We start from the raw sequence: 56,837 nt of genomic DNA, 5'->3' as shown, positions 1-56,837 counted from the left end.
GCCCCGCTGGCGGCGAAGTTCCTGGACAGCTCCTCCAAGGTCGAGAGCCTGGGCGCGACGCTGACCGATGTGCGGGTTGTCACCATCATCATGATCGTGATGATGTCGGCCTCGCAGTTCTTCACCCAGCGCCAGCTGATGACGAAGAACGTCGACATGACGGTCAAGACGCCGTTCATGCAGCAGCAGAAGATGCTGATGTACGTCTTCCCGCTCATCTTCGCCGTGATGGGTATCAACTTCCCCGTCGGTGTCCTCATCTACTGGCTGACCACCAACGTGTGGACGATGGGCCAGCAGATGTTCGTGATCTACCGGAACCCCACCCCGGGCAGCCTGGCCTTCAAGCAGCGCCAGGAGCGGCTGCGCGCCAAGGGCAAGCTCGTGGAGGCGCCCGAGGAGGTCGCCGCCAAGGAGGCTGTCGAGGTCGCGCGGGCGAACCGCACCCAGCCCAAGCGGCAGACCAAGGCCAAGCGGCACACCGGTACCACGGGCGGCGGCGCTCCCCGCGCGGGCGGTTCCGGCGGCCAGAGCCAGGACGCGGGCGGCAGCGGCTCGACCGATGGCGGCGGCTCCACGGAAGGCTCCGGGTCCACCGCCCCTTCCGGGTCCTCCCCGGCATCCGGCGGCAGCAAGCCCAAGTCCGGCAGCGGCGGTGCGCCGCGGGCGGGGGCCCCGCGCGCCGGTGCGCCCCGTGCCGGAGCCCCGAAGGCGGGCGGTCAGAAGGGCGGCTCCGGGGGCAAGCAGTCCGGGGCCAAGGGCAAGTCGACCAACGTGTCGTCGAAGAAGAAGTAAGAGGAGAGTCCAGGCGTGAGCGACGTCAACACCGGCACGGCGACCGACAGCGGCTCGTCCGCGACTCTGACCCGGCTCGAGCAGGAGGGTGAGATCGCGGCGGACTACCTGGAGGGGCTGCTGGACATCGCCGACCTCGACGGTGACATCGACATGGATGTCGAGGGCGAGCGTGCCTCGGTGTCGATCATCGGCGACGGCTCCGCACGCGAGCTGACCAAGCTCGTCGGGCGGGACGGCGAGGTGCTGGAGGCGCTCCAGGAGCTCACCCGGCTCGCGGTGCACCGCGAGACCGGCGAGCGCAGCCGGCTGATGCTGGACATCGCCGGCTTCCGGGCCCGCAAGCGCGCCGAGCTGGCGCAGCTGGGCGCGGAAGCGGCCGCCGAGGCGAAGGAGACCGGCGCCCCGGTGAAGCTCGACCCGATGACGCCCTTCGAACGCAAGGTCGTCCATGACGCGGTGGCCGCTGCGGGACTGCGCAGCGAGTCCGAGGGCGAGGAGCCCCAGCGCCGGGTGGTCGTCCTGCCGGTCTGACGACCGGCTGCCGCCCATGATCATTCGGCCCCGTCTGCTCGCAGGCGGGGCCGAAGCTTGTCAGTCTGGACGAGCCCGAACGTGACGATCGACACGACAACCGACCACGAGAACCGACGAAAGGACAGTCCCGTGACGGAGGCAGCAGCGGAGCTTCCCGCGCCGCCGGAGCAGGCCGGGGCGGTGTTCGGCGACCGGTTCGCCGATGCGGTGCGCTATGCCGAGCTGCTGGCGGACGCAGGGGTGCACCGCGGCCTCATCGGTCCGCGTGAGGTGCCGCGGCTCTGGGAGCGGCACCTGCTGAACTGCGCGGTGCTCTCCGAGGTGATCGAGCAGGGCGTGTCGGTGTGCGACGTGGGCTCCGGTGCCGGGCTTCCCGGTATTCCGCTGGCGCTGGCCCGCCCCGACCTGGACATCACCCTGCTGGAGCCGCTGCTGCGCCGTACGACCTTCCTGGAGGAGGCGGTACGGCTGCTGGGGCTGGACAACGTCACGGTGGTGCGCGGCCGGGCGGAGGAGATGGTCGGCAAGCTGCCGCCGGTGGACGTGGTGACCGCGCGTGCCGTGGCGCCGCTGGAGCGGCTCGCCGGCTGGGGACTGCCGCTGCTCAGGCCGCACGGGGAGATGGCGGTGCTCAAGGGCGACACCGCCGAGGAGGAGCTGAAGGCGGCGCGGGCGGCGCTGGGCAAGCTCGGCGCGGTGGGCACCTCGGTGGTCCAGGTCGGTGAGGGCGTGGTGGACCCGCTGTCCACCGTGGTGCGCGTCCTGGTGGGCGAGAGCCCCGGCGGGGTACGGGCGGCGACGCGGCGGGCGAAGGCCGCGCGGGCCAGTCGGGCGCCGCGTACCGGAGGCAACGCGGGACGCCGCCGGCGCTGAAACCGGGCGGGACGTGACGCGGCGGACGCTGTCGGGCCGAGCATGTCCGCGGAAACGGCCAAAGCGGCATAATTCGGAGTGTCTACCGCAATACCAGCGCGGTGCGGCGCATCGTGTTTCACGTGAAACGTCGCTCACTGCTTCCAGGAGTCCTCAGCCGCGGTCGGGCCGCTGCTGAGGCGCGCGCCAACAAACCGACCAAGACCAATTCGGCTGTGGATAACCGGGATTTGTCCACAGGCGGCCGGGGCTCGCTGGTTCAGCACCCCTCAGGCATGGCAGGCTCTTCTTATCGCGAGCCTGACGTCGAGGAGAGTGAGTCATTGCGGTCCGACGCCAACATCGCGGGGCCGATGGCCGACCCGGTCCCCGGCCCCCGCACTGCTGAATCAGCCGGGGGATCACTTTCCACGCCCCCCGGGTTCGGGAGCGATGTTTCACGTGAAACATTGCCTCCTATGGATGACACCCCGATCGGCCGCGCGGCCCAGATGGCCGTCGAGGCGATGAACCGCACGGGCGAGGGGCTGCCGCGACCGCCGCAGACCCGCGTCATGGTGGTCGCCAACCAGAAGGGCGGGGTCGGCAAGACCACGACCACGGTGAACCTGGCGGCCTCCCTGGCACTGCACGGCGCCCGTGTGCTGGTCATCGACCTCGACCCGCAGGGCAACGCGTCCACCGCTCTCGGCATCGACCACCACGCCGAAGTGCCGTCGATCTACGACGTGCTGGTCGAGAGCAAGCCGCTGTCCGACGTGGTGGTGCCGGTGGCCGATGTGGAGGGGCTCTTCTGTGCACCTGCCACGATCGACCTGGCCGGCGCGGAGATCGAGCTTGTCTCGCTGGTCGCCCGGGAGAGCCGGCTCCAGCGTGCCATCGAGGCCTACGAGCAACCGCTGGACTACGTCCTGATCGACTGCCCGCCCTCGCTGGGACTCCTCACCGTCAACGCCCTGGTGGCGGGCGCCGAGGTGGTCATCCCGATCCAGTGCGAGTATTACGCGCTGGAGGGCCTCGGGCAGTTGCTGAAGAACGTGGATCTCGTCCGGGCCCACCTGAATCCGAAGCTGCATGTCTCCACGATCCTGCTGACGATGTACGACGGCAGGACCCGGCTCGCTTCCCAGGTCGCCGAGGAGGTGCGCACCCACTTCGGCAAGGAGGTGCTGCGTACCAGCATTCCGCGATCGGTACGCATCTCCGAGGCGCCCAGCTACGGCCAGACCGTCCTCACCTACGATCCGGGCTCCAGCGGCGCCCTGTCCTATCTGGAGGCGGCGCGGGAAATGGCGCTGCGCGGTCTGCCGGGCGGCCTGACCGTGGAGTACCAGCCGCAGGACGACCAGCACCAAGAGCAGCACCCGCACAGCATGTCGGAGGGCATCCAGTGAGTGATCGACGCAGAGGACTTGGGCGCGGTCTCGGCGCGCTCATCCCGGCCGCGCCGCAGCCGACCAGCCAGGCGGCGGGAGCCGCCCCGGTGATGGTGCCGGACCGCGGGGTCGCAGCCGCCAAGGTGGCCGGACTGGTGGACCGCCGCTCGGCCGACGCACCGCCCGTGGTGGACATCCCTGTTTCACGTGAAACAGAGCCGGATCTCTCCGCCGCCCGGGTGCCGGTGAGCGGTGCCTACTTCGCCGAGCTGGAACTCGACGCGATCACTCCCAACCCGCGGCAGCCGCGGGAGGTGTTCGACGAGGACGCGCTCAACGAGCTGATCACCTCCATCAAGGAGGTCGGGCTCCTCCAGCCCGTGGTCGTCCGGCAGATCGGTCCGGACCGCTTCGAGCTCATCATGGGCGAACGCCGCTGGCGGGCCTGCCGCGAGGCGGGGCTGGAGCGGATCCCGGCGATCGTCCGGGCCACCGACGACGAGAAGCTGCTGCTCGACGCCCTGCTGGAGAATCTGCACCGGGCCCAGCTGAACCCGCTGGAAGAGGCGGCCGCCTACGACCAGCTGCTGCGGGATTTCTCCTGCACGCATGAGCAGTTGGCCGACCGGATCGGCCGATCGCGCTCGCAGGTCTCCAACACGCTGCGGCTCCTGAAGCTGTCGGCTCCGGTGCAGCGCCGGGTGGCCGCGGGAGTGATCTCCTTCGGACACGCCCGCGCGCTGCTCGCACTGGAGGACTCCGAGGAGCAGGACCGGCTGGCGCTCCGGATCGTGGCCGAGGAGCTGTCGGTCCGCACGGTCGAAGAGATCGTGAAGCTGATGAACAGCGAGCCGCGGACGGCGAAGAAGACGGCGGCGCCGCGGGCGGGACGCCGGGTGTCCCCGGCACTCACCCATCTCGCGACCCGGCTGTCCGACCGCTTCGACACCCGGGTGAAGGTCGACCTGGGCCAGAAGCGCGGAAAGATCGTGGTGGAGTTCGCGTCGATGGAGGATCTGGAACGGATCCTTGGCGCGATGGCGCCGGGCGAGGGCAAAGTCCTGGAGAACCGGCTGGAGGACGACGCCGAGGACGACGACGAGTGACACCGTGGCACCCCGGGCCGTACGGCCGGGGTGCCACCGCCGTTCAGTAGCGACAGAAATGGGGTCTGTGGCACATGGGGCGTCGGCTGGTACCGCTCACGCTGGACAATCTTTCCGATCTCCCCAGACCTTGCAGACGCTGTGTCTTCTGGGAGCTCGACCCCGTGAGCGGCGAGGCTGCCGTCCAGGCGGGCAAGCCCGAGCTGGAGAAGGAAGCCTGGATCTCCGCCGCGCTTCTGGAGTGGGGGTCCTGCGGCCGGGTCGTCTACGTCGACGAGATGCCCGCGGGCTTCGTTCTCTACGCCCCCGCCGCGTATGTGCCGCGGTCCACCGCTTTCCCGACGAGCCCGGTGTCGCCGGACGCCGTCCAGTTGATGACCGCCCGGGTGCTGCCCGGCTACCAGGGCCAGGGCATCGGGCGGGTGCTCGTACAGACCGTGGCGAAGGATCTGGTGCGGCGGGGCTTCAAGGCGATCGAGGCCTTCGGCGACGCGACATGGACCTCGCCCTCGTGCGTTCTCCCCGCGGACCATCTGCTCGCCGTCGGTTTCAAGACGGTCCGGCACCACCCCCGCTTTCCCCGGCTGCGGTTGGAACTGCGCTCGACGATCTCCTGGAAGGAGGACGTCGAGATGGCCATTGACCGGCTGCTGGGCGCCGTGCAGAAGGAGCCGGTCCTCCGGCCGCTCTGACGGGCCGGGAGCGCGCAGGCGGGCCGCCAGACGCCGCAGCACAGCGAAAGGGCCGGCTCCCCCGGAGGGAGCCGGCCCTTCGTGTTCCACGTGGAACAGTCGCGGACTCAGCCGATGAAGTCGGACAGGTCGCGCAGCAGCGCCGCCTTGGGCTTGGCACCGACGATCGTCTTCACGACCTCGCCGCCCTTGTAGACGTTGAGCGTCGGGATCGACATCACGCCGTACTTGGCGGCGGTGACCGGGTTCTCGTCGATGTTCAGCTTGACGATGGTGATCTCGTCCGGGTGCTCCGCGGCGATGGACTCCAGCGACGGAGCGATCTGGCGGCACGGGCCGCACCACTCGGCCCAGAAGTCGACCAGAACAGGCTTGTCGCTGTTCAGGACCTCGTCGGCGAAGGTGTCGTCCGTCACGTGGATGGGCTTGCCGGCCACGGCGTTCTCCTCAGGTTCGATGGGATGCGGGTGAAGGATTCAGGCGGGCTGTTCGGCGTCGCTGAGGGCCGCCAGGTAGCGCTCGGCGTCGAGGGCGGCGGAACATCCGGTGCCGGCCGCGGTGATCGCCTGGCGGTAGGAGTGGTCCACGACGTCCCCGGCGGCGAAGACTCCCGGGATGTTCGTGTGCGTGGTGGGCGACTGGACCTTGAGGTAGCCCTCGGCGTCCAGGTCGAGCACGCCCTTGAAGAGTTCCGTCCGCGGGTCGTGGCCGATCGCGATGAAGAGCCCGGTGACCGGCAGCTCGGAGGTCTCGCCGGTCCTGGTGTTGCGCAGCGTCAGGCCGGAGAGCTTGCCGTCGCCGTGGATCTCGGCGACCTCGCTGTCCCAGACGAAGGAGATCTTCGGGTCGGCGAAGGCCCGCTCCTGCATCGCCTTGGACGCCCGCAGGCTGTCCCGCCGGTGCACGATCTTGACGGACTTGGCGAACCGGGAGAGGAAGGTCGCCTCCTCCATCGCGGTGTCGCCGCCGCCGATGACCGCGATGTCGTGCTCGCGGAAGAAGAAGCCGTCACAGGTGGCACACCAGGAGACGCCACGGCCGGAGAGCTGGTCCTCGTTCGGCAGATTGAGCTTGCGGTGCTGCGACCCGGTCGTGACGATCACGGCCTTCGCCCGGTGGACGGTGCCCGCCGAGTCGGTGACGGTCTTGATGTCACCCGACAGGTCGACAGCCACCACGTCGTCCGGGACCAGCTCGGCGCCGAAGCGCTCCGCCTGGGCGCGCATGTTGTCCATCAGGTCGGGGCCGATGATGCCGTCGCGGAAACCGGGGAAGTTCTCCACCTCGGTGGTGTTCATCAGCGCACCGCCGGCGGTGACCGAGCCCTCGAAGACCAGCGGGCTGAGGGAGGCGCGTGCCGTGTACAGCGCCGCGGTGTAGCCCGCGGGCCCCGAGCCGATGATGATCACGTTACGGACGTCGCTCACGGGTGTCTTCCTCGTCTCTGCGGACTGCGGTGGGGGTCCGGTACTGGCTGGACTCTCGTCGTGCCTAACGGATCCTACGGGGCGGGCATTCCCGTGGCGGTGCAGCGCTCCAGGCGCACCGCCGCAAGCCCCCAGGAGGGTCTCAGCCCCGTGGGTAGCTGTTCTGGAAGAGCACCTGGGCGGGAGTGGCGGCATTGCACGACGAGGTCAGCACATAGGCGTCCACCAGGACGCTGTTGTTCGGGTCGGGGAGGACGATCACGAAGGAGTCGACGCCCTGATACGGCTTCCGCTCGGCGGCCAGCGGCTTCTCGGTGCGCTGAGTGCCCTTGAGCACACAGGAGGGGACGGACGTCACGGTGCCGTTGGGGGCGGCGACGACGATGTCCCCCCTCTCGCCCAGCATCGGGGAGTTCGCCGGGCCGCCCGAGGACGGGCTTCCGGTGCCGCCGAGGAGACGCGCGACGTCGCTCGCCACCGGATCCGGAGGCGCCTCGTCGTGGTTCGAGCCCTTGGCCGCGGCGCTGCTGTCGTTGTTCATGCCGCCGCCGGAGCCGCTGTGCGACGCGAGCTGATACGTGAGTCCGCCCAGTACGAGGACGGCGGCCGCCCCGGCAGCGGTCAGCAGCATCCGGCGTCCGCGCGTCCTTGCCCGCCCCGGACCCGTGGATGCGGCCGGGCGACCGGCCGGAGCTGATGTTCCACGTGGAACATCGCCGTGAAATCCGCCGACTCCGGGCCGCGCTGTTTCACGTGGAACATCCGGCTGCTCGGTCGCGGGCAGCGGTTCGGCGGCGAGTGCCGCGTCGATGCGTGCGGCCACGTCCGAAGGCATCGCCTCGGGCTCGGGCAAGTCTGCGAGGAGCCCGCTGATCTCCTGGAGCGACACCAGTACGTCCGCGCAGTCGGCGCAGGAATCGAGGTGCGCGCGGACCTGGGCGGCCCGCTCGGCCGACAGGATGCCCTCGGCGAGGTCGGCGATCTCGATGACGTCGGGATGTGGGTTCTGGTCCGTGCGCGATGTCATCGGGGGTCACCTCCGCCCTGTTCCGTTCCTGCCGGTGGGACGGATGGCTCCGCCGACCGGTTCCTCTGTCTTCCGGGCCCGGCGCCCGTACGGTCCGCTCCGCCCGACCGAAGGTGGGTCAGCAGCGGCAGCAGCCGGGCGCGGCCCCGCGCGCATCTGCTCTTCACCGTGCCCTCGGGAACGGCCAGCACCGCGGCGGCCTCGGCCACCGGGTAGCCCTGCATGTCGACCAGCACCAGTGCGGCGCGCTGCTCGGGAGGCAGTGTGCCCAGAGCCCGCAGCAGTTCGCGGTGCAGCTCCTCGCGCTCGGCCGGAGCCTCGGCGGACTCGTGCGGTTCGAGGTGGGCCTCGAGATTGTCGTCGTCGGCCATCGTGGCGGTCCGCCGGGACGCTGCTCGCCGGACCCGGTCCAGGCAGGCGTTCACGGTGATCCGGTGCAGCCACGTCGTGACGGCCGACTGGCCGCGGAAGGTGTGGGCGGACCGGAAGGCCGACACAAGCGCGTCCTGCACGGCGTCCGCCGCCTCCTCGCGGTCGCCCAGCGTGCGCAGGGCGACCGCCCACAGCCGATCCCGGTGCCGGCGGACCAGTTCGCCGAAGGCGTCCGGCTCGCCGGCCACATGGCGCGCGAGCAGATCGGCGTCGTCGGCTTCGCCGAGCGGTATTCGCTCCTCCAATGCCGGACTCCCCCCGTCCGCGGTCGGTCAGCCGATGACGCTGATCTCCGAGATCTTGCCACGGAAATCGCCGTTCGCGGTGGGCGGGAGCTTGGTCAGCCAGACCAGCAGATAGCGGGTGGTCACCGAGGAGGCGGGCTTGAGCGTCACCTGGGAGTCGCCGGAGCCGGAGGCGACCTTGCTGAAGCCGCTCAGCTCGGTGGGCTGGGAGCCGGTACCCGAGGGGGCGGCGAGCAGTTGCAGGTCGGTGGTGCCGCCGCCCAGGTCGACGGTGACCGACGTGACCCGGTGGTCGCCGCCCAGATCCAGCACGAGGCCGACGCCGTCCTTGAGACCGCCGAGGTCCGTCCGGGTGTAGGCCATGGTCTGCCAGTAGGTGGACGGGTCCTTGTCGTAGGCGTTGCCGACCAGCTTGGGCGACTCGACGCCGTCACTGCCCTGGGGGTCGAACGACGTCGCCCCCACGATCGTCACCGGGGCGGGCGGCGGCGGCGCGGAGTGCGGCTGAGCCGTCGGCGTGGGCGTCGGGGTGGGAGTGGAGTTCTCCCGCGACTTCAGGGCGTCCGCGAGCTGCCAGCTGCCGAGCCCGATGGCGACGATCAGCAGCGCCGACACGGCCCACTTGAGCGCGCTTCCGGTGCGGCCCGGGAGCGCGGGCGGCGGGGCCGACGCCGCCGCCGGAGCCGGGTAGACGGACGCGTTCGCAGGCGGCTGCGGGGGCTGCTGGAAAGCGGGCTGCCGGTAGACCGGCTTGGGGTGCTCCGGCGGCCGGATCCGCGGGATACCGGCAACGGCCTTCGCCAGCTCCTCCGGAGTGGTGCAGGGCGGCTCCTCGCGGGAGGCCGTCGCACCGTCGTTGACGAGGGCACGCATCGCCACGTCCGACAGAGCGCGGTGGACCCCCGCACGCAGCTGGTCGGGCGCGACCAGGCCGACGCCCTTGGGGAGTCCCGACAGGCCGTGCGCGTCGTCCTCGTAGGGCCAGCGCTGGGTGAGGGAGGCGTAGATCAGGGCACCGATCGCCTCGGTGTCCTGCCGCTGCGGGCGGTCCGCGCTCAGCCCGCGCAGAGCGGCGGCGACGGCGAGTCCGCGGATGCGGTACTGCCCGGAGCTGGTGCGCAGCACGGCCCCCGGGTCCAGCCGCAGATGGGCCAGCCCCTCGCGGTGGGCGGCGGCCATGCCCTGGGAGACCTGCCCGGCCATCTGGTAGGTCTCGTGCGGCTCCAGCGGGCCCGAGGCGAGCAGATCCGCCAGCGAGACGGCGTCGGGCAGCCACTCGTGGATCACGTAGACCAGCTCGTCCTCCTCGACCGCGTCGAGGACCTGGACGAAGCGCGGGTCGCCGAGCAGCGCCGCGGAACGGGCCGCGGCCAGCACCTGGCGGGCCCGCGGATGGTCGGCGGGCAGCAGGTGGATGCCGACCGCCCGGCGGAGCTTCTCGTCGACCGCGCGCCAGCTGCTGAAGCCGTCCACCCGGGTCACGCACTCCGCGAGCTGGTAGCGGCGGGCGAGCCGGTGGCCGCTGTGCAGGTCCGGTGCCGCGGGCTTGGGGCGGGGGCGGGGCTGGGACTTGCCGGCAGGGGGCTCGGCGGCGGTCTCAGGGGCCTGCGCGGGGGCGTCCGGCTCGCTGGTGCCGGGCTCGGGCGCCGGTCCGTCCACGGGCCGCTCGTCGGCGCCGGTCCCGGTGTCGGCGGATGTCCCGGGCTCGGTCTCGGCACCGAGGGCGGAGTCGGTGTCGGTCTCGGTCCCGGTCTCGGTCTCGGCGGATGCTTCGGTACCGGACGCCGTCTCCGCGGCGGCTTCGGTATCGGTGGACGTGTCGGGGTCTCGCGTCTTCTGCTGTGCGGTCACGTCGGTGGTGGGCTCGTCCTCTGCCGTGTCCTCGGGTGGGGTGTCGCCGTCGGCGCTGCCGCCGTGCCGGCCGTCCGTCGGCGTTTCGTCGGGTGTGCCGTCCTGCTGGGGGTCAGGCAATGCGCTGCCCTCATCGGCCACTTCGACGGCCGCCGTGCTCCGATCCGCCACCGTCGTTCCTGCCTCCCCATCCAGTGCACGACCTCACATCGAGCCGAGGACAATTGTGCCCGCACTCCGGCTGTATGCACGACACGCGGCGGCCCGCGATGGTTGCCCGCGGACGCGTTGCCGGCGGGCGGCGGACGCCGTCAGCGCCCGAGCCGCCCCCGCACCATGCCGATCATGCCGTTCAGCTCCTGGATCCGCATCTGCTTCGCGATCAGCAGGAAGATCCCCCCGAGCAGACCGCCGCCGACCACCAGCGACGCCAGCGACCCGGTCACCCCGCCGCCCAGCTTGTCGCTGAGGACCCACACCGCGATCCCGGCGATCCCGGCAGCCGGGATGCAGGCCCCGACGAGCCGCGCGTACGTGCGGACCACCCGGCGGCCGTCGAGGTCGCCGCCCAGCCGGGTGCGCAGCCGCTTGACGGCCACCCCGACGCCGACCGCGTAGGCCAGGCCGTAGGAGAAGGCCATGCCCACCACGGCCCAGCGGGCGGGCAGCACCAGGAAGCAGAAGCCGGAGGCCGCCGCGTTGACGGCGGCCACGATCACGGTGTTGTAGAAGGGGGTGCGGGTGTCCTCGAAGGCGTAGAAGCCGCGCAGGATGACGTACTGCACGGAGTAGGGGATCAGGCCGCCGCCGAAGGCCATCAGGATGAAGCCGATGTTGCGGGCGGACCCCGCGTTGGTGCTCGCGTAGAGCAGGGTGCACATCGGCACGCCCAGGGCGAGGAAGGCGAAGGCGGCCGGCACGATCGCGACCGCCGAGGTGCGCAGACCGTAGGAGATGTCGTCGCGGACCGCGGTGATGTCGCCGTCGGCGGCGGCGCGGGAGATCCGCGGCAGCACCGCGGCCATCACCGACACCGTGATGATCGCCTGCGGCATCTGCCAGATCAGCAGCGCGTTGTTGTAGGCCGTGATGCCCGTGCCCTGGAAGCCGCTCTTGTCGGCGTTGGCACCCGCCCAGGTGGCGAGCTGGGTGACCACGATCAGGCCGGCCTGGTTGGCGAGCACGAAGAAGAAGGTCCACTTCGCGAGCTTGGCGGCCTTGCCGAGCCCGTGCCCGCGCCAGTCGAAGCGCGGGCGGAACCTGAACCCGGCGTCGCGCAGGTAGGGCAGCATCGCGAGGGACTGCACCACCAGGCCGAGCAGGGTGCCGATGCCCAGCAACCGGGCGCCCTCGGGGGTGATGGTGGTGGCGTCCATCCGCGTGGTGCTGTAGGAGCCGTAGACCCAGATGAACATGCCGAAGGTGAAGATCACCACGATGTTGTTCAGCACCGGGGTCCACATCATCGCGCCGAAGCGGCCGCGCGCGTTGAGCACCTGGCCCATGACCACATGGACGCCCATGAAGAAGATCGTGGGCAGGCAGTAGCGGGCGAAGGTGATCGCCACGTCGTACGTGTCCGGGTTGTCGGCGATCTTGGCGGACATCAGCCGGATCAGCAGCGGCGCCGCGATCACGGTGACCGCGACGATGCCGCCGAGCACCACCATCACCACGGTCAGCAGCCGGTTGGCGTAGGCCGAGCCGCCGTCCTCGTCGTCCTTCATCGCCCGCACCAGCTGCGGGACGAACACCGAGTTCAGGCCGCCGCCGATGGTGAGGATGTAGATCATCGTCGGCAGGGTGTTCGCGACGGCGTAGGAGTCGCCGAGGGTCGCCACGCCGATCGCGGCGGCGATCACCAGGGTGCGCACGAAGCCGGTGAGGCGGGACACCAGGGTGCCCGCGGCCATCAGGGCACTGGACTTGAGGATGCCGCCGCCCTTGGCCGCCGGGGCGGGGGCCGCGGCCGCCCGCCGGGGCGCGCCCGTGGCGGGCGGAGCAGCCTGCCGGGGGCCCTGCGGGGAGTGCCCGGGCTGCTGCTGGTAGTCCTGCGGCGGATACTGCTGCTGCGGATCCTCGTAGGGCTGCTGGTACGGCTCCTGGTAGGGCTGCTGGTACGGGTAGCCGTAGCGGGGGTCGGCGTAGCGCGGGTCGACGTACTGCTGGTCGGCGTAGCGAGCGTCGTCGTACGCCTGGTCGTGGTACATGTCCTGGGCGTAGCCGGTGTCCTGGAAGACCGGCAGCGAGAAGCCGGTCGTCTCGTTCGCCGACGGCACGTGCGGGTAGCCGGCCGGGTAGCCGTACTGCTGCCCCTGGTACCCCTGGTGGCCGCCGCCCTGCTGGTAGCCGGTCGGGCCCCCCCGGTAGCCGCCGTCCTGCGGATAGCCCTGCTGTTGCTGCTGGTAGTCCTGCTGCTGGTAGCTCTGCTCGTACCCGCCCTGCTGGTAGCCGGCGCGCGGGTCGTAGCCGCCCTGCTGCTGGTAGTTCTGCTGGTAGCCGTTGTCCTGCTGCGGATACTGCGGCTGCTCGTCCCGGAAGAGGTGCGCGAAGGCGTCGTACTCCTGGCCCTGCTGATCCTGGCCCGGGCCCGGCGCGCCCGTGTCCTGGTACTGCGGATACTGCGCCGCGGCCGCGTCCGGATAGGGGCCCTGCTGCTGGTAGCCGGGATGCTGCTGCTGCCACTGCGCCGGATCCTGCTGCTGGTACGGATCGTAGGCATACGTGTTCTGCAGATACGGGTCGGGTGCCGCCGGACCCTGGTCGGGAGGCTGGGGCATCTGGCCCGCAGAGTCGCGGTCACCGTCATACGGCGCGTTCATCAGTGCCCCACCTTATTGTCTCCGGCTACCCGTCCACTTTCTCACCTGCTGGTGATGGCTCCCAGGTTTCCTGCCCGGTGTCAGCGGCAGGGTCACCCGGCTGCTCCGGGTCGGTTCCGTCCGGATCCCCGTCGCCGTCCCCGCTGTTCCCACCGTCGTCACCGCCGCCCGCGGCGGCCAGCTTCTTGCGCTGACGGTAGATCCGTACCCCGGCCAGGACCAGGAGCAGCAGTCCGGCGCCGATGACGAGCATCACAAGGTCGGTGACCTTGTTGATGTGGACATCAAACGTCGTGAACGCGTACAGCTGATTGTCCACGGTGTAGAGCGCGGCGGTGACCCCTACCGTGCCGTTCGCTCCGGCCTTGGTCTGGAACTTCAGGGTACGGGTGTGGCCGCCCTCGATGGTGATCGGCAGGTCGGCGTCCTTGATCTCCAGCCGGATGTTCGCGCCCGATGTGAGCTTCAGCACCACGTTCACCGGCTGGCCCAGCTCGTTCTTCACCGTGATCGGGATGGTGCCGCTGCGTCCGGAGAGCGTCAGCGTCGCCTTGTCGACGATGTGGACCGAGCCGATGAGGTCCGTGAGGTAGCCGCCGATCGCGTCGCGGTAGGCCGCCGCACCTGCCGTATTGCCGCGCCAGCTGGTGGACAGTGAGCGGAGCACCGCGTTGCCGAACGGGACGGTGACGCGGTCCTGGCGGGTGAGGATCACCACGAAGCTGTTGAGGTGCTTCTGCGTCTCGTTGAGCTGCGTGAAGTCCTGGACGGTCGACTCCTGCTTGCGCAGCTTCGCCGGATAGGCCTTCGTCGACGGCACCGAGCGGTTGGCGCGCGAGTCGGCGTGGGCGGAGGCCGCCTCGTCGAAGTAGACCGGGGTGGCCCACGCCGCCGACGAGGTCTCGTGGATCGCCTCCGCCATGGCCTGGGCCTGGGCGACGGTGGGCATCCGCTGCGGTGCGACCACCACCGAGCGCTGCCTCTCCGGCGCCTCCATGGTGATCATCAGCGTCTGCGCGATGTAGCTCTGCACCGCGAGGTCGGCGTCCTGCGGGTCGGACATGGCACCGCTGAAGGCGGTGGACAGCGTCGCGTCGCTGACCACGGCGGTGGTGCCCTTGCCGATCGGCCGGGCCGCGTTCGGGGTGTAGTCCAGACCCTCGCTCTCGTGGAAGGTGTCGCTGCGCGCGATGATCCGCTTGGCGCCGCCGGTCCGGGCGACCGAGACGATGGAAGGGTCGATCGCGCCGTCCACCGGCCAGGCCACGTCGGCGGTCGGCGTACTGCCGAGGATCGTCTCGACGGTGCTCAGCCCGAGTGCCGTGCCGGTCTTGAGGTAGCCGGTGCTGCCCGCGACCTTCTGCCCCTGGTGGGCCATGGAGGCGAGGTCGGTGTCACCGAAGGGGAGGGCGATCACCTGGTCGCCGGCGACCGCGAGCCGGAGGTCGTTCAGCCACTGCTTGGCGAGGTCGGTGCCCGTCCCGGCAGTGGTCTTGGTGACGTCGCCGCCGGGGCCCGCCACCCGGTAGCCCTTGGTCATGAACTCCACGGTGGCGAGCAGGTCGGGGTCGACGATCCAGGTCACCTGCAGATTCCTGGCCAGGTCCACCATCGTCCGCAGCCGGCCGCCCGGCGCCAGCTCGGTGGCGAGGTCGTCGTCGAGGAAGATCGGGCTGCGCTGGGAGTCGGTGTCGCCGCGCGGTGCGATGTGCGAGGTGTCGATGAGCGGCCACAGATAGCTGATCTTGGTGTGCTTGGTGCCAGTGGCGTCGTCCGCGCCGTACCAGGGCAGGAGGGTGCGGTTGATGCCGACGACGTGCTCCGTCGAGTCGGACGAGGTGCTGCCTTCCAGTGCGACGCCCAGCTGGTAGACGCCGGCGTCGGTGAAGTGGAGGGCGCTCACCGGGACGCTGATGCTGAAGGTGCTCTTCCCGCCCGCCGGGAGGTCCGCGACGTCGGTGGTGTACCCGTCGACCTCGTCGCCGTCCTGCGCGTAGCTGTAGCCGGTCCGGGAATCGGCGCTCTTGAGGGCGCTGCGGGTCTCCAGCGGGCCGTCGGAGCGCACCCGGAGGCCGATGTGGGCGTCGGTGACGGCGGACTTGCCGTTGTTGGTGAGCCGGCCGGAGAGGGTGATCGTGCTGCCCTTGGCGGGGATACGCGGGGTGATGACGTCCAGCGAGACCGCGACCGCACGTGAGCCGGACGGGGCCGCCGCCCGGGCGGCGGGTGCGGCGGTGGCCTGCGCCAGTCCCGTCAGCAGGGCACCGCCGGTAGCCAGCGCCAGGACGCGCGCCATCCGGCGCCGGACCCGGGACGGGGACTTTCCGGGTGACTGTGCCGCCTCGCCCACGCGTTCGCCCGTCCTCGTCTGTGAATCTGATCGTCTGCCGTGCCGGCCCATCTGATGTGCGTGTTGGCATGGTAACGATCGGCGCTGTGCCGCAGTGCCGTGGACGGCAGCTTGATACGGGCTTGGTACCGGAGCCGGCCGGGCCGGGAAACCTGTGCGCGCGGGGCGCTCGCGGACCCGTACCCTTTTACGTTGTGCCGAATGCCAACAATGCCGCTCAGACCCCGTCGCCCGCCGGTGCCGCACAGGCCTCCCGCAGGGTCGAGCCCGTCGCCGAGGACCTGGGGCGCCGCTTCCGCGCCGCCGGGTTCGCGCTCGCCCTGGTCGGCGGGTCGGTGCGGGACACCCTGCTGGGCCGGCTCGGCAACGACCTGGACTTCACCACCGACGCGCGCCCCGAGCAGGTCCTGAAGATCCTGCGGCCGTGGGCGGACGCGGTGTGGGAGGTCGGCATCGCCTTCGGCACGGTCGGCGGTATGAAGAAGGCGCAGGGACTGGACGGCGCGACGCGCGGCTTCCAGATCGAGGTCACCACCTACCGCAGCGAGGCCTACGACCGCACGTCCCGCAAGCCCGAGGTCTCCTACGGCGACACCATCGAGGAGGACCTGGTCCGCCGGGATTTCACGGTGAACGCGATGGCGGTGGCGCTGCCCGAGAGCGACTTCATCGATCCCTACGGCGGCCTCGACGACCTCGCCGCCCGGATGCTGCGTACCCCGGGGGCGCCCGAGGCGTCCTTCTCCGACGACCCGCTGCGGATGCTGCGTGCCGCCCGCTTCGCCGCCCAGCTGGACTTCGAGGTGGCGCCCGAGGTGGTCGCCGCCATGACGGAGATGGCCGACCGGATCGAGATCGTCTCCGCCGAGCGGATCCGTGACGAGCTGAACAAGCTGATCCTCTCCGACCACCCCCGCAAGGGGCTGCGGCTGCTGGTGGACACGGGACTCGCCGACCGGGTGCTGCCCGAGCTGTCGGCCCTGCGGCTGGAGCGCGACGAGCACTTCCGGCACAAGGACGTCTACGAGCACACCCTGACGGTGCTGGAGCAGGCCATCGACCTGGAGGAGGACGGGCCCGACCTGGTGCTCCGGCTGGCCGCGCTGCTGCACGACATCGGCAAGCCGAAGACCCGGCGCTTCGAGTCGGACGGCCGGGTCTCCTTCCACCACCACGAGGTGGTGGGCGCCAAGCTGACCAAGGCGCGCATGCTCCAGCTGAAGTATTCCAACGAGCTGGTGAAGGACGTCTCCCGGCTGGTCGAGCTGCATCTGCGGTTCCACGGCTACGGCAGCGGCGAGTGGACCGACTCCGCGGTGCGCCGCTATGTGCGGGACGCGGGGCCGCTGCTGGAGCGGCTGCACAAGCTGACCCGCTCCGACTGCACGACCCGCAACAAGCGCAAGGCGGCCGCGCTGTCGCGGACGTACGACGGCCTGGAGGCGCGGATCGCCGAACTCCAGGAGCAGGAGGAGCTGGACGCGATCCGGCCCGACCTGGACGGCAACCAGATCATGTCGGTGCTGGACATCCCGCCGGGGCCGGTGGTGGGCAAGGCGTACCAGCATCTGCTGGAGCTGCGGCTGGAGAACGGCCCGCTGGGCGAGGAGGCCGCGACCGCGGCCCTGCACGAGTGGTGGGCGGCGCAGTCCGCCGGGTGAGAGCCGGTCTCTCCACTGGCTGAGGGCGGGCATGTTTCACGTGGAACATGCCCGCCGGGTCAGCCGGCCGGGGTGCTCGTGCGCGGTGTTCCACGTGAAACATCGCGGACCCGGACCATGCCGATCGCGGTGGCGGCGTAGATCAGCGCGAGGGACACGACCAGTACGGGCGAGCGCCCGTCGGCAGGGAGCACCAGGGCCGCGACCGCGGCGGCGCCCACGAAGGCGACATTGAAGACGACGTCGTAGAGCGAGAAGACCCGGCCCCGGTACGCGTCGTCCACCTGTTCCTGGACGACCGTGTCGGTGGCGATCTTGGCGCCCTGTGTGGTGAGGCCGAACAGGATCGCGGCCAGCATCATCGGTGCGAGCGTGAACGACAGGGCGAGCGGTGGCAGCAGCACCGCCGAGGCGGCGCAGCACACGGTGATCCAGCCCGAGGTGCCGAGCCGTCCGGTGGCCCACGGGGTGAGGAGCGCCGCGGTGAAGAACCCGGCGGCCGACAACCCCACGGCCAGCCCCAGCAGGCCGAGGCCGGCGTCGGTGTCGGACGCGTCGGACCAGGAGTAGCGGCAGAGCATCAGCAAGGTCACGGTGAGCCCGCCGAAGCAGAAGCGCATCGCGGTCATGGCGGCCATCGCCCGCGCGGCCGGCGGACGGCGGCGCAGATGCCCCAGCCCTTCCCGCAGACCCTGCGCGGTGCCGGCGAGGGCGGACAGCACGCGCGGGCGCACCCGGTCCGGGTCGGGGCCGAGCAGGTCGCGGTCCAGCGTCAGCGCCGCCAGGCCCGCGCACAGATAGAGCAGGGCCCCGAGCAGTACGGTCGCGGCGTCGGCCGCGTCCCCCTCGGCGGCGAAGAGGTGCACCACGAACGCGGCCCCGCCGCCCACGGTGGCCGCGAGGGTGCCGGCCGTCGGGGTGAGCGCGTTGGCGGTCACCAGGGCGTCCCGGTCCACCACCCGGGGCAGGGCCGCGGAGAGCCCGGCGAGGACGAAGCGGTTGACCGCGGTCACCGACAGGGCGGACAGATAGAACAGCCAGTCCGGGACGTGCAGCAGGATGAGCCCCGCGGTGCCGCAGGACAGCACCGCCCGCAGCAGGTTGCAGCCCAGCAGCACCTGGCGCCGCCGCCAGCGGTCGAGCAGCACACCGGTGAAGGGGCCGAGCAGCGAGTAGGGCAGCAGCAGCACCGCCATCGCGGAGGCGACGGCCCCGGGGGTGGCCTGCTTCTCCGGGGAGAAGACCACGTAGGCGGCCAGCGCGACCTGGAAGACGCCGTCGGACAGCTGGGACAGCAGCCGCACCCCGAGCAGCCGGCGGAAGTCCGGCAGCCGCAGCAGAACGCGCAGGTCGCGCAGAAGGCCCATGCGCACAGCCTCACACGACGCGGAAGGCCCCGGGTACGCGACCCAGGGCCTTCCGTGTCAGAGCAGTGCGCAGCGCGAGCGCTGTGGGACCGTGTGAGCGGTGTGTCAGCGCTCGACGTCGCCGCGGATGAACTTCTCGACGTTCTCGCGGGCCTCGTCGTCGAAGTACTGCACCGGCGGGGACTTCATGAAGTACGAGGACGCCGACAGGATCGGGCCACCGATGCCGCGGTCCTTGGCGATCTTCGCGGCGCGCAGCGCGTCGATGATGACACCGGCGGAGTTCGGGGAGTCCCAGACCTCGAGCTTGTACTCCAGGTTCAGCGGGACGTCACCGAAGGCGCGGCCCTCGAGGCGGACGTACGCCCACTTGCGGTCGTCGAGCCACTGCACGTAGTCGGACGGGCCGATGTGCACGTTCTTGGCGCCGAGGTCGCGGTCGGGGATCTGCGAGGTGACGGCCTGCGTCTTGGAGATCTTCTTGGACTCCAGGCGCTCGCGCTCGAGCATGTTCTTGAAGTCCATGTTGCCGCCGACGTTCAGCTGCATGGTGCGCTCCAGGACCACACCGCGGTCCTCGAAGAGCTTGGCCATCACGCGGTGCGTGATGGTCGCGCCCACCTGCGACTTGATGTCGTCGCCGACGATCGGCACGCCCGCCTCGGTGAACTTGTCCGCCCACTCCTTGGTGCCGGCGATGAAGACCGGGAGGGCGTTGACGAAGGCGACCTTGGCGTCGATGGCGCACTGGGCGTAGAACTTCGCCGCGGCCTCGGAGCCGACGGGCAGGTAGCAGACCAGCACGTCGACCTGGCGGTCCTTGAGCACCTGGACGACGTCCACGGGCTCCTCGGCGGACTCCTCGATCGTCTCCCGGTAGTACTTGCCGAGGCCGTCGAGGGTGTGACCGCGCTGCACCGTCACGCCGCTCTGCGGCACGTCGCAGATCTTGATGGTGTTGTTCTCGCTGGCGCCGATGGCGTCCGCGAGGTCGAGGCCGACCTTCTTCGCATCGACGTCGAAGGCGGCGACGAACTCGACGTCGCGCACGTGGTAGTCGCCGAACTGCACGTGCATGAGACCAGGCACCTTGCCGTCCGGGTCGGCGTCCTTGTAGTACTCGACGCCCTGCACCAGTGACGTGGCGCAGTTGCCCACACCGACGATGGCTACGCGAACCGCGCCCATACCCGTTGCTCCCTGTGTAATCGTCACGCGGTTCCCCGGGCTTCGGGTCGGCCGCCGTTCTCTTGGTTGTTGTCGTTGTCGTCCCGCTGATCGGGCGGGCGCATCGTGCGCCCGGCCCGCTCGGTCTCGATGAGCTCGTTGAGCCAGCGGACCTCGCGCTCCACCGACTCCATGCCGTGCCGCTGCAGCTCGAGCGTGTAGTCGTCGAGCCGCTCGCGGGTGCGGGCCAGCGAGACGCGCATCTTCTCCAGGCGCTCCTCCAGGCGGCTGCGCCGCCCTTCGAGCACCCGCATCCTGACGTCCTTGGACGTCTGGCCGAAGAAGGCGAAGCGGGCTGCGAAGTGCTCGTCCTCCCAGGCGTCCGGCCCGGAGTGGGCCAGGAGCTCTTCGAAGTGCTCCTTGCCCGCCGCCGTCAGCCGGTAGACGATCTTCGCGCGGCGTCCAGCCAGAGGCGCTGCGTGCGGATCGATGTCCACCGCCGACTCCTCGACCAGCCACCCCACCGCGACGAGCGTCTTCAGACAGGGATACAGGCTCCCGTAACTGAAGGCCCGGAAGACCCCGAGCGAGGTGTTGAGCCGCTTGCGCAGCTCGTAACCGTGCATCGGGGACTCGCGCAGTAGACCGAGAACCGCGAACTCGAGGATTCCGGAGCGCTTGCTCAATGGCCCGACCCTCGTCCTCTCGTTTCGCGGTTCTGTCGATCCGATGTATCGAGTCGATACATCGTGACGATAGAGCGGCGCGAGACATCGTGCAAGGCGGGTCGTCGTGACCGGCGTCACATCCGTAAACCTGTGACCCCTGGGCAGTCCGCTATGTGATGAACGTTCGCATCATGGGCCTTTTGGCCCTGCGTACTCTGTTCGCCATGCGGAGCACCGGGAACCCCACGCTGTTGGCGGGCGTCTTGATTCTCGGTGCAATGCGGCCTGACCCAGCCGCATGCAGGGGGACCACCGACCGCACTGTCATCGATGCCTTCAGGCGATCCCGCCTGTCGAGGAGTAGCTGTTCATGAGCGAGCACCGTCGCAAGCAGCCGCCGTCGCCGTCCGGCGGCCGCGCAGCCGCCCGGCGCGGGGGACAGCAGCCGACGCCCCCGCCGTCCGGTGGCCGCCGGACCGGGGGCGGGCCGCCGCCCGGCGACCCCGGCAGACGCGACGTCCCCACCGGATCGCCGAGCGGTTCGCACGGCGGACGGGCCGAGGGCCCGGACATCATCGGTGGCGGGAAGGACTCCGGAGGCGAGCCGTACCAGGGCCGGGCGGCCGCGCGCCGCGCGGCCCAAGGGCACGGGCGGCGGCGCGGCGGCGCGGGCAGCGGACCCGGCGGCCCGGCCGGGCGCGGCGGGCAGGGAGCCGGCAGGCGCCCCGGCAAGAAGCGCTTCATCGACTACCCGCGCTTCGGCAAGGACGGCTGGCGCCGCTGGATGCCGTCCTGGCGGCAGGTCACCGCGCTCTGCATCGGCTTCATCGGCACCCTCGTCGGCATCGCGGGCATCGCCTACGCCATGGTGGACGTCCCCGACGTGAACAAGGCCTCCCAGGCCCAGAACAACGTCTACTACTGGGCCGACGGCTCCCGCATGGTGACCGGCGGCGGCAGCGTCAACCGGCAGAACATCCCGTACGCGAAGATCCCCAAGGCCATGCGCGACGCGGTGATCTCGGCGGAGAACAAGAGCTTCGAGACGGACAAGGGCGTCGACCCGAAGGGCATCGCCCGCGCGCTGTTCAACATGGCGCGCGGCGGCGAGACCCAGGGCGGCTCGACGATCACCCAGCAGTACGTCAAGAACACCATGCTGGACCAGTCGCAGACGGTGAGCCGCAAGTTCAAAGAGCTGTTCATCTCCATAAAGGTCGGCCGGACGGTCAGCAAGAACGACATCATGGCCGGCTACCTGAACACCTCGTACTTCGGACGGGGCGCGTGGGGGCTGCAGGCCGCGGCGCAGACCTACTACGGTGTCGACGCCGAGAAGCTCAACCCCAGCCAGTGCGCGATGCTCGCCGCGCTGCTGAAGGGTCCGACGTACTACGACCCCAACGGCAACGAGAACATCGACAGATCCGCGACCGCGGCCGCGAACAAGGTACGCGCCGAATCCCGCTGGGGATCGATCCTCGACAACGAGGTCCGCTTCGGCCACATGTCCGCGGCCGAGCGCGCGAAGTACACGACCTTCCCGATGCCGCAGGGGCTCAAGGCCCAGGCCGGGATGAGTGGCCAGATCGGCTATCTCGTCTCGACGGCCAACAACTACATAATCCAGCACTCCAGTCCGAAGATCACCCAGGACATGCTGGACCGCGGCGGCTACCAGATCTACACGACCTTCGACAAGGCCAAGGTCGACGCGCTGAAGGTCTCCGTCGAGAAGGTGCAGGCGGACCGGATCAAGCCCGGCGCCGGGCACATGTACACGGGTGGCGACCCCCAGTTCAAGGGCGACGCCGACACCAACGTGCAGTTCGGCGCGGCCTCCGTCGTCCCGGGTGACGGCAAGATCGTGGCCATCTACGGCGGTCCGGGCATGGACAAGGGCGAGTTCAACAACAACGCCGACACCGCGGGTGTCCCCGTCGGCTCGACCTTCAAGCCCTTCGTGCTCGCCGCGGCGATGACCTACGGCACGAACTACAGCGACGGCAAACCGCTCACCCCGGACAGCAAGTACAACGCCGACGACCTGATCCCGATCAAGGACCACGACGGCAACCAGATCATGAACAAGGGCGAGGTCTTCAAACAGAAGAACGAGTCCAGCTACAAATGGGGCTACGTCACCCTGAACAAGGCGATGGAGCAGTCCATCAACTCGCCCTTCGTCCAGCTCGGCGAGGACGTCGGCCTGGACAAGGTCAAGGACGTGGCGCTCAAGTCCGGCATCCTGGAGAGCTCGATGGAGGCCACCCAGAACGTCGCCTCCTTCTCCATCGGCACCTCGACGCCGAGCGCGATCCGCATGGCGAACGCGTACGGGACGTTCGCCGACTCGGGCGTCTCCGTCGAGCCGTACTCGGTGACCAAGGTGCTGCACGACGGGGACACCGACCACGCGTTCAAGAAGCCGGAGCGCACCAAGACGGTGGCGCTCCAGCCCGCGGTCGCCGACACCGTGACCCAGGTGCTGCAGAACGTGGTGAAGAAGGGCACCGGTAAGGCCGCGCTGGAGCTGCACCGCGACGTGGCCGGCAAGACCGGTACGACGGACACCGACGGCGGTACGCGCTCGGCGTGGTTCGTCGGCTACACCCAGCAGCTGTCCACCTCGGTCGTGATGTTCCGGCAGGACTCCAAGAAGAAGCAGCTGCAGCCGATGGCCGGTACCGGTGGCCCGTCGTCGACCACCCACGGTGGTGACATCCCGGCGACCATCTGGACCGACTACATGAAGAAGGCGCTCGGCAACGCCGACGACCCCGGCTTCCCGAAGCCCGGCAAGGTCGGCGACGGCAAGACGATCAACGAGAAGGGCGCCCCGTCCCCGACTCCGTCGATGTCGACGCCGCCGACCCCGTCCACCTCGCCGACGCCCTCGCAGACCCCCTCCCAGGAGCCGTCCGAGACGCCGACGTGGCAGCCGCCGACGGACACACCGTCGCCCACGGACACGCCGAGGTGCTCGATCTTCAATCCGCAGGACTGCAACAGCTCCTCGCCGCCGTCGTCGCCGACCCCGACGGACACCGGGCCGCCGGGACGCAACAACAACAACGGAGGCACCAGAGGCAGCTCCGGCTGACCCGCGGGGGCCCGCGCCCGCCGCGGGCCGGGCCCCCGCACCGCTGAGGCCGGGCCTCCCCCAGACCCCGTGCCGGTCGACGGATCCGCATCCGGATCGCATGACGACCGCCACGGGGTCTGCTGCACCCACAGCCCCGTACGGCAGGATGTGCGCATGACGAGCGTGCGCGATCGAGAAGAGGACGACCGGCGGGACGTTCCGGTGCGCCCCACCGACGAGGACTCGCTGGCCGCGGCCGCGAGCGAGCTGATCGGCGGCCCGGCGGGCAAGCACGCCGAGACCGGCGGGCACCGCTGGTGGACGGCGCTGCGCGTGATGGTGCTGATCGTCATCGGGATGTTCGCGCTCGGCATGGTCCAGAAGGTGCCGTGCTACGACGGCGGGTGGTTCCAGGGCGGCGACGCCCAGTACATCCACGCCTGCTACTCCGACATCCCGCACCTCTACCACGACCGCGGCTTCGCCGACGATGTCGTGCCGTACTTCGACAGCATCCCGGGCTCGATCTCCGGCAGCGGATTCCAGCACCTGGAGTACCCGGTCCTGACCGGGCTCTTCATGGAGGTCTCCTCCTGGCTGACGCCGCACGGCGGCAGCATGCAGCACCGCGGCCAGATCTTCTGGATCGTGAACTCCGGCATGCTGATGATCTGCGCGGCCGCCCTCGTCGTAGTGGTGTCCAAGACCAACCGGCGGCGGCCGTGGGACGGCCTGTTCATCGCGCTGTCCCCGGCGCTCGCGCTGTCGGCGACGATCAACTGGGACCTGTTCGCCGTGGCGCTGGCCGCCGCGGGCCTGCTCATGTGGTCGCGCAGCCGGCCCCTGGCCGCCGGTGTGCTCATCGGCCTGGCCGTGTCCGCGAAGATCTATCCGGTGCTGCTGCTGCTCGCCCTGCTGCTGGTGTGCGTGCGGGCAGGCCGGATGCGGGCGTTCGGTACGGCGCTGGGCGGCGCGGTGGGCGCCTGGCTGGTGGTCAACCTGCCGGTGATCCTGCTGGCCCGCTCCGGCTGGGAGCAGTTCTACAGCTACACCCGCTCCCGGGGCGTGGACTACGGGTCGCTGTGGCTGGTCGTCATGCAGCGCACCGGCAACCCGCTCAGCGGGGTGAGCGCGTACGCCGCCGCGCTGATGATCGTGCTGTGCGCCGCCGTCGCGGGCCTCACCTTCTACGCACCGCGCCGGCCGCGGCTGGGGCAGGTCGCCTTCCTGCTGGTGGCCGCGCTCGTGGTGAGCAACAAGGTCTACTCGCCGCAGTACGTGCTCTGGCTGCTGCCGCTGGCCGTGCTCGCCCGGCCGCGCTGGCGCGACCTGCTCATCTGGCAGGGCGCCGAGGTGCTCTACTACCTGGGCATCTGGATGGAGCTGGCCTACGTCAGCGGCGGCACCAAGCACCACGGGCTGCCCACGGACGGCTACCAGCTGGCCGTCGTCCTGCACCTGCTGGGCGTGCTCTACCTGAGCGCGACGATCGTCCGCGACATCCTGCGGCCGGAGCACGACGTCCTGCGGCAGGACGGCTCCGACGACCCGGTGGGCGGGGTGCTCGACGGGGCCGGGGACTCCTTCGTCCTGGCCCTGGCGGCGGACCCGGGCGCGGAGCCGCAGCCGCTGCCCGCGGCCGCCGGAGTGCCCGGCCAGGGGGCCGGGCCCGGCGGCTTCGGTACGCCCGCGGGGCCGGCCGCGCCCGGCGGCGGGCCCGCGGGCGGGCCGGGTTACGACGCCTGACGGTCCACGATCCGGTCGAACTGCGTGGTGGTGTGCCGCAGGTGCGCCACCAGTTCGTCACCGACCGCGGGCGGCGCCACGTCGCCCGGCAGGAAGAGGATCGACACCTGCATGTGCGGCGGCTCGGCGAACCACCGCTGCTTGCCCGCCCAGACGAACGGCGACAGGTTGCGGTTGACGGTCGCCAGGCCCGCGCGCGCCACGCCCTTGGCCCGCGGCATCAGGCCGTGCAGCGCCTTGGGCGCCTCCAGGCCGACACCGTGCGAGGTGCCGCCCGCCACGACGACCAGATGGCCGCTGTCGGCGGCCTTCTCCTGCCGGTAGCCGTAGCGCTCGCCCTTGGTGATCCGCGTGACGTCGAGGACCGCGCCGCGGTATTCGGTCGCGTCGTGGTCGCCGAGCCACATCCGGGTGCCGATCCGGGCGCGGAAGCGGGTCTGCGGGAACTGCTGCTGGAGCGCCGCCTGCTCGGTCGCCTTGAGATGGCTGACGAACATGGTGTGCAGCGGCAGCCGGGCGGCGCGCAGCCGCTCCATCCAGCCGAAGACCTCCTCGACCGCGTCGCTGCCGTCGGGGCGGTCGAGCGGCAGGTGGATGGCGAAGCCCTCCAGCCGGACGTCGTCGATCGCGGTGTGCAGCTTGCCGAGGTCGTCCTCCCCCACGCCGTGGCGCCGCATGGAGCTCATGACCTCGATGACGACCCGGGCGCCCACCAGCCCGCGCACCCCCTCCACCGAGGAGACCGAGCGGATCGCCCGGTCCGGCAGCGGCACCGGCTCCTCGCCGAGCCGGTAGGGGGTCAGGACGAGGAGGTCGCCGCCGAAGAAGTCCTTGATCCGGGCCGCTTCGTACGTCGTGCCGACCGCGAGCATGTCGGCGCGCAGCCGGGTCGCCTCGTCGGCGAGCCGCTCGTGGCCGAAGCCGTAGCCGTTGCCTTTGCAGACCGGGACTATGCCGGGGAACTGGTCGGCCACTTGCCGCTGGTGGGCGCGCCAGCGTGCGGTGTCGACATACAGCGTGAGCGCCATGGCCTGGAGGACCTTCCTGTCGTGCGTCGGCCGGTCAGCGGCGCGACATGTAGATGTCGAGAGCCTTGTGGAGCAGCTTGTTGAGCGGGAAGTCCCACTCACCCAGGTACTCGGCCGCCTGGCCGCCCGTGCCCACCTTGAACTGGATCAGGCCGAACAGGTGGTCGGTCTCGTCCAGCGAGTCGCTGATACCGCGCAGATCGTAGACGCTGGCGCCCATCGCGTAGGCGTCCCGCAGCATCCGCCACTGCATGGCGTTGGACGGCCGCACCTCGCGCTTGTGGTTGGCGGAGGCGCCGTACGAATACCAGACGTGCCGGCCGACGGTGAGCATCGTCGCCGCCGCGACCGCCTCGCCCTCGTGCAGCGCCAGGTACAGCCGCATCCGGTTGGCGTCCTCGGCGTTGAGCTTGGTCCACATCCGCTGGAAGTAGGCGAGCGGGCGGGGGCGGAACTGGTCGCGCACCGCGGTGATCTCGTAGAGCTGCTGCCAGGTGGCGAGGTCGTCGTAGCCGCCCTGGATGACCTGGACGCCGGCCTTCTCGGCCTTCTTGATGTTGCGCCGCCACAGCTGGTTGAAATTCTTCAGGATGTCGTCGAGCGAGCGGTTCTCCAGCGGGACCTGGTAGACGTAGCGCGGCTGCACGTCACCGAAGCCGGCGCCGCCGTCCTCGCCCTGCTGCCAGCCCATCCGGCGCAGCCGCTCGGCCACCTCGAAGGCGCGCGGCTCGATGAAGTCGGCCTCCACGTCCCGCAGCCGCTTGATGTCGGGGTCGGCGATGCCCGCCTTGATCGTGTTGGCCTCCCACCGGCGGATTATCACCGGCGGGCCCATCTTCACGCTGAAGGCGCCGTTCTGCTTGAGGTGGCGCAGCATCGGCTGGAGCCACTCGTCCAGGTTGGGCGCGTACCAGTTGATGACAGGGCCCTCGGGCATGTACGCCAGATACCGCTTGAGCTTGGGCAGCTGCCGGTACAGGACGAGGCCGACGCCGACCAGCCGGCCGCCGCCCTTGGACAGCTGGCCGGGCTGCTCGTCGAACCAGCCGAGGCTCTCCGACCGCCACTCGGACTTCACGTCGGCCCATGCGGGGACCTGGCAGTGGCTCGCCGAGGGCAGACTCTGGATGTATGCCAGGTGCTGCTCTCGGGTGATGGTCCTCAGGGTCAGGCTCATGCGGGGCGCTCCCCATGCTCACGACTGCGGGGTTATCTGGCCCGAAGCCTACTGCTCAGGGGTAGCGCCCCCACCAGCCCTGTGGACAACGGCGCGGCTTTTCCACAGCCCGCCGGACGCTGCCGCGGCGGCTACCAGAGCCCGCCGGTCAGGCCGCCGTGCGCCACTCCGATGTAGAAGCCGACCGCGGACATGCCGATGCCGATGATCAGGACGAAGCGCTCGGCGGTCGTGGCCGAGATGAACTGGCCCCAGCCGCCGGTGAAGATGCCGACGAGCCCGGTCCAGGAGCTGAGCAGATGCAGGCTGTTGAACGCCGAGGAGACGATCGAGATCCCGCCCAGGACGAGGGTCAGGATCGCGAGCGAGTTCACCAGGGGATGGGGCCGGCCGTCGGTGTTGAAGGTGAGGCGGTGGGTTCGTGCCGCGTGCTGGGCCATGGGGTACCTCCGTGACGGAGTAGTGGCGCACTGTGGCGCCTGACACACCCGATGTGTACAGATTGCGGTCATTAGTGGGCGGATTTCAACCCGGGAGCATGAGCCGGGTACTGTGTACGGTCTGCACCGGTGTCTGCGCAGGCCCTGCCGGGCAGTACGGGGGATCTCCTCCGACTGTCAGTGGCCCGCGCTACCGTTGCGACGCAGATACAAACCCTCCTGCCACGGAAACGCCGTGGCCGCTGAGTCCAAAGGAGGTGGGTTCACCTATGCGTCACTACGAGCTCATGCTCATTCTCGACCCCGATCTTGAGGAGCGCTCCGTCGCCCCGCTGATCGAGTCCTTCCTGTCCGTCGTCCGCAACGGCGGCGGCAGCGTGGAGAAGGTCGACACCTGGGGCCGTCGTCGTCTCGCCTATGAGATCAACAAGAAGCCCGAGGGCATCTACTCGGTCGTCGACCTGAAGGCATCGCCCGAGGTCGTCAAGGAGCTGGACCGCCAGCTCAACCTGAACGAGTCGGTGCTGCGGACCAAGGTCCTCCGTCCGGAACTGCACTAGTCCGGACTCCGAGTAGCTAGTCAGCACTACCAGAGCCAGTCGAGAGGTCACCCCATGGCAGGCGAGACCGTCATCACGGTCGTCGGCAATCTCGTCGACGACCCCGAGCTGCGCTTCACCCCGTCCGGTGCGGCGGTCGCGAAGTTCCGTGTCGCGTCCACTCCCCGCACGTTCGACCGGCAGACCAATGAGTGGAAGGACGGCGAAAGCCTGTTCCTGACCTGCTCGGTCTGGCGTCAGGCGGCGGAGAACGTCGCAGAGTCGCTGCAGCGCGGCATGCGCGTCATCGTGCAGGGCCGCCTCAAGCAGCGGTCCTACGAGGACCGCGAGGGCGTCAAGCGGACGGTCTACGAACTGGACGTCGAAGAAGTGGGCGCCAGCCTGCGGAGCGCCACGGCCAAGGTCACCAAGACCAGCGGCGGTGGCGGGCGCGGCCAGGGCGGCTACAACGGCGGTGGCGGTGGCGGCGGCCAGCAGGGTGGCGGCGGCTGGGGCGGCGGCCCCGGCGGCGGCTCCGGCGGCGGGGCTCCCGCCGACGACCCCTGGGCCACCGGCGCACCCGCCGGCGGCCAGCAAGGCGGCGGCGGTGGTGGCGGTGGCGGCTGGGGCGGCGGCTCCGGCGGCAATTCCGGCGGCGGCTACTCGGACGAGCCGCCCTTCTAGGGCGGATCCTCACTCACTTCTTGATCGCATAGGAGAATCACCATGGCGAAGCCGCCTCCGCGCAAGCCGAAGAAGAAGGTCTGCGCGTTCTGCAAGGACAAGACCGTGTACGTGGACTACAAGGACACGAACATGCTGCGGAAGTTCATTTCCGACCGCGGCAAGATCCGTGCCCGCCGCGTCACCGGCAACTGCACGCAGCACCAGCGTGACGTCGCCACGGCCGTCAAGAACAGCCGTGAGATGGCGCTGCTGCCGTACACGTCGACCGCTCGATAAGGAAGGGTGACCGTAATGTCGAAGATCATCCTTACCAACGAAGTCAGTGGCCTGGGTGCCGCGGGCGACGTCGTCGACGTCAAGCCGGGCTACGCCCGCAACTACCTGATCCCGCGTGGCTTCGCCATCGCGTGGACCAAGGGTGGCGAGAAGGACGTCGAGCAGATCCGCCGCGCCCGCCGTATCCGCGAGATCCACTCGCTGGACGACGCGAAGGCGGTCAAGGGCCAGCTGGAGACCGTCAAGGTCAAGCTGAGCACCCGCGCCGGTGACACCGGCCGTCTGTTCGGCTCCATCACCCCGGCCGACATCGCCGCGGCGATCAAGGCTGCCGGTGGTCCGGCCGTCGACAAGCGCCGGGTCGAGGTCGGTGCGCCGATCAAGACGCTCGGTGCGCACAAGGTGTCCGTGCGCCTGCACGCCGAGGTCGAGGCTGTCCTCGACCTGGAGGTCGTGGCGGCGTAACGCGCCTTTTGCTCGGTACGGCGCGGATGCCGTCGATGTTCCACGTGGAACACCGACGGTGCCCGCACCGTCACGACGCACCGGAGGGCCGGGTATCCCTGAGCGGGATGCCCGGCCCTCCTCGTCTGTCCGGCTGCTACGGCCCAGGCCCTTTCAGCGCGCGGCGCCGGTGACCACCCAGCGGCCCGACCGGGCGCGCAGCCACAGCGCGACGAGCCGGGTCAGCATCATGAGCGCCATGGCCCACCACAGGACCGTGAGGCCCGCCCCGATCGCCGGCACGGCGAGTGCGGCGGGGGCGAAGACCGCCAGCGTCACCAGCATCGACCAGGCCAGGTACGGCCCGTCCCCCGCGCCCATCAGCACCCCGTCGAGGATGAAGACCACCCCGCACAGCGGCTGCGACACCGCCACCACCAGCAGCGCGGAGGTCAGCGCGGACCGCACCGCCGGGTCGGAGCTGAACATCGGGCCGATCAGCGGACGGGACAGCGCGACCAGCAGCCCGAGGACCACACCGCAGGCCACGCCCCACTCGATCATCCGGCGGCAGGCGGCCCGGGCCCCCTCGGGGTCGTCGGCCCCCAGACAGCGGCCGATGATGGCCTGGCCGGCGATGGCGATGGCGTCCAGCGCGAAGGCGAGCAGCGACCAGACCGTCAGCGTGATCTGGTGGGCGGCGATGGCCGTGTCCCCCAGCCGCGCGGCCACCGCGGTGGCGATCATCAGCACCGCCCGCAGGCTGACGGTGCGGACCAGCAGCGGCAGCCCGGTGCGCGCGCAGGCCCGTATCCCGGCGGCGTCCGGGCGCAGGCCCGCCCACCAGGAGTGTGTGCCGCCCTCCGCCGCGGCCTGGCGCTCTGCCGCGGCCTGGCGGCGGATGCCGCGTACGACGACCCAGAGGTAGACGGCGGCCATGCCGTTCTGTGCGATGACCGTGCCCCACGCGGACCCGGCGATGCCGAGGCCGGCGCCGTAGACGAGAGCGGCGTTGAGCCCCGCGTTGGCAGCGAAGCCGCCCACGGCGACGGAGAGCGGCGTGCGGGTGTCCTGGAGGCCGCGCAGGACGCCGGTGGCGGCCAGCACCACCAGCATGGCGGGGATGCCGAGCGAGCTGATCCGCAGATACGTCGTCGCGTACGGGGCGGCGGTGCCGGACGCCCCGAAGAGGTTCACCAGGGCGGGCGCCGCGGGCAGCACGGTGGCGATCACCGCGCCGCCCAGCAGCAGGGCGAGCCAGATGCCGTCCACGCCCTGCCGCAGCGCGGCGGCCAGGTCGCCCGCGCCGACCCGGCGGGCGACCGCGGCGGTGGTGGCGTAGGCGAGGAAGACGAAGACGTTGACGGCGGTGGTGAGCAGCGCCGCGGCCACGCCGAGCCCGGCGAGCTGGGACGTGCCGAGGTGGCCGACGATCGCGCTGTCGACCATCACGAAGAGTGGTTCGGCGACGAGGGCGCCGAAGGCCGGCAGGGCGAGGGTGAGGATCTCGCGGTCGTGCCGACGCCGGGCCGCCGGGGCGCGGCGCGGGCTGCGACCGGGGGCAGGCGCCATGGTGCCGGGGGGTTCGACGGCGTGATTCACAAGCACAGCTTAATCGTCCACAAGTAAGAGTCGGAAGCCCTGAAGGACACTTACCGGTGACTGCGTAGCGTGATCTCCTCCGCGTCGTTTGTGGCGATCTTGGCGGCCCGCGAAAAGTTTTTCTCCTACACAGGCTATGGATGAAGAAGATGCAGGTCAGATGGGTTCTCCGCGAGAGGTCAGCGGCTTGTCCACAGCACTGTCCCAAGGCCTGTACACAGGTTGGGGGCAGTTCTCCACAGGTATGCCGCCGTCGTCCACACCCCCTGTGGATAACCGCCTTGGTCTGGGTGGCCAAGAGCCCTACCGTGGACCCCTCCCCCCGCGTGACGCGAGCGGTGCGGCGCGGCACATCACGGTGCGGCGCGGCACGTGCGCGACGGCCACCGGGCGGATCGAGGATCGGAGCGGTGCCATGAAAGAGTGGCACGCACGCGGGGTCCGGCCGGACCGGCCGGATGGGAGGAGGTGGCGGGCGTGAGCCAGCCAGAACCCGCCGACGACCACTGGCCCGACCTCCCGCCCGGCGAGCACCAGGGGCCCGCGGCCGGGGTCAGCCCCTTCCGCAAGAAGTCCGGCCAGGACGAAGCCCGCTACTCCGAGGGCGGCGGCGCCTTCGAGCGCGTCCCCCCGCAGGACCTGGACGCCGAGCAGTCGGTGCTCGGCGGCATGCTGCTGTCCAAGGACGCCATCGCCGACGTCGTCGAGGTCCTCAAGGGCGCCGACTTCTACCGGCCCGCGCACGAGACGATCTACCAGGCGATCCTCGACCTGTACGCCCGCGGCGAGCCCGCCGACCCCATCACCACCGCGGCCGAGCTCACCAAGCGCGGCGAGCTCGCCAGGATCGGCGGCTCCCCGTATCTGCACACCCTCGTCAACGCCGTCCCCACGGCCGCGAACGCGGAATACTACGCGGAGATCGTCCACGAGCGGGCGGTGCTGCGCCGGCTCGTCGAGGCCGGGACGCGCATCACCCAGATGGGATACGCCGCCGACGGCGACGTCGACGAGATCGTCAACAGCGCGCAGGCCGAGATCTACGCGGTCACCGAGCAGCGCACCTCCGAGGACTACCTGCCGCTCGGCGACATCATGGAGGGCGCCCTCGACGAGATCGAGGCGATCGGCTCCCGCAGCGGCCAGATGTCCGGCGTCCCCACCGGCTTCGCCGACCTGGACTCGCTCACCAACGGCCTGCACCCCGGTCAGATGATCGTCATCGCCGCCCGTCCCGCGATGGGCAAGTCCACCCTCGCGCTGGACTTCGCCCGGACGTGCTCCATCGCCAACAAGATGCCCAGCGTCATCTTCTCCCTGGAGATGGGCCGCAACGAGATCGCGATGCGGCTGCTGTCCGCCGAGGCCAGGGTCGCGCTGCACCACATGCGGTCGGGCACGATGACCGACGACGACTGGACCAAGGTCGCCCGCCGGATGTCCGACGTCACCGAGGCGCCGCTCTACATCGACGACTCGCCCAACCTGTCGATGATGGAGATCCGCGCGAAGTGCCGCCGCCTCAAGCAGCGCAACGACCTGCGGCTCGTCGTCATCGACTACCTCCAGCTCATGCAGTCCGGCGGCTCCCGCCGCCCGGAGAGCCGCCAGCAGGAGGTCTCCGACATGTCCCGCAACCTCAAGCTCCTCGCCAAGGAGCTGGAGGTCCCGGTCATCGCCCTCAGCCAGCTCAACCGAGGCCCCGAGCAGCGCACCGACAAGAAGCCGATGGTCTCCGACCTGCGCGAATCCGGCTCCATCGAGCAGGACGCCGACATGGTCATCCTGCTGCACCGCGAGGACGCCTACGAGAAGGAATCCCCCCGCGCCGGCGAGGCCGACCTGATCGTCGCCAAGCACCGCAACGGCCCCACGGCCACCATCACCGTCGCCTTCCAGGGCCACTACTCCCGCTTCGTCGACATGGCCCAGACCTGAGCCGTCCGGTCGGGGCCACCTATGCTGCCGGGATGATCAAGCCTGTTGAGCTGGTGATATTCGACTGCGACGGGGTGCTCGTCGACAGTGAGCGCATTGCGGTGCGCGTGCAGGTGGGGCTCGGGGCGGAGTTGGGGTGGGGGTTGCACGAGGCGGAGGTCGTCGAGCGGTTCATCGGGCGGTCGCACGCGGCGATCCGGGAGCAGGTCGCCGAGCGGCTGGGGGAGGAGGTCGCCGAGGTGTGGGCCGAGCGGTTCGAGGAGCGGCACCGGGTGGCGGTGGACGCCGACCTCGTCGCGGTGGACGGGCTGCCCGAGGCGCTCGCCGCGATCGCGCTGCCGACGTGCGTCGCCTCCAGCGGCTCGCACGAGAAGATGCGGCACACCCTGGGCCGTACCGGGCTCTACGACCACTTCGCGGGGCGGATCTTCAGCGCCTCCGAGGTCGCCCGGGGCAAGCCCGCGCCGGACCTCTTCCTGCATGCCGCCCGGAGCATGGGCGTGGACCCCGCGGCGTGCGTGGTCGTCGAGGACAGCCGGCCGGGGGTCACGGCGGCGCGGGCCGCCGGGATGCGCGCCTTCGGGTACGCCGGCGGGCTCACCCCGGCCGAGCGGCTCGCCGGGCCCGGGACGACGGTCTTCCACGACATGCGGGAGCTGCCCGCGCTGCTCGCCGGGTGACGCGGACGCCCCCGGAGCGGCGGGGAGGCGGCTCCGGGGGCGTCGGTCAGCGGGGAGACGGGATCAGGTGGTGGTCCAGACGAAGGTGGCGGAACCGGCGGCGCCGGTCGTGGCCTTCGCCGTGACGGTGACGGTCCAGCTGCCCTTGGCGGTGGCCGCGCCGGTGAAGGTGCCACCGGTGCTCAGCGCGATGCCGGGCGGCAGGCCCGTCGCGGTGTACGTGTGGTGCGCGGCGGCGTCGGCCGGGTCGAAGGCCCAGTCGACGACGGAGTGCACCGGGCTGCTCATGCCGTGCGGGTTGGGCACGGACAGGGCGCCCGCGGTCGTGACGGGAGCGGAGTCCGCGGCCGCGGCCTGCGGGGACAGGGACGCCGCGATCGCGCCGTTGACCGTGGTCGGCACGTTGAGCGTGCCGGTCACCGGCAGGCTGCGGGAGGAGTTGCCCACCAGGATCTGGTAGTTGCCCGCGGCCGTCGTCCAGTTGCTGCTGCCGGTGTTCCAGTAGGCCAGGTCGTGCGTGCTGACGGTGAAGGTCAGCGTCTGGGACTGGCCGGGGTTCAGCGTGACGCGCTGGTAGCCGCGCAGCTGGTGCGGCGGTTCACCGGTCGATCCCGGGAAGCCGACGTAGAGCTGTGCGACGTCGGTGCCGGCCCGCGAACCGGTGTTGGTCACCGTGACGTGGACCGTGGCGCTGCCGCCGTTGAGCGCGCCGACCTGGAGGTTGCTGTAGCCGAAGCTGGTGTAGGACAGCCCGAAGCCGAACGGGAAGAGCGGCTCGATGTTCTTGGCGTCGTACCACCGGTAGCCGACGTTCAGGCCCTCGCTGTACTGCACCTGCCCGTTGGTGCCGGGCCACTGGGCCGGGGTGTTGGCGGGCACGTCGGCGATCGACTTCGGGAAGGTGACCGGCAGCTTGCCGGACGGGTTGACGTCGCCGAAGATCAGCGCCGCCATCGCCGTGCCGATCTGCTGGCCCGGGTAGAAGCCCTCGAAGACGCCCGCGACCTGGTTCAGCCACGGCATGTTGATCGCCGAGTTGTTGTTGAGCACCACGATGGTGTGCGGGTTGGCCGCCGCGACCTGCGCGATCATGTCGTTCTGCTTGACCGTGCTGCCGCCGTTGTTCGGCAGGTCCAGCGTGGTGGTGTCGTGCTCCTCGTTGCCGTAGTTGTCGCTCGCGAAGACGATCGCGACATCGGAGCCGCGTGCCAACGACACCGCGGAGTCCAGGTTGGTCGCGTCGTTGTACTGGACGGTGGTGCCGGTGCCCGCGACCCGGTTCTGGATGCCGGTGATCGGCCAGACAGTGCCGGAGCTGGTGACGGTGGCGCTGCCGCCGCCGATGGACTGCACGCCCGCGCCGCCGTCCCAGCCGATCACCGCGATCGACTTGGTGGTGGCGGTGGACAGCGGCAGGATGCCGTTGTTCTTGAGCAGGACGGTGCCCTCCTCGGCGCCCTGCAGCGCGACCTGCGCATGCGCCGGGGTGGTCACGGTGGCGTCGCGGTTGCCGGTCGGCGCCTTGTCGAACAGCCCGAAGGCGAAGTACTGCGTGAGCAGCCGGCTGGTCATGGTGTCCAGCGTCGCCTGGCTGACGGTCCCGGCGGCGACCGCCTGGGCCAGGAAGTCGGCGAAGAAGTACCCGTTGGGCATCTCCACCGTGAGCCCCGCGTTGGCCGACTCCACCGTGGAGTGCGTGCCGCCCCAGTCGCTGGTGATGAATCCGCCCCAGTTCGCCTGCTGGTAGAGCGCGGTGTTCATCAGGTCCGGGTTCTGGCACGCCGGGACGCTGTTGACGATGCTGTACGCGCACATCGCCGCTGCGGGCGCGCCCTGCTGCGCCGCCGCCTGGAAGGCGGGCAGGTACAGCTCCTGCATGGTGCGCTTGTCGACGACGACCGTGCCCACGGGGTTCTCGATGTTGTAGACGGCCACATGCTTCATCTCGGCCATCACGCCCTGGCTCTGGATGCCCTTGATGTCGGCGGTGGCCATCTGACCGTTGAGGTACGGGTCCTCGCTGAAGGTCTCGAAGGAGCGGCCCCAGCGCGGGTCGCGCACGATGTTGAGCGTCGGGCCGAGCGCGACCTGCACGCCCTTGCCCGCGAACTCCTGGCCGATCGCCGCGCCGTACTGCTGCTCCAGCGCGTTGTCCCAGGTCGCTGCCGACAGGTTGGCCGAGGGCATCTGCGTGACGCCGCCGAGGCCGTCACCGACGCCGTGCGGGCCGTCCTGGAGGCCGATGGCCGGGATGCACAGCGAGGCGATGCCGCTGATGTTGCCGATGTACGGGGAGGAGTTGTTGTTGCCGTGCAGGATGGAGACCTTCTGCGCGGTCGTCATCTGCGCCATGACCTGCGAGACCCGGGTGGAGACCGGTGCGGTCGAGCCGACCCAGGGGCAGTTGCCGTCACCGCCGCTGGGCGGCGGGGTCGTGGTGCCGCCGCCGCTGCCGGCGGTCAGGACGGTGAACTCCCAGAGCGAGTAGCCGTACTGGGTGGCACGGGCGGTGCCGTACATCCGCACGTAGCGGCCGGTGGCGTTGAAGGAGAGGTTCTCGACCCCGCCCTTGCCGGTGGTCGTGGAGTAGGCGGTGTTCCACGTGGAACCGTTGTCCGAGACCTGGATCTGGTACGCCGTCGCGTACGCCGTCTCCCAGCTGAGCTGGGCACCGCACAGCGACTGCGACGAGCCGAGGTCGACCTGGACCCACTGCGGGTCGGAGGCCGCGCTGGACCAGCGGGTGCCCGCGTTGCCGTCGAAGGCGGCGGAGGCCGGTGTGCCGGCGTTCTCGACCGAGGACGCGGTGGCGGGCTTGCCGAGCGCCGCGGTGGTGGTGCCGCAGACCGCGGGCGGGGTGCCGCCGCCGGAGCCGCCGTAGACCTGGAACTCCCAGAGCGAGTAGCCCCACTGGGTGCCGCGGGCGGTGCCGTACATCCGCACGTAGCGGCCGGTCCCGGTGACGTTGAGGGTCTGGACACCACCGGTGCCCGTGGTCGTGGAGTAGATCGAATTCCACGTGGACCCGTTGTCCGACACCTGGATCTGGAAGGACTTGCCGTAGGCCGTCTCCCAGTTCAGCACGACCTGGGTGATCGGCTGGCTGGAGCCGAGGTCGACCTGCAGCCACTGCGGGTCGGAAGCCGCGCTGGACCAGCGGGTGCCGGGATCGCCGTCGACGGCCGCGTTGGCGGTGAAGGCGTCCTGGACGGACGAGGCGGTGGCGGTCTTGCCCTGGGAGAGCAGGACGGGGTTGGCCGCGTGGGAGGAGGACGCCACGATCGACAGATATGCCGACGCGATCATGACCAGCACCAGCAGGACGACCCCCTGGGGGGATCGGAAACGTTTACGGGACAGGGAGAGCCCTTGTGGGGTGACCCTCATGTGTCTGCTCCTGTGTGTCGACTGCACATCGGGTGGGGGGTGGGGCAGAGATGGTGCACCAGGAGCCTGAGAGCGCTCTCTGGCAGGGGATGTCTACGCCCGGCCCCAGGGGGTGTCAACACTTCTGACAGGCGGCGGGCGCGGAAAACGCTTGCTTTGCACCGCCGTTGACATGGGAGCGCTCCCGTCCCCCCCTCGCGGCCACCGGGGTGGCAGCCTGGGGGGATGGACGAGCGGGGCAAGGACGACGGACGTGACGGCGAGCGGGTCAGGGTCGAACTCGACGGTGTGCCCGAGACGCTGCTGTGGAATCTCTACCAGCGCTCGGTGGAGGCCGCCCGGCCCGAGGGGCGGGTGCTGGACGACCCGCGGGCCGTGGAGCTGGTCGAGCGCATCGACTACCCGTTCTCCCGGTTCGGTGGTGGCGGTGGCCTGGCCCAGTGGCATGCGCTGCGGATCGCCTGCCTCGACGCCGAGGTGCGCCGCTTCGTCACCGCGCATCCCGGCGGGACCGTGGTGGCGCTGGGGGAGGGCCTGGAGACGCAGTTCTGGCGGGTCGACGACGGGCTGGTGCGCTGGCTGTCGGTCGACCTGCCGGAGACGGTGGCCGTACGCGACCGGCTGCTGCCCGCTGATCCGCCGCGCCGCCGCACGCTCGCCTGCTCGGCGCTCGACCTGAGCTGGATGGACGAGGTGGGGTCCGGCACACCGCCGCAGAACGTACTGGTGACGGCGCAGGGGCTGCTGATGTACCTGCCGCCGCGGGACGTCAGGAAGCTCATCGCGCGGTGCGCGGAGCGCTTTCCCGGTGGGAGCTTCCTCTTCGACGCGGTCCCGCGGGCGATGGTGGCCCGCAGCCAGGCGGCGCAGGAGCGCGGGACCGGGGGCGGCTACCGCGCCCCTGCGTGGCAGTGGGGTATGAACGCGGGGGAATACCGCAAGGTGGCCAGCGCGTCGCCGCGGATCGCCGAGGTGCGCCGGCTGGCACTGCCGCGCGGCCGGGGGCTGTTCGCGGTCGCCCCGGTCTCCCATCTGGTGCCCGGTCTGCGCTCGGCGCGGATGTCCATCGTCTCGGTGCGCTTCGGCCCGGCCGACTACCGAAACGGGGTCGCGCGCAGCTGACACCTGGTGCACGGTGGCACAGGCAGGACACGGCAGAACACGGCAGAACACGGCAGGGCACGGCAGGACACGTGCGGTTCGACAGGGCGACGGAAGGACGTGGGCGGGTGACGGTGGAAGCCGGATCCGGGGGACGGGCGGGCGGCACGGCGGCGGGTACGGAGCTGCTTCCCGCCACCCAGCGGGCGCTGCTGCACCGGGTGGCGGTGGGCCAGCGTGACGGGCGGGCCCCGTCGCTGGTCGGCGCGGTGGTACGGGACGGCGCACTGGTCTGGTGCGGCTCGCGCAGCATGATCGAGGGTCATGCGCCGGACGGGGACACGCAGTACCGCATCGGCTCGATCACCAAGTCCTTCGTGGCGGTGCTGGTGCTGCGGCTGCGGGACGAGGGCCTGATCGACCTCGCCGACCCGCTGGCCCGCCACCTCCCGGAGACCGCGGAGCCCGCCGGGGCGGCGGCTGCGGGGCTGGACGCCGCGGGCCTGCGCGCAGCGGGGCGCCTGACGGTGGCGCAACTGCTCAGCCACACCTCGGGAATCGCATCGGAGACCCCCGGCCCCTGGTGGGAGCGCACCCCCGGCGACCTGCGGCCCGAACTGGCCGACCTGCTGGGCATCGATCCCGTCAAGCACCCCGCGGGCCGCCGCTACCACTACTCCAACCCCGGCTTCGCACTGCTGGGCGCCCTCGTGGAGCGGCTGCGCGGGGTCACCTGGTACGAGGCGCTGCACGCGGAGGTGCTGGAGCCGCTGGGGATGCGGCGGACGACGCTGCTCCCGGAGGCCCCCGCGGCCGGCGGCTTCGCCGTCCACCCGTGGGCGGATGTGATGCGGCCCGAGGCCGTACAGGACACCGGGCGGATGGCGCCCGCCGGGCAGCTGTGGTCGACGGCCGAGGATCTGGGGCGCTGGGCGGCGTTCCTGCTCGCCGGGCGGGACGGGGTGCTCGGCGCGGCGACGCTGGAGGAGATGCGGCGCCCCGCCGCGCCGCCGGAGGAGCCGGGGTCGGGCTACGGCCTGGGCCTTCAGCTCGGCCGCCACGGGAAGCGCAGCCTTGCCGGGCACACCGGGTCGATGCCCGGCTTCCTGGCCGCGGTGTGGGTGAGCCCCGAGGACGGCGTCGGCGCGATCGCGCTGGCCAACGCCACCTCGGGGCCGCAGGTCGGAGCCGTTGCCGCCGATCTGCTGGCGATCACCGCCGACGCCGAGCCCGGCCTGCCGCGGGCCTGGCGCCCGGCCGACGCCCTCCCGCCGGAACTGCTGGAGCTGGCCGGGCCCTGGTACTGGGGCACCGCCGCCCATGTGATGCGGGTCGACGCGGACGGCGGGCTGAGCCTCGCCCCGCTGACCGGCCAGGGCCGCGCCACGAGGTTCCACGTGGAACACAGCGGGACGAACGGCACCTGGACCGGGCGCGAGGGCTACTACGCGGGCGAGACGCTGCGGCCGGTGCGGCGGGAGGACGGCTCCCTCAGCCATCTCGACCTCGGGTCGTTCGTCTTCACGCGCGAGCCGTACGATCCGTCCGCTCCGGTGCCCGGCGGCTTCCCGGGCTGGAGCTGACCCCGGAGGGTTCGGCGCCGCTGTCCGTGGGGCTGACGCCATCCGCGGGGACGGCCGTATCGGCCGGGGCGCCCGCCGCGGCGAGCACCCCGGCGCGGGTCGGAGCCCGCAGCAGCACCGCCGCGGCGGCCGCGGCCACCGCCAGCAGACCGGCGGCGACCAGGAAGGCCAGGTGGTAGCCGCTGGTCAGGGCGCTGCGCAGCGGGTGGCCGGCGGCGGCCAGGTGGTCGGTGCGGGCCGCGGAGAGCGCGGCCAGCACCGCCAGGCCCAGCGCGGCGCCGATCTGCTGCGCGGTGTTGAAGACGCCGGAGATCAGACCGGAGTCGGCGGGGGTGGCGTCGGCCATGCCGAGCGTCATGATCGCGGGCATCGCGAGCCCGAAGGCGGTGCCGAACACCAGCACCGCGGGGAGCACGTCGACCGCGTACGTGGCGTGTCCCGCGGGCAGCCGGGCCAGCAGCAGGAATCCGGCGGCGAAGAGCACGAGACTGGGCAGCAGCACCGCGCGCTCGCCGAAGCGGGCGCCGAGCCGGGCCGACAGCGCGAGCGACATCACGCCGATGACCAGCCCGGTCGGCGCGATGGCCAGCCCGATCTCCAGCGGGTCGTAGCCCTGCACCTTCTGGAGGTAGAGCGTCACGAGGAACTGGAAGCCGAAGCCGCCCGCCACCATGAGCGCCTGCACGATGTTGGCGCCGGTCACCCGGCTGGAGCGGAAGATCCGCAGCGGCATGAGCGGCTCGGCCGCCTTCGCCTGCCGGACCAGGAAGCCCGCCAGCAGCACGAGCGACGCGGCGGCGAGCCCCACGGTGGCCGCCGACGTCCAGCCGCGGTCGGCCGTGCCGACGATGGTGTAGACGCCGAGCATCAGCGCGGCGGTGACCAGCAGCGCACCGGGGGCGTCGAGCCCGCGCAGCCGGGCGGTGTCCTTCGGGCGGGCCGTCGGCCGGTCGTCGGGCAGCAGTCGCACGCTGAGGACGGCGGCGGCCGTGCCGATCGGCAGGTTGACGTAGAAGATCCAGTGCCAGTTGACGGTCTGCGTGAGCACCCCGCCGGCCAGCAGGCCGAGCACGCCGCCCGCGGACTGCACGAAGCTGTAGACGCCCATCGCCCGGCCGCGGCCGCGCGGGTCGGGGTAGAGGGCGATGACCATGCCGAGGCTGACCGCCGAGACCATCGCGCCCGCCGCGCCCTGGACGAAGCGGGCGGCGATCAGCAGGCCCGCGGAGTCGGCGAGGCCGCAGGCGAGCGAGGCGGCGGTGAAGGCGGTGAGCCCGCCGACCAGGATCCGGCGGCGGCCGAGCAGGTCGCCGAGCCGCCCGGACAGCAGCAGCAGACCGGCGAAGGCGATCAGATAGGCGTTCACCACCCAGGCCAGCGCGGACTGGGAGAAGCCCAGGTCGTGCTGGATGGACGGCAGGGCGACGGTCACGATCGTGCCGTCCAGGATGATCATCAGCGTGCCCGCGCTGAGGACGCCGAGGGCGGCGCTGCGGGATCGGGAAGACAGTGGCATGAGGTCGCCTCCTGGCGCGGTGGGAATGCCAGGATCGACCGTAGCAGAAGGTTTTGTTCGGGACTATCTTTTACGGACCTAGGTTGTCCCGAACCCCGGGCAGCCCCGCGGCACCGGCAACCGGCCCGTACCGGCGGCTACTTGCGGGACTGCCGTGGCCGGCGCACCACCTCGGGGCAGTCGACCGGCTCCGCGAGCAGCCCGGTCGCCAGTCCGCTCAGCGCCGCGACGAAGACGGCGCGCTGCGGCTCCGGGAGGACGTCCAGCACCTCCTGGTGCACCCGGTCGACGATCGCCTGGCCCTTGCGCACCACCTCGGCGCCGCTCTCCGTGACCCGGATGATCCGCGCCCGGCGGTCGGACGGCGACGGGACGCGTTCGGCGAGACCGGCCTTCTCCAGATGGTCGACGGTGACGACCATCGTCGTCTTGTCCAGGTCGGACAGCTCGGCGAGCTGCGCCTGGGTGCGGTCCTGCTGGGCGGCGTGCGCGAGGACGCAGTGCTCGCGCGGCGACATGCCGATCCCGGCGAGGGCCGCGGTCATCCGCGTGGTCAGCACATGGGCGGTGTGCTGGAGCAGGTACGAGACGTCCGTGGTGGCGCCGAGCGCGCCGCCCGGCGGCGCTGCGGCGGGGGCTTGTGCGGTCATACCGCCGAGCGTAGCAAAATAGGTCCGCTACGGGACGATCCCGTAGCGGACCTATTCGGCGGGCCAGCTCTCCGCGCACGTGACCCGGTCGTGGCCTCAGCCCAGCTCGGGGCCCAGCAGACCGAGCACGCCCTCGATGTTCGCGTCCAAATAGTGCCGCAGCGTCAGCGGCACGATGTCGACCGAGGCGATGCCCAGCCGGGTGAACGGCACCCGCACCACGTCGTACTTCCCGCACGGGTCGTCCACCTCGGGCCCGTGCCGCAACGACAGATCCATCGACTCCAGGCGGCAGGCGAAGAAGAACTGCACCTTCACCCCGTGCGAGCCGTCCTCGGCGATGTGCTCGACGGTGTCGACGAAGGCCGGGACCACGTCGGTGACCTTCGCGCCCAGCTCCTCGTCGACCTCGCGGTGCAGGGCGGCCACGATGCTCGCGTCGTCGTCCTCCACGCCGCCGCCGGGGGTGAGCCAGTACGGGGCGATGCCGGGCTTGGTGCGCTTGATCAGGACGAGCTGGTCGCCGTCCAGCAGCAGCGCGCGGGCGGTGCGTTTCACGACCGGGCGGGTGGTGGCGGGGCTGGGGTGCGTATCCGGAGGCATGCCAGTCATCTGCCGCGGCCGGAAGCAGGGCAAACGTGCACACCGCCGGGAATCGGCGCGTGCGGGCCGGCCGTGCGCGCCCGGTGACCGCGCCCGGCCGGCTCCGTCGCCGCACGTGACAGCGGCGGCGGCACCGTCAGGCCGCTGCCGCCTCGTCCAGCGCGCGCAGCACGTCGGCCACGATGTCCTCGGCGTCCTCGATCCCGACCGAGAAGCGGACGAAGCCGGGCGGCACCGCGTCGCCGCCCCAGCGCGCACGGCGCTCGGCGGTGCTCTGGATGCTGCCGAAGCTCGTGGCCTCCGACGTCATCCGCAAGGCGGCCAGGAAGCGTTCGGCGTGCGCCTGGTCGGGCAGCGTGAAGGACACCACGCTGCCGAAGCGGCGCATCTGCCGGGCCGCGACCTCGTGCGAGGGGTCCGTCGGCAACGCCGGGTGCCGCAGATCCATCACTTCGGGGCGTTTGAGCAAAGCCGTGGCAAGAGCCAGGGCGTTCGCGGACTGCTTGTCCACGCGCAGCGCGAACGTCGCGATCGAGCGGTGCGCGAGCCAGGCCTCCATCGGCCCGGGGATCGCGCCGACCGTCTTGCGCCAGTAGCGCACACTCGCCGCCAGACCGGCGTCGCGCGTGCTGACGTATCCCAGCAGCAGGTCGCCGTGGCCGCTGAGCGCCTTGGTGCCGCTGGCCACCGAGAAGTCGGCGCCGAGCGAGAGCGGCCGCTGCCCCAGCGGTGTGGCCAGCGTGTTGTCGACGGCGACCAGCGCGCCGGCGGCGTGCGCGGCGTCGGCGAGGCGGCGGATGTCGCACACGTCGAGCCCCGGATTGGACGGCGTCTCCAGCCACACCAGCGACACCCCGTCGAGCGCCGCCAGCTGCGCGTCGCCCGCGGTCGGCGCGAGCCGGACCGCCACCCCGTACGACTCCAGCCGCTCGCGCAGCGCGCGCGTCGTCTGGTAGCTGTCGGACGGCAGCAGCACCGTCTGCCCTGCCCTGACCTGGGACAGCAGCACCGCGGAGACGGCCGCCATGCCCGAGGCGAAGACCGCGGTGCCGACCTCCGGGTCGCCCGGCGCCTCCAGCTCGGAGATCGCCGCCTCCAGCCGCTCCCACGTCGGGTTGTCGTCGCGCCCGTAGACGTACGGTCCGCTGGCCTCGCCGGGCAGGTGGTAGTGCGATACGAAGACCGGTCCGGGCAGCGACGGCTCGTACGCCGTCGCCGGCGGCCGCCCCGCGTGCACGCTGCGCGTGCTGTCCCCCGCCCCCGCAAGGTCTCCGTGCCCCCCGAGGCCTTCGTGCCCCGAAGAGTCTGAGAAGTTCGTGCCCCCCGGCTCGGGCGTCACTCGTCGTCCGGGAGGACGACGTGCAGGGCCCAGGACACGATGCTGACGATCAGGCCGCCGACGATCGCCGTCCAGAAGCCGTGCACATGGAAGTCCAGGTCCAGCTTGCCCGCGAGCCACGACGTCAGCAGCAGCATCAGGGCGTTCACGACCAGCGTGATCAGCCCCAGCGAGAGGATGAACAGCGGGAAGGACAGCACCTTGACGACCGGCTTGACCAGCCAGTTCACGACGCCGAAGACGAGGGCGACCAATATCAGGCTGAGGGCCTTGCGGGCGTTCGAGTCGCCCGTCAGGGTGATGTCCTCGATCACCCAGGTGGCGACGCCGAGCGCTGCGGCGTTCGCCAGCGTTTTGACGATGAAATTCTTCATGGTGTGATCGTCGCAGACTCAATCGACAGGGCAAGAGACTGAGCGAAACCGTAGCCCGACCGCAGCGGAGGAGTGGCGATGAAGGTGTTCCGGCTGGACGACCTGGATGCGGAGCGGGCCGCCAACCAGGGCGCTTACCTGCGCTTTCTCAAGGAGCGGACGATGTCCGCCGGGTTGTACGCGCTGCGCGCCGGTGAGACCGACACGCAGCAGCCGCACGCGCAGGACGAGATCTACCTCGTCGTGAGCGGGCGCGCGGCGCTCACGGTGGGTGACGAAACGACGACCGTCGCGCGCGGCAGCGTCGCCTTCGTCCCGGCCGGCACCCCGCACCGCTTCCACCACATCACCGAGGACCTCAGGGTCATGGTGGTCTTCTCCCCGCCCGAGCCCTAAGGGTCCGGTCAGGGTCGGATCCGGCCTCCCGGGGCCCCACAGCGGGCGGCGGTGGCCCTACAGTCGAAGTACCGGCGGATGAGCTGCCGGAAGGACCGGACCCGAAGAGGGGACGAAGGAGAGTCAAGGCGTCATGGACAAGCTGCTGAAGGGCCTGCCGTGGTGGGTCAAGTGGGTCGCGGTCCCGATCATCGCGCTGGTGATCTTCGGCTACCTCGTCGCGGCCCTGGTGAGTTTCGTCATCGGGCTGCTGTTCAAGGTTATTGTGTTCGTGATCCTCGTGGGCGCTCTGGTGCTGGTCGTCAAGCACTTCACGTCCGGCGGGTCGTCCAAGCGCGACTGGTGACGACGCCTGCCCCTCCCGTTCGACCCTCCCGCCGCCGGTGGCCCCGCCACCGGCGGCGGTCGTGCGCCGGGGGCGGGGGCGTACCGCGACGGCGTGAGACCCCCTGGTCCGGCGGCGGAGGCGGCCGCTACCGTGGGAGCTGCTTTTTGCACACGTTTTTGCACACGCGGGAGCTCGGAGCACCGGGCTGAGAGGGCGCTGAGGAGCGGGCACGGGCGTACGCGAGTACGCCGAGGCCACGCCGTCGCTGCGCCGACCGCCGAACCTGTTACCGGGTAATGCCGGCGTAGGGAGTAGGTCTCATGACCACGCAGGACTCACGCACGCACGCCATCGGCTGGCACAAGGACTACGTCACCGGGCCGCAGCCCGGCGTACGCGTCCCGGTCCGCCGGGTGCACCTGACCACCGGGGACGACGTGACGCTGTACGACACGTCCGGCCCGTACACCGACCCCGCCGCGGAGACGGACGTCCGGCGCGGCCTCGAACCGCTGCGGGACGAGTGGATCGCCGCCCGCGGGGACACCGAGGAATACCCGGGCCGCCCGGTCCGGCCCGAGGACGACGGCCGCAAGGCCGCCACCGGCGAGGGCTTGCGCAACCTCGACGCGGTCTTCCCCGGCCGGGGAGACGGCCCCCGGCTCCCCCGGCGCGGCCGCCCCGGGCAGCCGGTCACCCAGCTCGCGTACGCGCGCCGCGGGGAGATCACCCCGGAGATGGAGTTCGTCGCGCTGCGCGAGAACGTCTCCGCGCAGACCGTGCGCGACGAGATCGCCGCCGGCCGGGCGGTGCTGCCGGCCAACGTCAACCACCCGGAGATCGAGCCGATGATCATCGGCAAGAGCTTCCTGGTGAAGGTCAACGCCAACATCGGCAACTCCGCCGTCACCTCTTCGATCGAGGAGGAGGTCGAGAAGATGACGTGGGCGACCCGGTGGGGCGCCGACACGGTCATGGACCTGTCCACCGGCCGCAACATCCACACCACCCGCGAATGGGTGCTGCGCAACTCCCCCGTGCCCATCGGCACCGTGCCCCTCTACCAGGCGCTGGAGAAGGTCGACGGCCGCGCCGAGGAGCTGAGCTGGGAGATCTACAAGGACACCGTCGTCGAGCAGGCCGAGCAGGGCGTCGACTACATGACGGTGCACGCCGGTGTGCTGCTGCGCTACGTGCCCCTCACCGCGCGCCGCAAGACCGGCATCGTCTCGCGCGGCGGCTCGATCATGGCCGCGTGGTGCCTGGCGCACCACCGGGAGAACTTCCTCTACACGCACTTCGACGAGCTGTGCGAGATCCTCGCCGCCTACGACGTCACCTACTCGCTCGGCGACGGCCTGCGCCCCGGCTCCATCGCCGACGCCAACGACGAGGCGCAGTTCGCCGAGCTGCGCACCCTCGGCGAGCTCAACACCTTTGCCCGCGAGCACCAGGTGCAGACGATGATCGAGGGCCCGGGCCACGTCCCGATGCACAAGATCAAGGAGAACATCGACCTCCAGCAGGAGATCTGCGACGGCGCGCCCTTCTACACCCTCGGCCCGCTCACCACCGACATCGCACCCGCCTACGACCACATCACGTCGGGCATCGGCGCCGCGATGATCGCCTGGTGGGGCACCGCGATGCTCTGCTACGTCACGCCCAAGGAGCACCTGGGCCTGCCCGACCGCGACGACGTCAAGACCGGGGTGATCACCTACAAGATCGCCGCGCACGCCGCCGACCTCGCCAAGGGCCACCCGGGCGCGCAGGCCTGGGACGACGCGCTGTCGGACGCCCGCTTCGAATTCCGCTGGGAGGACCAGTTCAACCTGGCCCTCGACCCGGACACGGCCCGCGCCTTCCACGACGAGACGCTGCCCGCGGAACCGGCCAAGACCGCGCACTTCTGCTCCATGTGCGGTCCCAAATTCTGCTCGATGCGCATCTCGCAGGACATCCGCAGGGCCCACGGCGACGCGGCCTCCGCGGTCTCCGCGGGGTCCGACGGGACGGGTGACGCCGAGATCGCGGCGGGGATGGCGGCGAAGTCCGCCGAATTCGCCGCCGCGGGCAACCGGGTGTACCTGCCGCTGACGGACTGACGCGAAAGGCGCGGGGGCGGGCCGTACGCGGTCCGCCCCCGCCGCCGTCCGTCAGGCGGCGGGTACCGGGGGCGGCCAGCCGACGGTGGAGAAGCTGCGCCACAGGCCCAGCTCCAGGACCGTGGTCGCGGACAGCGACGTCGCCAGGTACGAGCTGGGGCGGCCGGGCGGGTCCGTGCAGTTGAGGCCCTTGTGCAGGACGATGTCGATGCCGGTGTTGTTGCTGACCTGGTCCACCCCCTTCGGCGCGAAGGCGTGGCATTTGTCGTGCACCGGGTCCTGGATGGTCTGCCGGAAGGTCAGGCCGCGCGTGCCGATGACCTGCCCGCCGGACGAGTCCGAGCAGCCGCCGGCCGCCCACACCAGCGGGGCGATCGCGCACAGGGCGGTGAGCGTACGGCGGACGCGCATGGACTTCTCCCGTCTGACCAACCCGTTTGATCAGGTACGGGACGAGTCAAACGCCGCCCGGCGGCACCCGCGAGCCGGGGCGGGCCAACCGGGTGCCCCGCGGCCGCGGCCGGGGAGCACCGCGGAGGCGGGCCGGCTCATTCCGGGGCGTGGTCGGGGCCGCCGAAGTCGGGGCTGGTGAAATCCGGGCTGCTGAAGCGTGGCGCCGTACGCGGCGGGGACTCCTGCGGGGCGCCGAAGTCGGGCCGCGAGTAGCCGAGCCGCGGGGTGCGGCGCAGCGTCGGGGCGGTGGCGGGTGCGGCGCCGGCGGTGGCGGGGTCGCTCAGGGCCTCCAGGAGGAAGGGCAGCATCCCGCGGGCGAGCAGCGTCTCGTGCCAGGCGTCGCGCGCGGCGAGCACCTCGGGCGGCATGCCCTCGGCCGAGTCGTGGATGGCGCCGGAGCCGTCCCGCAGCGCCGTCAGCAGCAGCCCGATCCCGCCGAGCAGGATCGAGGCGCCGGTGACCGCCGCGAAGAACCACCCGGCCGTGCGCAGCGGCGAGGCGATGGCCGGCTGCGGGTCCACCGCGGACATGGCGTAGCCGATGAGCAGGAAGATCAGCGCCGCCGCCCCCGCGAGCAGCGGCGTGAGGACGGCGATCACGGCGAGCAGTCCGGCGCCCGACCCCGCGCCCTCCGCGACGCCCATGGCCGCGTAGCCGAAGGCCCGGCTCTCGCGGGAGCGGGCAGCCTCGCGCACCGCGTCGCGCGCGTCGGCGCGCAGGGCGCGGTAGTCGTCGTACTCGGTGGCGGCCCGCGCGCATATCCGGTCCGCCGCGGCGAGCGCGAGCGTACGCAACTGCTCGGCGTTGAGCGGACTTCCGGCCTCGTCCCGGCCGGTGTCCGTCCCCGCCGCGCCGCCGGTGCGGGCCGTACCTCGGGGGCCCCCGGTGTCGTCCTGGTCGAGGACGATGCGCAGGGCCCGGTCCAGTACGTGCTCGAAGTCGGGGCGGTCTTCGTTGAGCAGGTGTGGAGCGGTGGTCATGTGCATCCCCCGATGCTCCGACTCCCCGTGCTGGGCCGGTGTTCCGGTGAGGGAACGGGCTCGGCCGGCCGGATGCGCGGAGAGCGGTGTGCCTACGGATAAGGCGATGGTAGAGCGGGGAGGTGAGAGCGTGACAGGGTGCAACCGCGAAACAAGAAGAAATTGCCGCGGCCGGGTTCCGGCAAGGAGCGGGAAACGGCGGCACGAAGCGGCCGCACGGGGCAACAGGGCTCCCGCGCGGTAAAACGGCCGCCCGGAGGAATCGCCGGTGCGTGCGACCGGTGGCCGCGGAAATTTCCGGGGGACGTCCCTCGGACTATCCGATGAGCGGGAGTTGCGCGACCAGCAGCCGCCCGTCCATCGTCACGCCGCCGTCCATCGCGACCGCGAGGCTGTCGGCGTAGATCATCGGACCGCTCACCTGGTGCCCGTGCTCCTCGCCGTCCTGCGGCCCTTCGCCGCCGGCCTCGCCGAGCAGGTACGGGATCGGGCTGTGGCCGTGCACGACCCGCTCCCCGCCGTAGATGCCGAGCAGTTCGCGGGCCGCTTCCGCGCCGCCGTCGCCGCGGAAGGCGAAGCGCTTGGTGAACTTGCGGAAGAGATCCCAGCATTCGTCGGCGTCGTTGCGCTGGAGCACGCCGGTGACGGCGTCGTTCATCTCCTCGATGCTGCTGCCGTAGTCGAGGTAGGCGGTGGTGTCGGAATGCACCAACAGGTGGCCGTCGGTGAGATGGGCGGCGTCCAGCCGGGAGATCCAGGTCAGATGCCGGTCCTCCAGCCGCTCCATGTCGGAGGGCTGGCCGCCGTTGAGGCGCCACGCGGCGAGGAAGGAGGCGGTGCCGCCGGTGGAGTTGACCGGCTGGTCGCCGAAGCGGTGGGCGCCGAGCAGCAGCAGCTCGTGGTTGCCCATGAGGGCACGGCAGTAGCCGCCGGCCGCGGCGGCCTCGGCGGACAGCTGCATGACCAGCTCGATGACGCCGATGCCGTCGGGGCCCCGGTCGGTGAAGTCGCCGAGGAACCACAGCCGGGCGTTGCCCGCCGCCCAGTGGCCCGACTCGTCGACCAGGCCGCGCTCGCCCAGCGCGGCGAGCAGCTCGTCGAGGTAGCCGTGCACGTCGCCGACGACGTAGAGCGGCCCGGGGCGCTCGGGCCGGTCGCCCGCGCTCTCCGCGGGGTCGGCGATGACGGGCAGGTCGTGGGCGGTGGGCGTGTATTCGGCGGGGACGAGCGGGGTGTCGCGCTGCGTCGGCTCGTACGACCGGGGCGGGGCGGGCACCGAGGGGACGTGCGGGGGCGCGGGCGGCGCGCCGTCGAACGAGGCGGACGGTACGGGCGGGGACGGCACGGAGGCGGGCGGTACGGAGTCGGGCGCCGGGTAGGCGCCGGGGGCGTGCTCGTGGCCGTAGCCGGCGGCGGGCTCGTGCGCGAAGCCGGCGGGGGGGCCGTAGGCGGCGGGCGCGGGGCCGAAACCGCCGGACGGCTCGTACCGCGCGGCCTGCTCGCGGCCGGGCTCACGACCGATTTCGCGACCGGGCTCACGACCGGGATCACGGCCGGGCCCGCGGCTCGGCTCGCCTTCCGCGGCGCGCTCGTACACCGGGGCGGGCAGCCCGCCCAGCGCGTGCTCGTAGCCTGCCGCGCGCTCGTATCCGGGCTCGGGACGCCAGCCTTCCGCAGTCCCGGGCCCGGCCCCCTGGCCTGCCCCCTGAGTCATCGACCCCTCCACGCTCGCGCCGCCATCCGCCCATCATAGGAATGACGCTGTCGCGTTGTGACATACCCGGGCAGCTGGATTTCGCAGGGTACAGACAAAACACCGCGTAGTCCCCATGGGAATGCCAAGCCTTGACGAAGGATGTCCGGGCGCGGCCCGTATCGCTCCCGCGGCCCGTACCGCTCCCGGGGAGCGGCGGTCAGCCCTCCCCCTGGCTCGGTCCGCGCGGCGGGCTGACGGTGGTGCGGTGCGGACGCCGCTGCGACGAGGTGCGGACGATGAGCTCGGTGGGCATCACCTGCTGCACCGGGTGGGCGGGGCCGACGCCCTCGATGGCGTCGATGAGCAACTGCACCACGGCGGTGCCGATCCGGCGCGGCTTGAGCGACAGCGTGGTGATCGGCGGTTCGGTGGCGGCGTAGCCGGTGCTCTCGCTGCAGCAGACCAGCAGCAGGTCGTCGGGCACCCGCAGGCCGTAGCGGCGGGCGGCGGCGAGCAGGTCGGTGCCGTTGGGGTCGAAGAGCCCGTAGACCGCGTCGGGACGGTCGGGGCGCGCGAGTAAGCGGTCGGCGGCGACCGAACCGGCGCAGGGGTCGTGCGCGGGGTAGGCCTCGTAGACCGGTTCCTGGCCGACGCGTTCGCACCACTCCAGGTAGGCGGTCGTCGACAGCCTGGTGTACGTGTCGGTGCTGGTGCCGGTGAGCAGGCCGATGCGGCGGGCGCCGGCTTCGGCGAGGTGGTCGAGGATGCCGAGGACGGCCTCCTCGTGGTCGTTGTCGACCCAGGCGTGCACCGGCAGGCTGCCCGCCGGGCGGCCGTCGCTGACCACCGGCACGCCCTGCCGGACGAGTTCGGTGACCACCGGGTCCTGGTCGGAGGGGTCGACGACGACCGTGCCGTCCAGCGCCACGTTGCCCCACACGTCGTGCCGCGAGGACGCGGGCAGGATGACCAGGGCGTACCCGCGGGCGAGCGCGGCGGAGGTGGCGGCTCTGGCCATCTCCGCGAAGTACGCGAACTCGGTGAAGGTGAACGGTTCTTCGCCGTATGTCGTCACCGTCAGGCCGATCAGGCCGGACCTGCCGGTGCGCAGTGTGCGGGCGGCGGCGGACGGGCGGTAGCCCAGCCGGTCGGCGACCTCGCGGACATGGCGGCGGGTGGCGTCGGGCAGTCGGCCCTTGCCGTTGAGCGCGTCGGAGACGGTCGTGATCGAGACGCCGGCTGCTGCGGCGACGTCCCTGATGCCCGCCCGCTCCAGCCGGCGTCCGATGGACCGGCTCGCCTGGTGATTACCTGCTGCTGTCATGGCGTGCCGATAGTAGGGCGGCATTGGTCCGTCCGGCGGCCTTCCCGGCAGGCGCTGGGAAGAAAGGTTTCTCCATGATCGAAACTGTTATGCGAGGTGGAATATGCAGGCGGCAGGCTGGGAGTTGGCGGAATACGTGCGTGCGGGCGCGTTCCCATCGGCCATTGGTCCAGCGGAAGCGGTAGCGGCAACTCACTCCTACGGGGGATGCGCGCCACCCAGCGCGCCACCGGAGCATGGTGCGGCGCACGCTCCGGACGCAACTCCGGGCACGCCGAGACCCGGGTGGCGTGGGCCGATGCGCGCGCCACCCCGCGCCGATGCCGCGCCGGTGGCGCGCCACCCCTGCCACGCCACCCCGGGCCACGGAGCAGGGTAGGGCGGCGGCGGGTGACGCACCGCACTCCCCAGCGCAGCGCCGCCCTCGTAGGGTGTGGCCATGAGCTCCGAGACCCCCAAGCTGCGCGCGGAACTGGACGGTATCCCGACCTACAAGCCGGGCCGCCCGCCGGCGGCGGCCGGAGGCGCACCCGCCTTCAAGCTGTCCTCGAACGAGAACCCGTATCCGCCGCTGCCCGGCGTCCTGGAGGCGGCGACGGCCGCCGCCGCGTCGATCAACCGCTACCCCGACCTGGCCTGCTCGCAGCTGACCGCCGAGCTGGCCGAGCGCTTCGGGGTGCCGGCCGCGCACGTGGCGACGGGGACGGGGTCGGTGGGGGTGGCGCAGCAGTTGCTCCAGGCGACGTCGGGACCGGGGGACGAGGTCATCTACGCGTGGCGGTCCTTCGAGGCTTATCCGATCGTCGTGCAGATCAGCGGGGCGCGGGCCGTGCAGGTGCCGCTGGACGCCGCCGAGCGGCACGACCTGGACGCGATGGCCGACGCCGTCACCGACCGGACCCGGCTGATCTTCGTCTGCAACCCGAACAACCCGACCGGCACCGCGGTGCGCCGCGCCGAGCTGGAGCGCTTCCTGGACCGGGTGCCGGGCAATGTGCTCGTCGTACTGGACGAGGCGTACCGGGAGTTCATGACCGACCCGGAGGTCCCGGACGGCGTCGAGATCTACCGCGACCGGCCCAATGTCGCGGTGCTGCGCACCTTCTCCAAGGCCTACGGCCTCGCGGGGCTGCGCGTCGGCTTCGCGATCGCGCACGAGCCGGTCGCGGAGGCGCTGCGCAAGACCGCGGTGCCCTTCGGGGTGAGCCAGCTCGCGCAGGACGCGGCGGTCGCGAGCCTGCGGGCCGAGCCCGCGCTGCTGGAGCGGGTCGCCGGGCTGGTCGCCGAGCGGTCCCGGGTGGTGGCCGAGCTGGCGGCGCAGGGCTGGACGGTGCCGGAGACGCAGGCCAACTTCGTCTGGCTGCGGCTGGGGGAGCGCACCTCGGACTTCGCGGCGGTGTGCGAGCGGGCCGGGGCGACGGTCCGGCCGTTCGCGGGCGAGGGCGTCCGGATCACGATCGGCGAGACCGAGGCCAACGATCTGCTGCTGCGGACCGCGGCCGACTTCCGCAAGGAGCTCTGACCGAGCCCGTCCGGCAGCCGCCAAACAATCTCTGACCTGCCCTTTCGCCCCCTGACCACCCCCCGGTGGCAGGGGGCGAACGCATGTGCGCGATACTGCTTGTGAATGAGTTCACGTTCACAAGCGCGACGCAAAAGGAGACGTATCGTGCAGCTCGCACTGGAGCCACTGAACGTCGCCAGGTGGCAGTTCGGCATCACGACGGTCTACCACTTCCTGTTCGTTCCCCTGACGATCTCGCTGTCCGCGCTGACCGCGGGACTGCAGACCGCCTGGGTGCGGACCTCCAAGGAGAAGTACCTCCGGGCCACCAAGTTCTGGGGCAAGCTCTTCCTGATCAACATCGCCATGGGCGTGGTGACGGGCATCGTCCAGGAGTTCCAGTTCGGCATGAACTGGTCGGACTACTCGCGCTTCGTCGGCGACATCTTCGGCGCCCCGCTGGCCTTCGAGGCGCTCATCGCGTTCTTCTTCGAGTCGACCTTCATCGGGCTGTGGATCTTCGGCTGGGACAAGCTGCCGAAGAAGATCCATCTGGCCTGCATATGGATGGTGTCGCTCGGCACCATCCTGTCGGCGTACTTCATCCTGGCGGCCAACTCCTGGATGCAGCACCCGGTCGGCTACCGCTACAACCCGGTGACCAAGCGCGCCGAGCTGACCGACTTCTGGGCCGTGCTGACCCAGAGCACCGCGCTCGCGCAGTTCTTCCACACCATATCCGCGGCCTTCCTCACCGGTGCCGCCTTCATGATCGGCATCGCCGCCTACCACCTGGCGCGCAAGCGGCACATCGCCGTGATGCGCTCCTCGCTGCGGCTCGCGCTGGTCGTCGCCGTGGTGGCCGGGGCGCTCACCGCGATCAGCGGCGACCAGCTCGGCAAGGTGATGTTCAAGCAGCAGCCCATGAAGATGGCCGCCGCGGAGGCGCTGTGGGACGGCGAGGACGGCGCGCCCTTCTCGATCTTCGCCGTCGGTGACGTGAACAAGGGCCACAACGAGGTCGCCATCGACGTCCCCAACCTGCTGTCCTTCCTGGCCACCGACAACTTCGGCTCCTACGTCGGCGGCATCAACGACGTCCAGAAGGCCGAGCAGCAGAAGTACGGCCCCGGCGACTACCGGCCGAACATCCCGGTCGCCTACTGGGGCTTCCGCTGGATGATCGGCTTCGGCGTCGTCTCGATCGGCGTCGGCGCGGCGGGGCTCTGGCTCACCCGGCGCCGGCTGTGGGTGGCGCCCGAGCACCGGACCGGCCCGGACGAGGTGCCGAACCTGATGCTCACCCGCTCGACCCGCTTCGGCCCGGCAATCTCCCGCTGGTATTGGCGGCTGGCCCTGCTGACCATGGGCTTCCCGCTGCTCGCGAACTCCTGGGGCTGGATCTTCACCGAGACCGGCCGCCAGCCCTGGGCCGTCTACGGCGTGCTGCGCACCCGGGACGCCGTCTCCCCCGGTGTGACCACCGGCCAGGTGCTGACCTCGCTGATCGTCTTCACCGCCCTCTACGGAATCCTCGCCGTCGTCGAGGTCGGGCTGCTCGTGAAGTACGTCAAGGCGGGCCCGCCGGAGCTGACCGACGACGACTTCCGGTCCCCCACCCGTATCGGCGGCGACCGTCCGGACGGCGGCGACGCCGAGGACGCCGACCGTCCCATGGCCTTCTCGTACTGAGCGGCAGGAGGAAAAGATCATGCATCTGCACGACGTCTGGTTCGTCCTGATCGCCGTTCTGTGGACCGGCTACTTCTTCCTGGAGGGCTTCGACTTCGGCGTCGGGGTGCTCACCAAGCTGCTGGCGCGGGACCGCGCGGAGCGGCGCGTGCTGATCAACACGATCGGCCCGGTGTGGGACGGCAACGAGGTGTGGCTGCTCAGCGCGGGCGGCGCGACCTTCGCGGCCTTCCCCGACTGGTACGCGACGCTCTTCTCCGGCTTCTACCTGCCGCTGCTGATCATCCTGGTGTGCCTGATCGTGCGCGGGGTCGCCTTCGAATACCGCGCCAAGCGGGACGGCGAGCGCTGGCAGCGCAACTGGGAGCACGCGATCTTCTGGACCTCGCTGGTGCCTGCCGTGCTGTGGGGTGTCGCCTTCGCCAACATCGTGCACGGCGTGAAGATCGACGCGCACAAGGAGTACGTCGGCGGCTTCTGGGACCTGCTGGGCGGATACGCGCTGCTGGGCGGGCTGGTGACGCTGGTGCTCTTCACCTTCCACGGCGCCGTGTTCGTCTCGCTCAAGACGGTCGGCCCGATCCGGGAGCGGGCGCGGGCCTTCGCCACCCGGGTGGGGACGCTCGCGGTGGTCCTGGCGTCGGCCTTCCTGATCTGGACCCAGGCCGCGAGCGGCAACGGGCGCAGCCTGGTCGCACTGGTCGTGGCCGCCGTCGCGCTGCTGCTCGCGCTGGGCGCGAACGCCGCCGGGCGGGAGGGCTGGTCGTTCGCCTTCTCCGGGGTGACGATCGCTGCGACCGTCGCGCTGCTCTTCCTGAGCCTGTTCCCGAACGTGATGCCGTCCTCGCTGGACAGCGCCTGGAACCTGACGGTGAGCAACGCCTCGGCGACCCCGTACACGCTGCGGATCATGACGTGGTGCGCGGCCGTCGCCACACCGCTGGTGCTGCTCTACCAGGGCTGGACGTACTGGGTGTTCCGCAAGCGCATCGGGACGCAGCACATCGCCGGAGGGAAGCCCGCGGGCGTCCCGGCCGGAGGAGCGCGGTGATGTTCCACGTGAAACACATTCGCGATGCAAAGGGGTGTTCCACGTGAAACCGGTCGATCCACGGCTTCTGCGGTACGCGCGCACCACCCGGGTCTTCCTCGCGGGCACGGTGGCGCTGGGACTGGCGGGTGCCGGGCTCATCGTGGCGCAGGCGACACTGCTCGCGGACCTGGTGGTCGGCGGCTTCCAGCACGGTGAGGGGACCGGCCGACTGGGCAGCGACCTGCTGTGGCTGGCCGCGGTGTCGGTGGGGCGGGCGCTGGTGGCCTGGCTGACCGAGCTGTGCGCACACCGCTCGGGCGCCGCGGTCACCTCGCAACTGCGCGGCCGGCTGCTGGAGAAGGCCACCGCGCTGGGACCGGCCTGGCTGACCGGGCGGCGCAGCGGGGAGCTGACGACGCTGGCCACCCGCGGTATCGACGCCCTGGACGACTACTTCGCCCGCTATCTGCCGCAACTGGGGCTGGCCGCGGTGGTACCCGCGGTGGTGCTGGCCCGGATCGTGCTGGCGGACTGGATCTCGGCGCTCACCATCGTGCTGACGCTCCCGCTGATCCCGCTGTTCATGGTGCTCGTGGGCTGGGCCACCCGGGAGCGGATGGACCGGCAGTGGCGGCTGCTGGGCAGGCTCTCCGGCCACTTCCTGGACGTGGTGGCCGGGCTGCCGACGCTCAAGGTCTTCGGACGCGCCAAGGCGCAGGCCGAGAGCATCCG

The 56,837-nt window shown here is 71.1% G+C and carries 48 protein-coding genes and 1 riboswitch (2 of these 49 cut by a window edge); of the genes, 24 read left to right on the top strand and 24 right to left on the bottom strand.

The window, feature by feature from the left end:
* The 6 genes from yidC to ACH4SL_RS19840 form a co-directional block, all read left to right on the top strand.
* Positions 1-795 carry the 3' portion of a membrane protein insertase YidC gene (yidC, locus tag ACH4SL_RS19865; RefSeq protein WP_398447200.1) on the top strand. 441 nt of this gene lie to the left of the window's left edge, so 795 of the gene's 1,236 nt are visible here — the last part of the coding sequence; its start codon lies beyond the left edge, outside the window; its stop codon occupies positions 793-795.
* A 15-nt stretch (positions 796-810) separates the two neighbouring features.
* The gene (locus ACH4SL_RS19860; RefSeq protein WP_398447198.1) at positions 811-1,329 is read left to right on the top strand and encodes a protein jag; all 519 of its coding nucleotides are present in this window, start codon (positions 811-813) and stop codon (positions 1,327-1,329) included.
* Positions 1,330-1,461: 132 nt separating this feature from the next.
* Positions 1,462-2,205, top strand: coding sequence for a 16S rRNA (guanine(527)-N(7))-methyltransferase RsmG (rsmG, locus tag ACH4SL_RS19855; RefSeq protein ID WP_398447196.1), 744 nt, complete (start codon positions 1,462-1,464; stop codon positions 2,203-2,205).
* A gap of 275 nt (positions 2,206-2,480) precedes the next feature.
* On the top strand, positions 2,481-3,599 hold the full coding sequence (locus tag ACH4SL_RS19850) for a ParA family protein (protein ID WP_398447194.1): 1,119 nt from the start codon (positions 2,481-2,483) through the stop codon (positions 3,597-3,599).
* On the top strand, positions 3,596-4,687 hold the full coding sequence (locus ACH4SL_RS19845) for a ParB/RepB/Spo0J family partition protein (RefSeq protein WP_398447192.1): 1,092 nt from the start codon (positions 3,596-3,598) through the stop codon (positions 4,685-4,687). The genes ACH4SL_RS19850 and ACH4SL_RS19845 overlap by 4 nt, the downstream gene beginning before the upstream one ends.
* A 74-nt stretch (positions 4,688-4,761) precedes the next feature.
* Entirely contained in the window at positions 4,762-5,379 is a 618-nt protein-coding gene (locus ACH4SL_RS19840; RefSeq protein ID WP_398447190.1) for a GNAT family N-acetyltransferase, read from the top strand.
* A gap of 107 nt (positions 5,380-5,486) precedes the next feature.
* Here ACH4SL_RS19840 and trxA read toward each other — a convergent pair whose 3' ends face one another.
* From trxA to ACH4SL_RS19805, 7 genes are all read right to left on the bottom strand, one after another.
* Complete coding sequence (gene trxA / locus ACH4SL_RS19835; protein ID WP_031512704.1) at positions 5,487-5,816, bottom strand: thioredoxin; 330 nt, start codon at positions 5,814-5,816, stop codon at positions 5,487-5,489.
* 39 nt (positions 5,817-5,855) lie between these two features.
* Positions 5,856-6,806 (bottom strand): thioredoxin-disulfide reductase, encoded by a 951-nt coding sequence (gene trxB / locus ACH4SL_RS19830; protein ID WP_398447187.1) that lies wholly within the window; start codon positions 6,804-6,806, stop codon positions 5,856-5,858.
* Between the two features lie 142 nt (positions 6,807-6,948).
* The gene (locus ACH4SL_RS19825) at positions 6,949-7,833 is read right to left on the bottom strand and encodes an anti-sigma factor family protein (protein WP_398447185.1); all 885 of its coding nucleotides are present in this window, start codon (positions 7,831-7,833) and stop codon (positions 6,949-6,951) included.
* Positions 7,830-8,510, bottom strand: coding sequence for an RNA polymerase sigma factor SigM (gene sigM / locus ACH4SL_RS19820; protein WP_398447183.1), 681 nt, complete (start codon positions 8,508-8,510; stop codon positions 7,830-7,832). The genes ACH4SL_RS19825 and sigM overlap by 4 nt, the downstream gene beginning before the upstream one ends.
* Before the next feature lie 27 nt (positions 8,511-8,537).
* Entirely contained in the window at positions 8,538-10,169 is a 1,632-nt protein-coding gene (locus tag ACH4SL_RS19815; protein ID WP_398447799.1) for a protein kinase family protein, read from the bottom strand.
* A 503-nt stretch (positions 10,170-10,672) separates the two neighbouring features.
* The gene (gene murJ / locus ACH4SL_RS19810) at positions 10,673-13,183 is read right to left on the bottom strand and encodes a murein biosynthesis integral membrane protein MurJ (RefSeq protein ID WP_398447181.1); all 2,511 of its coding nucleotides are present in this window, start codon (positions 13,181-13,183) and stop codon (positions 10,673-10,675) included.
* Positions 13,184-13,208: 25 nt separating this feature from the next.
* Positions 13,209-15,479: a DUF6049 family protein gene (locus ACH4SL_RS19805; protein WP_398447179.1), complete on the bottom strand. Its 2,271-nt coding sequence runs from the start codon at positions 15,477-15,479 to the stop codon at positions 13,209-13,211.
* A 248-nt stretch (positions 15,480-15,727) separates the two neighbouring features.
* Here ACH4SL_RS19805 and ACH4SL_RS19800 point away from each other — a divergent pair, with 248 nt between their 5' ends.
* Complete coding sequence (locus ACH4SL_RS19800; RefSeq protein WP_398447177.1) at positions 15,728-17,194, top strand: CCA tRNA nucleotidyltransferase; 1,467 nt, start codon at positions 15,728-15,730, stop codon at positions 17,192-17,194.
* Positions 17,195-17,253: 59 nt separating this feature from the next.
* Here the strand turns inward: ACH4SL_RS19800 and ACH4SL_RS19795 are convergent, their stop codons facing one another.
* From ACH4SL_RS19795 to ACH4SL_RS19785, 3 genes are all read right to left on the bottom strand, one after another.
* Complete coding sequence (locus tag ACH4SL_RS19795) at positions 17,254-18,561, bottom strand: MFS transporter (RefSeq protein ID WP_398447175.1); 1,308 nt, start codon at positions 18,559-18,561, stop codon at positions 17,254-17,256.
* Positions 18,562-18,666: 105 nt separating this feature from the next.
* Positions 18,667-19,749, bottom strand: a complete 1,083-nt coding sequence (locus tag ACH4SL_RS19790) for an inositol-3-phosphate synthase (RefSeq protein ID WP_398447173.1) — start codon at positions 19,747-19,749, stop codon at positions 18,667-18,669.
* Between the two features lie 23 nt (positions 19,750-19,772).
* Entirely contained in the window at positions 19,773-20,414 is a 642-nt protein-coding gene (locus ACH4SL_RS19785) for a helix-turn-helix transcriptional regulator (protein ID WP_398447171.1), read from the bottom strand.
* Positions 20,415-20,766: 352 nt separating this feature from the next.
* Between ACH4SL_RS19785 and ACH4SL_RS19780 the strand changes: the two genes are divergently transcribed.
* Both ACH4SL_RS19780 and ACH4SL_RS19775 read left to right on the top strand, forming a co-directional pair.
* On the top strand, positions 20,767-23,499 hold the full coding sequence (locus ACH4SL_RS19780) for a transglycosylase domain-containing protein (RefSeq protein ID WP_398447169.1): 2,733 nt from the start codon (positions 20,767-20,769) through the stop codon (positions 23,497-23,499).
* A gap of 156 nt (positions 23,500-23,655) precedes the next feature.
* Positions 23,656-25,227 (top strand): glycosyltransferase family 87 protein, encoded by a 1,572-nt coding sequence (locus tag ACH4SL_RS19775; protein WP_398447167.1) that lies wholly within the window; start codon positions 23,656-23,658, stop codon positions 25,225-25,227.
* Here ACH4SL_RS19775 and ACH4SL_RS19770 read toward each other — a convergent pair.
* The 3 genes from ACH4SL_RS19770 to ACH4SL_RS19760 form a co-directional block, all read right to left on the bottom strand.
* Complete coding sequence (locus ACH4SL_RS19770; RefSeq protein WP_398447165.1) at positions 25,215-26,255, bottom strand: alanine racemase; 1,041 nt, start codon at positions 26,253-26,255, stop codon at positions 25,215-25,217. The genes ACH4SL_RS19775 and ACH4SL_RS19770 overlap by 13 nt on opposite strands.
* Before the next feature lie 34 nt (positions 26,256-26,289).
* Positions 26,290-27,432: a lipid II:glycine glycyltransferase FemX gene (locus ACH4SL_RS19765; protein ID WP_398447163.1), complete on the bottom strand. Its 1,143-nt coding sequence runs from the start codon at positions 27,430-27,432 to the stop codon at positions 26,290-26,292.
* A gap of 131 nt (positions 27,433-27,563) precedes the next feature.
* Positions 27,564-27,872: a hypothetical protein gene (locus ACH4SL_RS19760; protein ID WP_398447161.1), complete on the bottom strand. Its 309-nt coding sequence runs from the start codon at positions 27,870-27,872 to the stop codon at positions 27,564-27,566.
* A gap of 269 nt (positions 27,873-28,141) precedes the next feature.
* Here ACH4SL_RS19760 and rpsF point away from each other — a divergent pair, with 269 nt between their 5' ends.
* From rpsF to rplI, 4 genes are read left to right on the top strand one after another with little or no spacing between them, the layout of a single operon-like run.
* Positions 28,142-28,432, top strand: a complete 291-nt coding sequence (gene rpsF / locus ACH4SL_RS19755) for a 30S ribosomal protein S6 (protein ID WP_031512681.1) — start codon at positions 28,142-28,144, stop codon at positions 28,430-28,432.
* Between the two features lie 54 nt (positions 28,433-28,486).
* Positions 28,487-29,095, top strand: a complete 609-nt coding sequence (locus ACH4SL_RS19750; protein ID WP_398447159.1) for a single-stranded DNA-binding protein — start codon at positions 28,487-28,489, stop codon at positions 29,093-29,095.
* A 42-nt stretch (positions 29,096-29,137) separates the two neighbouring features.
* Positions 29,138-29,374 (top strand): 30S ribosomal protein S18, encoded by a 237-nt coding sequence (gene rpsR / locus ACH4SL_RS19745; RefSeq protein ID WP_031512678.1) that lies wholly within the window; start codon positions 29,138-29,140, stop codon positions 29,372-29,374.
* A 15-nt stretch (positions 29,375-29,389) separates the two neighbouring features.
* Positions 29,390-29,839 (top strand): 50S ribosomal protein L9, encoded by a 450-nt coding sequence (gene rplI / locus ACH4SL_RS19740; RefSeq protein WP_398447157.1) that lies wholly within the window; start codon positions 29,390-29,392, stop codon positions 29,837-29,839.
* A 153-nt stretch (positions 29,840-29,992) separates the two neighbouring features.
* On the opposite strand, the gene ACH4SL_RS19735 is transcribed toward rplI, so the two are convergent.
* The gene (locus ACH4SL_RS19735) at positions 29,993-31,390 is read right to left on the bottom strand and encodes an MATE family efflux transporter (RefSeq protein WP_398447797.1); all 1,398 of its coding nucleotides are present in this window, start codon (positions 31,388-31,390) and stop codon (positions 29,993-29,995) included.
* 507 nt (positions 31,391-31,897) lie between these two features.
* Here ACH4SL_RS19735 and dnaB point away from each other — a divergent pair.
* Together dnaB and ACH4SL_RS19725 are read left to right on the top strand one after the other, a co-directional pair.
* Complete coding sequence (gene dnaB, locus ACH4SL_RS19730) at positions 31,898-33,358, top strand: replicative DNA helicase (protein WP_398447155.1); 1,461 nt, start codon at positions 31,898-31,900, stop codon at positions 33,356-33,358.
* A 32-nt stretch (positions 33,359-33,390) separates the two neighbouring features.
* Positions 33,391-34,038 (top strand): HAD family hydrolase, encoded by a 648-nt coding sequence (locus ACH4SL_RS19725; RefSeq protein ID WP_398447153.1) that lies wholly within the window; start codon positions 33,391-33,393, stop codon positions 34,036-34,038.
* Between the two features lie 63 nt (positions 34,039-34,101).
* Here ACH4SL_RS19725 and ACH4SL_RS19720 read toward each other — a convergent pair whose 3' ends face one another.
* Positions 34,102-37,425 carry a discoidin domain-containing protein gene (locus ACH4SL_RS19720; protein ID WP_398447151.1) on the bottom strand — a complete coding sequence of 1,108 codons (3,324 nt, stop codon included), beginning with the start codon at positions 37,423-37,425 and terminating at the stop codon, positions 34,102-34,104.
* A gap of 225 nt (positions 37,426-37,650) precedes the next feature.
* Between ACH4SL_RS19720 and ACH4SL_RS19715 the strand changes: the two genes are divergently transcribed.
* Positions 37,651-38,547, top strand: a complete 897-nt coding sequence (locus ACH4SL_RS19715; RefSeq protein WP_398447149.1) for a class I SAM-dependent methyltransferase — start codon at positions 37,651-37,653, stop codon at positions 38,545-38,547.
* A gap of 107 nt (positions 38,548-38,654) precedes the next feature.
* The gene (locus tag ACH4SL_RS19710; RefSeq protein ID WP_398447147.1) at positions 38,655-40,109 is read left to right on the top strand and encodes a serine hydrolase domain-containing protein; all 1,455 of its coding nucleotides are present in this window, start codon (positions 38,655-38,657) and stop codon (positions 40,107-40,109) included.
* Here ACH4SL_RS19710 and ACH4SL_RS19705 read toward each other — a convergent pair.
* From ACH4SL_RS19705 to ACH4SL_RS19685, 5 genes are all read right to left on the bottom strand, one after another.
* Positions 40,048-41,625, bottom strand: coding sequence for a DHA2 family efflux MFS transporter permease subunit (locus tag ACH4SL_RS19705; RefSeq protein WP_398447145.1), 1,578 nt, complete (start codon positions 41,623-41,625; stop codon positions 40,048-40,050). The two genes, ACH4SL_RS19710 and ACH4SL_RS19705, sit on opposite strands and share 62 nt — an antisense overlap.
* A 137-nt stretch (positions 41,626-41,762) precedes the next feature.
* Positions 41,763-42,275: a MarR family winged helix-turn-helix transcriptional regulator gene (locus ACH4SL_RS19700; protein WP_398447143.1), complete on the bottom strand. Its 513-nt coding sequence runs from the start codon at positions 42,273-42,275 to the stop codon at positions 41,763-41,765.
* Positions 42,276-42,371: 96 nt separating this feature from the next.
* Positions 42,372-42,878, bottom strand: a complete 507-nt coding sequence (locus ACH4SL_RS19695; protein ID WP_398447141.1) for an NUDIX domain-containing protein — start codon at positions 42,876-42,878, stop codon at positions 42,372-42,374.
* 136 nt (positions 42,879-43,014) lie between these two features.
* Complete coding sequence (locus ACH4SL_RS19690) at positions 43,015-44,217, bottom strand: cystathionine gamma-lyase (protein WP_398447139.1); 1,203 nt, start codon at positions 44,215-44,217, stop codon at positions 43,015-43,017.
* Entirely contained in the window at positions 44,214-44,591 is a 378-nt protein-coding gene (locus ACH4SL_RS19685) for a phage holin family protein (protein WP_398447137.1), read from the bottom strand. The genes ACH4SL_RS19690 and ACH4SL_RS19685 overlap by 4 nt, the downstream gene beginning before the upstream one ends.
* Before the next feature lie 78 nt (positions 44,592-44,669).
* Between ACH4SL_RS19685 and ACH4SL_RS19680 the strand changes: the two genes are divergently transcribed.
* The 3 genes from ACH4SL_RS19680 (at position 44,670) to thiC (ending at position 47,423) form a co-directional block, all read left to right on the top strand.
* Complete coding sequence (locus ACH4SL_RS19680) at positions 44,670-44,987, top strand: cupin domain-containing protein (RefSeq protein ID WP_398447135.1); 318 nt, start codon at positions 44,670-44,672, stop codon at positions 44,985-44,987.
* Between the two features lie 133 nt (positions 44,988-45,120).
* Positions 45,121-45,333: a DUF5326 family protein gene (locus ACH4SL_RS19675; protein WP_398447133.1), complete on the top strand. Its 213-nt coding sequence runs from the start codon at positions 45,121-45,123 to the stop codon at positions 45,331-45,333.
* Between the two features lie 156 nt (positions 45,334-45,489).
* Positions 45,490-45,643, top strand: a riboswitch (TPP riboswitch).
* Positions 45,636-47,423 carry a phosphomethylpyrimidine synthase ThiC gene (thiC, locus tag ACH4SL_RS19670; RefSeq protein ID WP_398447131.1) on the top strand — a complete coding sequence of 596 codons (1,788 nt, stop codon included), beginning with the start codon at positions 45,636-45,638 and terminating at the stop codon, positions 47,421-47,423. It overlaps the preceding riboswitch by 8 nt.
* A gap of 51 nt (positions 47,424-47,474) precedes the next feature.
* Here thiC and ACH4SL_RS19665 read toward each other — a convergent pair whose 3' ends face one another.
* From ACH4SL_RS19665 to ACH4SL_RS19650, 4 genes are all read right to left on the bottom strand, one after another.
* Positions 47,475-47,834 carry a hypothetical protein gene (locus tag ACH4SL_RS19665; RefSeq protein ID WP_398447129.1) on the bottom strand — a complete coding sequence of 120 codons (360 nt, stop codon included), beginning with the start codon at positions 47,832-47,834 and terminating at the stop codon, positions 47,475-47,477.
* A 137-nt stretch (positions 47,835-47,971) separates the two neighbouring features.
* Positions 47,972-48,862 (bottom strand): hypothetical protein, encoded by an 891-nt coding sequence (locus tag ACH4SL_RS19660; RefSeq protein WP_398447127.1) that lies wholly within the window; start codon positions 48,860-48,862, stop codon positions 47,972-47,974.
* A 310-nt stretch (positions 48,863-49,172) separates the two neighbouring features.
* Complete coding sequence (locus ACH4SL_RS19655) at positions 49,173-50,570, bottom strand: metallophosphoesterase (RefSeq protein WP_398447125.1); 1,398 nt, start codon at positions 50,568-50,570, stop codon at positions 49,173-49,175.
* A gap of 199 nt (positions 50,571-50,769) precedes the next feature.
* Positions 50,770-51,876, bottom strand: coding sequence for a LacI family DNA-binding transcriptional regulator (locus ACH4SL_RS19650; protein WP_398447123.1), 1,107 nt, complete (start codon positions 51,874-51,876; stop codon positions 50,770-50,772).
* Between the two features lie 439 nt (positions 51,877-52,315).
* Here ACH4SL_RS19650 and hisC point away from each other — a divergent pair, with 439 nt between their 5' ends.
* The 4 genes from hisC to cydD all read left to right on the top strand — a co-directional run.
* On the top strand, positions 52,316-53,398 hold the full coding sequence (gene hisC / locus ACH4SL_RS19645) for a histidinol-phosphate transaminase (RefSeq protein WP_398447121.1): 1,083 nt from the start codon (positions 52,316-52,318) through the stop codon (positions 53,396-53,398).
* 147 nt (positions 53,399-53,545) lie between these two features.
* Positions 53,546-55,072 (top strand): cytochrome ubiquinol oxidase subunit I, encoded by a 1,527-nt coding sequence (locus tag ACH4SL_RS19640; RefSeq protein ID WP_398447119.1) that lies wholly within the window; start codon positions 53,546-53,548, stop codon positions 55,070-55,072.
* Positions 55,073-55,091: 19 nt separating this feature from the next.
* Positions 55,092-56,123, top strand: a complete 1,032-nt coding sequence (cydB, locus tag ACH4SL_RS19635) for a cytochrome d ubiquinol oxidase subunit II (protein ID WP_398447117.1) — start codon at positions 55,092-55,094, stop codon at positions 56,121-56,123.
* Between the two features lie 43 nt (positions 56,124-56,166).
* On the top strand, positions 56,167-56,837 hold the 5' end (the start) of the coding sequence (cydD, locus tag ACH4SL_RS19630) for a thiol reductant ABC exporter subunit CydD (protein WP_398447115.1). The gene runs 3,082 nt beyond the window's last position; only the first 671 of its 3,753 coding nucleotides appear in the window; the start codon lies at positions 56,167-56,169; the stop codon falls past the right edge of the window.

The sequence above is a fragment of the Streptomyces sp. NPDC021020 genome (assembly GCF_044333285.1).
Taxonomy (GTDB): Bacteria; Actinomycetota; Actinomycetes; order Streptomycetales; family Streptomycetaceae; genus Actinacidiphila.
Note: the sequence above shows the minus strand (reverse complement) of the source record. Positions and strands in the feature narration are given on the sequence as shown.

Bases quoted from the DNA above. Each gene is read 5' to 3' on its own strand.
- ACH4SL_RS19720 (WP_398447151.1), bottom strand. From the start codon at position 37,425: ATGAGGGTCACCCCACAAGGGCTCTCCCTGTCCCGTAAACGTTTCCGA.
- ACH4SL_RS19685 (WP_398447137.1), bottom strand. From the start codon at position 44,591: ATGAAGAATTTCATCGTCAAAACGCTGGCGAACGCCGCAGCGCTCGGC.
- ACH4SL_RS19700 (WP_398447143.1), bottom strand. From the start codon at position 42,275: ATGACCGCACAAGCCCCCGCCGCAGCGCCGCCGGGCGGCGCGCTCGGC.
- ACH4SL_RS19765 (WP_398447163.1), bottom strand. From the start codon at position 27,432: ATGAGCCTGACCCTGAGGACCATCACCCGAGAGCAGCACCTGGCATAC.
- ACH4SL_RS19805 (WP_398447179.1), bottom strand. From the start codon at position 15,479: ATGGCGCGCGTCCTGGCGCTGGCTACCGGCGGTGCCCTGCTGACGGGA.
- ACH4SL_RS19660 (WP_398447127.1), bottom strand. From the start codon at position 48,862: ATGCACATGACCACCGCTCCACACCTGCTCAACGAAGACCGCCCCGAC.
- ACH4SL_RS19680 (WP_398447135.1), top strand. From the start codon at position 44,670: ATGAAGGTGTTCCGGCTGGACGACCTGGATGCGGAGCGGGCCGCCAAC.
- ACH4SL_RS19795 (WP_398447175.1), bottom strand. From the start codon at position 18,561: ATGGGCCTTCTGCGCGACCTGCGCGTTCTGCTGCGGCTGCCGGACTTC.
- ACH4SL_RS19695 (WP_398447141.1), bottom strand. From the start codon at position 42,878: ATGCCTCCGGATACGCACCCCAGCCCCGCCACCACCCGCCCGGTCGTG.
- ACH4SL_RS19650 (WP_398447123.1), bottom strand. From the start codon at position 51,876: ATGACAGCAGCAGGTAATCACCAGGCGAGCCGGTCCATCGGACGCCGG.
- ACH4SL_RS19715 (WP_398447149.1), top strand. From the start codon at position 37,651: ATGGACGAGCGGGGCAAGGACGACGGACGTGACGGCGAGCGGGTCAGG.
- murJ (WP_398447181.1), bottom strand. From the start codon at position 13,183: ATGAACGCGCCGTATGACGGTGACCGCGACTCTGCGGGCCAGATGCCC.
- ACH4SL_RS19780 (WP_398447169.1), top strand. From the start codon at position 20,767: ATGAGCGAGCACCGTCGCAAGCAGCCGCCGTCGCCGTCCGGCGGCCGC.
- hisC (WP_398447121.1), top strand. From the start codon at position 52,316: ATGAGCTCCGAGACCCCCAAGCTGCGCGCGGAACTGGACGGTATCCCG.
- ACH4SL_RS19665 (WP_398447129.1), bottom strand. From the start codon at position 47,834: ATGCGCGTCCGCCGTACGCTCACCGCCCTGTGCGCGATCGCCCCGCTG.
- ACH4SL_RS19735 (WP_398447797.1), bottom strand. From the start codon at position 31,390: ATGGCGCCTGCCCCCGGTCGCAGCCCGCGCCGCGCCCCGGCGGCCCGG.
- ACH4SL_RS19770 (WP_398447165.1), bottom strand. From the start codon at position 26,255: ATGGCGCTCACGCTGTATGTCGACACCGCACGCTGGCGCGCCCACCAG.
- ACH4SL_RS19655 (WP_398447125.1), bottom strand. From the start codon at position 50,570: ATGACTCAGGGGGCAGGCCAGGGGGCCGGGCCCGGGACTGCGGAAGGC.
- ACH4SL_RS19760 (WP_398447161.1), bottom strand. From the start codon at position 27,872: ATGGCCCAGCACGCGGCACGAACCCACCGCCTCACCTTCAACACCGAC.
- rpsF (WP_031512681.1), top strand. From the start codon at position 28,142: ATGCGTCACTACGAGCTCATGCTCATTCTCGACCCCGATCTTGAGGAG.
- rpsR (WP_031512678.1), top strand. From the start codon at position 29,138: ATGGCGAAGCCGCCTCCGCGCAAGCCGAAGAAGAAGGTCTGCGCGTTC.
- ACH4SL_RS19825 (WP_398447185.1), bottom strand. From the start codon at position 7,833: ATGACATCGCGCACGGACCAGAACCCACATCCCGACGTCATCGAGATC.
- rplI (WP_398447157.1), top strand. From the start codon at position 29,390: ATGTCGAAGATCATCCTTACCAACGAAGTCAGTGGCCTGGGTGCCGCG.
- ACH4SL_RS19750 (WP_398447159.1), top strand. From the start codon at position 28,487: ATGGCAGGCGAGACCGTCATCACGGTCGTCGGCAATCTCGTCGACGAC.
- cydB (WP_398447117.1), top strand. From the start codon at position 55,092: ATGCATCTGCACGACGTCTGGTTCGTCCTGATCGCCGTTCTGTGGACC.
- ACH4SL_RS19850 (WP_398447194.1), top strand. From the start codon at position 2,481: ATGGCAGGCTCTTCTTATCGCGAGCCTGACGTCGAGGAGAGTGAGTCA.
- ACH4SL_RS19775 (WP_398447167.1), top strand. From the start codon at position 23,656: ATGACGAGCGTGCGCGATCGAGAAGAGGACGACCGGCGGGACGTTCCG.
- ACH4SL_RS19790 (WP_398447173.1), bottom strand. From the start codon at position 19,749: ATGGGCGCGGTTCGCGTAGCCATCGTCGGTGTGGGCAACTGCGCCACG.
- ACH4SL_RS19675 (WP_398447133.1), top strand. From the start codon at position 45,121: ATGGACAAGCTGCTGAAGGGCCTGCCGTGGTGGGTCAAGTGGGTCGCG.
- ACH4SL_RS19705 (WP_398447145.1), bottom strand. From the start codon at position 41,625: ATGCCACTGTCTTCCCGATCCCGCAGCGCCGCCCTCGGCGTCCTCAGC.
- ACH4SL_RS19725 (WP_398447153.1), top strand. From the start codon at position 33,391: ATGATCAAGCCTGTTGAGCTGGTGATATTCGACTGCGACGGGGTGCTC.
- thiC (WP_398447131.1), top strand. From the start codon at position 45,636: ATGACCACGCAGGACTCACGCACGCACGCCATCGGCTGGCACAAGGAC.
- ACH4SL_RS19840 (WP_398447190.1), top strand. From the start codon at position 4,762: ATGGGGCGTCGGCTGGTACCGCTCACGCTGGACAATCTTTCCGATCTC.